This is a genomic window from Acinetobacter sp. 1294243 (assembly GCF_000588015.1).
Taxonomy (GTDB): domain Bacteria; phylum Pseudomonadota; class Gammaproteobacteria; order Pseudomonadales; family Moraxellaceae; genus Acinetobacter; species Acinetobacter pittii.
Map to the genome: position 1 here is coordinate 56611 of NZ_JFXG01000008.1, position 57671 is coordinate 114281.

The window sequence follows — 57671 nt, forward strand, 5'->3', positions numbered from 1 at the left end:
TGCTGCTGGTCCATTATAAGCATAGGCTGTATGTAGCATTTGACGGCATTCATTTTCATCTTTTGGCGCCATGATGACTATGTTTGGTACTGTACGCATATATGCATAGTCATATGCACCTGCGTGAGTTGGTCCATCTTCACCCACCAAACCAGCACGATCAATCCCGAAAGTTACATCAAGATTTTGTAATGCAACATCATGAATAAGCTGGTCGTAACCACGCTGTAAGAATGTTGAATAGATCGCAACAACAGGTTTTACCCCTTCACAAGCCATGCCTGCTGCAAGTGTTACTGCATGCTGTTCGGCAATTGCAACATCGAAGAAACGTTTTGGAAATTCTTTAGCAAACTTAACCATGCCCGAGCCTTCACACATGGCTGGAGTAATCGCTAATAAACGTTCATCTTGTGCAGCTTCGTCACACAACCATTGACCAAATACATCAGAATATTTTGGTGGTGTTTTACCTGCTGAAGTCGCATTAATTTTGCCAATTGCATGATAGGTAATTGGGTCAGCTTCTGCCGGAGTAAAACCTTTACCTTTTTTAGTATAGACGTGGACTAAGCGTGGACCTTTACGTTTTTTTAATGCGTTAAATACTTGAACGAGTTGATTTACATCATGTCCATCGAAAGGACCGAAGTAGTCAAAACCAATCGCTTTAAATAAATTATCGGCCGCATCTGTTGCCGATTGATGTAAACGAGAGTTGTACGTCCATTTCGGATGTGGCTGTACATAAGCCTCGCCATGTTCATCGACGTTAACTAAATGGCCTTTTTCCCAAATTGCAGCTAAATGCTTAGCAAAACCACCTGTACTGCAAGAAATCGACATATCATTGTCATTAAGTACAACAATTAAATCGGCATCGTGTGCCACAGCATCGTTCATGGCTTCAAATGCCATACCTGCTGTCATTGCGCCATCACCCACAATACAAACGACTTCACATGGGTCATTTTGATAGCGACGTGCTAAAGACATTCCTAAACCTGCTGAAATTGCAGTTGATGAATGCCCTACGCCAAAAGTATCAAAAACTGATTCTTCTCTAGCTGGAAATGCTGCTAAACCGTTCTTAGCACGGATTGTTGTCATTTGCTCACGGCGACCAGTCAAGACTTTGTGTGGATACGCCTGATGTCCTACATCCCAAACTAATCGGTCATTTGGAGTATTAAAGCAATAATGCAGCGCAACCGTCAGCTCAACCACGCCGAGGTTAGCACCGAAATGGCCACCACTCTGGCCTGCTGCATATAAAATATATTGACGCAACTCATCAGCCACTTGAACCAATTGGCTATGCTCGAGCTGACGTAATTGTTGAGGATGATCAATTGCATCTAACAATGGCGTAACAGGGCGTTGAGTTGGAATTTCGGTATACAACATATGTGGCAAAGCCTTTATAAGCCTGGCAAATCCTAAGCTGGGTCAAAATGGGTCGATCATACAATCGAATGAAGTCACCTTCAATCAGCCACATTTGCGAACGAGGTCATGCAAAGCAGTCTCTCATACAGTATGGGTATGGTTGGCAGATTATCCTGAATAATCTGACTATTTATCAACTATTATCGTCTTCTTTATACAAAAAAGAAAACCTTAGTGCTCAAAATGATTATGACAATTCGACCAATCTCCCAGCATTACGCTATACTTTAAACCGTTTTCGGTTAAAAGATGAGTTAATCTGTGCCTATAGAGTTCATTGCAACATCAAAACTCCCGACCGCTTTTGGTGAATTCAATATTTCTGTGTTTCAAGATCCAGTATCAGGTGAAGAACATGTGGCACTTTCTAAAGGGTTAGAAAATCCACCCACAGGCCCTGTTTTAGTACGTGTTCATTCAGAATGCTTAACAGGTGATGCTTTTGCGTCATTAAAATGTGACTGCGGCCCTCAATTACAGGCAACTCAAAAGCTCATTAACGAAGCAGGTCAAGGCGTTATTTTATATTTACGCCAAGAAGGCCGTGGTATTGGGCTTACAAATAAAATTCGTGCGTATGCCTTACAAGATCAAGGTCATGACACGGTAGATGCAAATTTACTTTTAAATTTGCCAGCTGATGCACGCCGTTATGACATGTGTAGCATTATGCTTGACCGTTTAAAAGTAAAAGAAGTTAAGTTAATTACTAACAATCCTTTGAAAATTCAGGCACTCAAGGATCAAGGTATAAATGTGGTTGGTCGTGTTCCGTTAACGGTTGGACGTAATCCTTTTAATGAACAATATTTAAAAACTAAACGTGAACGCATGGATCACCTTTATCAAAAAGATGACTTCTAAAATAAAATTATAAATTTAAAAATAATTGGAAGGGATTTTTAAGACATTTCTTAAAAATCCCTTACTTTTTTTATGGTTTTGTGTTTTGATGTATCTATCTCCTATCTCAATCATCTTTGAGGGTCACTATGCAGCATCCGACTTCAACAGATATTCAACGTGTCCGCGAATTTCTCCTCGATTTACAAGCCCGTATTTGTGCTGGTTTAGAACAACAAGAAAAAGCTGGCGGTGGTACGAGTGAATTTATTATTGATGATTGGGAACGTCCAGAAGGTGGTGGCGGTCGTTCACGAGTTTTACAAAATGGCACCGTGATTGAAAAAGGTGGTGTGATGTTTTCTCACATCAACATTAGTAAACTGCCCGCTTCTGCTACAGAAAGACATCCTCAAATTGCTGGTGCTAAAGCACAAGCGCTTGGTGTGTCATTAGTGATTCACCCTAAAAACCCAAATATTCCAACTTCTCATGCCAATGTACGTTTATTCGTTGCAGAACGTGAAGGACAAGACCCAATTTGGTGGTTTGGTGGTGGTTTTGACTTAACACCGTTCTATCCAGATGAACAAGATGTTATCGATTGGCATCAAGCCGCACATGACCTATGCCAGCCTTTTGGTGACAATGTCTATGCTGAACATAAAAAATGGTGTGATGACTATTTCTATCTAAAGCATCGAGATGAACAGCGTGGTGTCGGTGGTTTATTCTTTGATGATTTAAATTGCTGGGATTTCGAAACCTGCTTTAAATATATTCAAGCTGTAGGTAATGGTTATTTAAATGCCATTCTCCCAATTTTTGAAAAACATCGTGAACAGCCTTATACCGAAGCTCAACGAGAGTTCCAGCTTTACCGTCGTGGTCGCTATGTCGAATATAATTTAGTCTATGACCGCGGAACATTGTTTGGCTTACAAACAGGTGGACGTATTGAGTCGATTTTAGTTAGCTTACCTAATCTAGCTGCATGGTCATATCGTCCAGAATGGGATGAAGACTCACCAGAGAAACGTTTAACCGACTATTACTTAAAACCACGTGATTGGTTAAACCTAAAAGAAAAAGTTGCTTAATTTTTTGCTTTTTGGAGATTCTTTGGCTTCCACCCTAAAGAATCTCCTTTTTTATTTTCACATTTCTGAATCTCATTCAAATATTTTTTCTTATTAAAATTTGGCTTATAGTGAGGCCTGCTGAAAATTCAGTACAGACTTTATCTGCCTCATGCCATTTTAAAATTTTGGATATAAGAATGACCAAACAGTTTGCAGTAATTGGCAACCCCATCGAACAATCACGCTCTCCTGAATTGCATCATGCTTTCGCTCAAAAAACAGGTGTTGACCTAGACTACCAAAAACGTCTTGCCCCTCTTGATGGTTTTGAGCCAAGTATGCGTAGTTTCTTTGAAAATGGCGGGAGTGGCATGAACGTTACCGTGCCGTTTAAAGAACAGGCATTTGCTTTGTGTGATGTGCTGACTGAACGCGCTCAAATTGCTAAAGCTGTAAATACACTTTGGATGGAAGATGGTAAATTGTATGGTGACAATACAGATGGCCAAGGCTTAGTTGCCGCAATTCAAGCTTTAGATTGGAACTTAGAAAATACAACTGTTTTAATTTTAGGCGCTGGTGGTGCAACTCGTGGTGTTATTTACCCGCTTGTGCAGGCTGGCGCTAAAAAGATTGTGATTGCAAACCGGACTCTTGCTCGTGCTGAACAACTTGTAAATGACCTAAAAGCAGCAGTTCCGCAAGCTCAATTGCAAGCAGTTTCTCTAAATGAGCTAGAAGGGAAATTTGATATTGTAATTAATGCAACTTCTGCAAGCCTGTCTGGTGATGCATTACAACTACCAGAAAGTCTAGAGTTCAAATATGCCTATGAGATGGCCTATGGCAAGCCATCTAGCTTTCTTGATCAAGCTAAACAACGCAATGTGCCTTATGCAGAAGGTTTTGGCATGCTAGTTGGCCAAGCCATTGAAGCCTTCTATATCTGGAATGGCGTAAAGCCAGAATTAAAAGATTTTCTATAAGTCAAAAAAAGAACCTACACGAAGTAGGTTCTTTTTTATTTCATCTATTATTTTTTAGCTGTAACCATCTGCTTATAAACATCTCGGAAAATCTCATAATCAATAAATTCATTATGTTCAGGTTTTAACTTCTGAATTGTTTTTTCCGTAAGTTGCTGTTTGCGAGCAGCGACATAAACCTTACCTAAAATATCAGCTGTTTCTGACAACAAGTGTTTTTCTTCATCAGAACTACCATTTTGTTTTTCAAACTCTAATTGATACTGTTTTGAGAAAAGCTGTTCAGGTTGCTTATATTGTTTCTGTAGTTTTTGCCATGCTTCACGCCCAGCTTCACCTTGTATTGTTGTGATCACAATATGGTCCACAGCTCGACCCAAGTCATTATCAAACTGATCTTCTTGTTCAAGATGATGCTTTTTCTGCAATGCCTCAATACGTTCTAAAGCTTTGTCTTGAGGGTTATAAGTTTCCTCTTCAGAGAACCAATAAGCATAGACCTCGGCAATTTCTTGCAACTGTTGAACTGAATAATAATTAATATATGACGGTTTTTCGGCAGTCAATTTTGCAATAAACACAGCCTTATATGTTTTGTCATAAGCATGTGTTGCATCATAAGTTTGGTTAGCCAACAGCGCCAGACTCGAATCTAAATCTTGTACATCGCTATGTGCACCAACTGGATGCTCAGAAACATCACTCTGCCCAAGTTTTTCACTAAATCCTTTTACGAAGTTTTCAAATAACGAACCCTTACTTGCCTCTGCAACTGATTTAGCTTGTTTAAGCTGCTGCTGATTAATTGGGGTCGCTTTACCATAATTGAGAATTTGCATGTCTGCTTTAATATTAAAGCGATGGTTAAATTCAGCTGGTGTATACGCAATATCATAATCCGCGTTGACTAAACGGCCCTTTTCATCCAGTCCGACATCAATCGCAACCGGATTTCTTTGTTTTGGTAAAGCTTGTTCAATTTCTGCTTTATGCTTGATCCATAGAGCTTTGAATGCCTCATCATCAACAAACTGGTTTTGATCATAAGCAGCAAAAGTTTGTTTCAATGCAGCTTGACGAGCTTTAATCTGAGTTTTTTCGGTATTTACAGCACTCCGATCAAGCACATCAATACCGTAAATTTGACAGTAATTAATATCACCTAAGGCAACGGAACTTTTTTGAGACTGTAATTCAACACACTGATCTTCTGTAAGTGAAGCTACTTCTTCATCTTGTGTGACTTCTTCAGCATCTGCTACAGCAACATCTTCGGCTTGAGCCGTATCAGAAGCTTCCTCTTCGGCTGCCCCATCTTGAGCTGCACTTGATTGGTCTTCATCACCATATTCAGAATCTAAAGCATTACCGAAATGAGCATTAATAAGTGAATAAAGTTGCTGGCTAACTGCTGCTGCATCTTCTGAAGAAACTTTTTGCCCATCAGTATTACCTTCTTTACTCTTCGCTTCTGAAGCAGCTAATTCAGTTGCTATAGATTCGGCAATCTTTTCTTCATCAAAACCGAAAACATTTTTTTGCAAATATTTTGCATTGACCTGGCTATAGAGCTCCGATTGTAGTAATAACGCTTCAACCGTATCTTTTAAACGAATTTTCTCTACAATCCCAGCTTTACGCTCAGCATCACTAACTGATAAACGCTGTAAATTTTGCGGTTCAGCCAAACGATAAGATACAGCGCCAGAAGCTTTCGCATATTCAACGAATTTCTTCATATCGACATTCGTAAATAGATTTTTATACTTTGAAAAATCGACATACGCTAAATTATTTTGATTATCTTTATTGACCAGATAAGGCATTAATCCAAAATAATTAACGTAAAATTTATAATCTTTCAGATCAAGTACCATTGGCAATTTTGCCTGTACCAAAAGTGTCGGTTTTTCATACCTTGCTGTAAGGTTTAAAGACCCCATTTTTTGACGATAATGAACCGAACCATCGTAACTAAATTGAAGATCATTTAATAAATTAATTAATACGGCGTTTACTTTTTCTGAGCGTGATTCACCAGAAATGCCTGAATCCGCTTGCTCATTTGCAATTGCGGCATACAGCGCCTGCTTCTGTTTTTTATTCAAATTAATTTTTTGTTCACGTAAATATTGATCTACTTTTTTTTGCACTGCAGCATCTAGCTGCACTGTTTTTTCTACATTATTTATTTTTTTTGACTGATTTGGATCAACACTAACTTTAAAATGCCCACGATAGTCATAGCTTGGGTATTCATAGATTGCATTCATACCCTGAATGACTTTTTGATCTAACTGAGTAGATGCTACCGATGGACGTAGGTTATGCTGCGCACAAGCGGTCAAACCCAAACTAAATAAACATAAACTGAGATATTTTAGATGCATAACCTTTTTTAAAACCTTATCGCTTTATCTTTTTAACAAAACTTGCTAAAAATAAGAAAATTAGTTGTTTTTTCACATAAAAGTATAAGTCCTGAATGTAGCAGAAATTATAATTTCAGGTGTATTTATTTTCGACAAAATTCGCTTTTCTGACATTTCTTTCGGGTGCGATTAACATTGTATTTTTATCATGCGAGTGAATAATCAAATCATCGATACAGATAATCCCACAATGATTCAAAATTAGGATTAAAGCCATGCCAGCATATAAAGCTCCGCTACACGATATCCGCTTCTTAATGAATGAAGTATTAGATTACCCTGCTCACTATAAAACTTTATCAAATGGTGAAAATGCTGATCCAGATACTGTTGATATGATTCTTGAAGGTGCGGCAGATTATTGTGAAAACGTATTATCGCCACTTAACCAATCTGGTGATGAAGAAGGTTGCCATTTTGACAACGGCGAAGTAACTACTCCTAAAGGCTTTAAAGAAGCTTATGACCAATTCGTAATGGGCGGTTGGCAAGGTCTTTCTTACCCAGAAGAATTTGGTGGTCAAGGCCTTCCAATGTCTTTAAACCTGATTAAATCAGAGATGATGGGTACTGCAAACTGGTCATTTACCATGTACCCAGGTTTAAGTTCTGGTTGTATGAACACTATTTTGCAATTCGGTACTGATGAGCAAAAACAAACATACATGCCTAAGCTTGTTGAAGGCACTTGGAGCGGCACAATGTGCTTAACCGAACCTCAATGTGGTACAGACTTAGGGCAGGTAAAAACTAAAGCTGAACCTCAAGCAGACGGTAGTTACAAAATCACCGGTACAAAAATCTTCATTTCTGCTGGTGAACATGATTTAACTGAAAACATCATTCACATCGTACTTGCACGCCTTCCGGATGCACCTGCTGGTACGCGCGGTATCTCATTATTCATCGTACCAAAATTCATGCCTACAGCTGATGGCGGTGTTGGTGAGCGTAATACAGTCGCTTGTGGTTCAATCGAACACAAAATGGGGATCCGCGCATCTGCAACTGCGGTACTCAACTTTGATAATGCAACTGGTTATTTAATCGGTGAAGTGAACAAAGGCCTACATGCAATGTTTACCTTCATGAATACAGCACGTATTGGTACTGCTGTTCAAGGTATTGCACACGCTGAGTTATCTTTCCAAGGTGCATTACCATATGCCAAAGATCGTATGTCAATGCGTGCGCTTTCTGGTAAAAAAGATCCGGATAAAGTTGCTGATGCAATCATTCACCATGCAGACGTACGCCGTATGTTGTTAACTCAAAAAGCAATCGCTGAAGGCGGTCGTTCTATGATTTACTACGCTGCTCAAATCGCTGACAAAATGACAGATGCTTTAGCACGTGGTGATCAAGCTGCTTTTGAAGACTACGATGATAAACTTGGTTTCTATACACCAATTTTAAAAGGTTTCTTAACTGAACTTGGTTTAGAAGCTGCTAACCACGGTATGCAAGTTTACGGTGGCCATGGCTACATTAAAGAATGGGGTATGGAGCAAATTGCACGTGATGCACGTATTGCGACTTTGTATGAAGGAACAACTGGTGTTCAAGCACTCGACTTAATTGGTCGTAAAGTGTTGTTAAGTTCAAAAGGTAAAGTAGTTCGTGAATACACTGCTGAAATCTTAAAATTCTGTGCTGCACATGCACGTAATAAATATTTACGTCGTTTTGCTTGGGACTTAACTAAGCTTTGTGCTCAGTGGAACACTTTAACAGTTCGTATCATGCTTGCTGCACGTAAAGACCGCGACATCGTATCTTCTGCTTCTGTAGATTTCTTGATGTTCTCAGGCTACGTGATGATGGCTTATTTCTGGGCTCAACAAGCTGTGGTTGCTTCTGAAAAATTAGAAGCAGGTAACGGCCAAGAAACTGCTGAATTCTATAAAGCAAAAATCAAAGTTGCTGATTTCTACTTTGATCGTTTATTGCCACGCGCTCAAGGTCATGCAGAATCAATGGTGACCACATCTCGCACACTAACATCATTACCAGTTGAACACTTTAGCTTCGACTACTAATGATTTTTAAATCATAAAATAAAAAGAGCGCAATTTAATATTGCGCTCTTTTTTATATTTATCGGATATCTATTCTTTAGTTAAAACATAAGCCCGATTTGGAACAAAATAATTTTGCTCTAAAAATTCACGATTTTTTCCATAGTCGCTATAAAGTAATTTTTCTAAATTTGTGACCAATCTTTTATTTGAATCAATATTAAAATAAAAATTAACTTTAGATAACGGACATTGAATCGTTAACTCACGCTCTTTTTCATCTACTTTCCAATTTAGAGTAGGACATAATTGATTTACAGCGGCACTTTTAGCACCGTCCTTACTTCCCACACGACCAAAATGGACAACATTCCAATAAGCCGACCCATTTGGTAATAAATTTAAAATGTACTCTGCTTCGCCTGATTCACAATCAGCAAAAGCATCTTCACATGAAATACGAGTGTGATATCGCCCTACATATTGCAATGAGGCTGCGTTTAATTTTTGGGTTTGATCTGAGGTATCTTCAGGTAAGAAAGTTCGTCCAGCGACATAATCCAATGTTTTTATAGATGTACTACTTTTTATTAAGTTTTCTTCATGATTAGAACTAGAACTTGTAGTCGAGTGATCTTTTGAATTGGTATGGTTTATATCGCAAGCACTCAGTGTCATGCACAGTGCAGCCACTACAACCACATGCTTAACTGAAAAACGAGACCACTTCAAAGACATATACATTATTCACAGATAACAGCAACAGCTATATTTACACTTCAAATCAAGTATTAGCTGATTGCCGCTTAAACTCTTAAGCCCTGAAAGGGTGCATTTTAGTAGATGTTGGTTTCTTTCCTTTCAATCCTTTACATATTTTAACTATTTTACTTTTTAAAAGACTTTAAACCCGTTATTTCGTCTCCATATTTTTATTAAGCAAGAGCAATAGCTTCTTGTAACTTTTATCTTTAAGGAGAATTAGATGGCCAGTTCTGGTTTATATCGCTCGAACCGACACAGCATGATCGCCGGTGTAATGGGTGGTATTGCTGAACGTTTTGGTTGGAACGTAACTTTACTACGTGTCATTTTTGTTTTGATCTCAATTATGAGTGCTGCCTTTCCAGGAATTTTAGTTTATCTGGTTTTATGGTTAGTGATTCCGAAAAAACAGCCAGAACATATTGAAGGCTATCGACAATCCGTCCGAACAGTAAATGAAGAACAAGTACGTTAATTCATAACTTTGGTCGCTACGGTTGCATCCCCTAATCAACCGTAGCTTTTTTTTATTCTAAAAATTATAGCTTTCGATTTAACTGTTGCTGTAATGCAGCAATCATATCTGCACGGCTGATCATTCCTACGAGCTTACGCTCTTCAACCACAGGAATGTAGTTAAACGACTTTTCAACAAAGTATGGCACCAAATCTTGAATAGGTTGAGTTGGCAGTACGGTAACCACTCGACGGCTCATAATTTGTTTTACGTAATGCTGCCAAGAATTCCTTGGGTCGGCTGCACCTTTAAACCACTCTACGACTTCATATAACGCTAAAGTTCCGACCAAATGGTTTTCTGCATTTACTACAGGTAGGCTCATTAAGTTCACTTGTTTAAACTTATCGAGTGCCTGATGAATATCATCATCTTCATGTAGTTTAATCACATCACGGCTCATAATATCCTGACAGATATATTGATTTACCATACGCTCATTGGCATGTTCCTGAGCTTCTAAAATGATTTTTTCTAAGTCGTATTGGCTAATATCTAAAAGTTCAGTGTGATGGCCTAATGCATACTCAATATCTTTCGGCTGAATTGATACTTTTTGAGTTGGCGTTGGGTCTTTACTACGTTCATTTACATGCGCGGTAACCGGATAATGTCGCCCAATCAATCGATTGAAGAAAACAGCAAACCCAAGTAGAAGTAACGAATTGAGTAAAACTGGATAAAAAATAAAGTAAAAGCCCAACTTATGAATTGCTGACCCACCCAGCACGGCTGTAATCGCAACCGCTCCACTCGGCGGGTGCAAAGAGTCGGTGGGCATCATTAAAAATATAGCAAAACCCACAGCCACACTAAAAGCCGTGGTTAAATCCGGAATCCACTGTGCACAGGCAACGCCAATTATGCCGGCTAAGGTATTACCAACAATTACATTCCATGGTTGAGCTAAGGGACTAGTCGGCACAGCAAAAAGAAGAACAGATGAGGCACCCATTGGGGCGATATACCATGCATTAATTCCACCGAGAACATACCAGCTAATTAAGGAGGAAATTGCTAAACCACACAACGCTCCAATACCGCAAAGTAACCGTTCTTTTAAGGGTAAAACTTTAAAATTTGGCTTTAAAATCTGTAACCATTCTCGCTGTATAACACTCACAGTACACCTTTGGGGATATGCCGTTATTTATAACGGGCAAAAGTATACGCCCAAAGCCACTTAAAGTGCATTTAAATTATACCTTTTAACTATCAGAAAACTTATTAAACCTATTCTTACTATTCTAATACTTTAATATTCCATCAATTTTTCATTTAAATAACGCCAATAACGCTTCGGCAAATATTGCACATGAAGTTTTATATTTTGCCGTTCAGTAATATTTACGCTCTTAAAATAATCCTTCCAAAGCTGATCATATAAAACTTCCTGCTCATCAAGCTCAAGCTGAAAGCTTTGGCTCATTCCATTTTTTAAATTACGATCAACATCCGAGGCTTCTAATGAAACTTCATGTATTTCACGTAAATCATAATAGATTCCAAACTTGCGTTGTTCGTCATAAATAAGCCAACGTTGATCTTGATAACGCCGTTTAAAATGAGGCTGAATAAGCGGTAAAACATTAAAATCGGGACGTACTAAACTTAAAAAAAGCTCATCTTTAGTTTTCTTAAACCGAATAAAAGCTTCCATCCGATGTTTCTCTCGCCCGACTTTTTTCGTCCACTGCGCAATCGCTAAAACACTAGGATTTGAATAATCTTTTTCAATGGAAACATGGCTAGTAAACACATAGATACAATAATCAAATAAGTGCTGATAGGCGTCTAAAGATTCAGATAAAGAGGCAAAATAAAATTGTTTTAACGAAGAAGATGAAAGCTTTTTTTGTAGCGCTGACCAAACACGTTCAGCATGCCATTCGTTATTTTCAACCTCAATTTTATCGGCAAATAAGCCATGTTGAGCTACATTATTCAAACAGAGCCTGACCTGTAATTCTTTAAATTGAAATGCACGAAAAACACAGCTCAGCAGCCCAACCATCGAACCATCAAAATAGTAAGCCACTTCATCATTAAACATTGCTAAAACCCAAGGCTTAATTGTGGCGAGAGTTGCTGCACATATTTCGAAGATCCCTGCGTTAAAATCTGCTGCCGAATAAAACTTGATGATAGTTCTTTTTGGAATTTTGGACTGTCTTCGCAGCGAATAAAGAATTTTGCACGCTGATAGGCTACGCCGAGTTTTTTTAATAAATCGATATGGATTTTTCCAAAACGACGAGCCTGTACAATTTTCTTGGCCGATTTCACCCCAATGCCCGGCACACGCAAAATCATTTGATAATCGGCACGATTTAAATCTACTGGAAACTTTTCAGGATGCCTTAAAGCCCAGCTTAATTTCGGGTCTACATCAAGGTCTAAGTTTGGGTGTTTTTCATTGACAATTTCATTAACTTCAAAACCGTAAAAACGCATTAGCCAATCGCTTTGATAGAGTCGGTTTTCCCGTAGTAATGGCGGTGCAGAACCCACTGCTGGCAAGTAATTATTTTCGGTATTAATTGGGATATAACCAGAAAAATAGACGCGTTTGAGTTTAAATTCTTTGTAATGCTTGTCTGCCATAAACAAGACATCTTGGTCTGACTCTTGATGGGCCCCCACTACCATTTGTGTGGTCTGCCCTGCTGGTACATATTTCGGCACATGCTTAATGATTTGTCGCTCATCTTTAAGCTGAATGAGCCTGTCACGGACCAAACCTAAATCTTTTTGCACTTCCTGATGTGATTTTTCGGGTGCAAAAGTTTTTAGCCCAACCTCGGTCGGCATCTCTAAATTAATACTCATCCGGTCAGCATATAAACCTGCTTCATGAATCAGTTCAGGCGATGCTCCCGGAATCGTTTTTAGATGAATATAACCATTAAAGTTTTCTTCAAGGCGCAACTTCTTTACGACTTGAAGCATACGCTCCATCGTATGATCTGCCGATTTAAAAATGCCAGAGCTTAAAAATAAGCCTTCGATATAATTACGACGGTAAAAATTAATGGTTAAGTCTACAACCTCTTGCACCGTAAATGCTGCACGCTGGACATCATTAGAACGGCGTGAAACACAGTAGGCGCAGTCAAAAATACATACATTACTAAATAGAATTTTTAAGAGAGATACACAGCGGCCATCTTCGGTATAGCTATGGCAAATTCCTGAATGGCTGGCATCTCCTAAACCTTTATCTTTATTTTTACGGTCACTGCCACTTGATGAACAAGACACATCATATTTAGCAGCATCAGCAAGAATCTGTAGTTTTTCCCGAATGCGATCAGACATATCAAACGACTCATTTATGGCATCGTTTAAAAAATATCATTTTGCATTCTTAAATTTAATCCAGTGAAGTATGCTAAGCGTCATGAGGTGACGTTTAAAATAATTCGTCTTAATTAATGTATTCTTCAAGCTGTTTTACACGCGCTGCATACTCTTGCATTGGGCAATACGAATACATCGGTGAGCCAATGTATGAGCCTGCATTACTACATTCCTGATCTACATAAGCTTTCCAAAGTCGCTGAGATTTTAAAATATCTTGATAACGCTCTGGCTGTTTATATTCTTCGCTTTGTGTGCGAATTTGATCAATGAGAGCAACAATTTTTTCTTCATAAGTCTTTTTAGCTTGTTCAGAACAGCTATGCACGACCATGTTGTTAATACTCTCAAGCTGTATTTCTTTAATGGTCTGTTCTACACATTGGTTGTATTCATCTTGCTCATCAGTTTCCGTCTGCGCGTAAAGCCATGGACTACAAAAAAGGCTGGATAAAACAATGAGTTTTCAGCATAATTTATTCTCGATTCTATAATTTTTAATATGCATCAATATAACAAAAAAATGATTATTCGCGCACTTGCGCTAGCTCCCATACCTTTGTTGAGTATATCTGCCTTAGGAATAATCATCTTCAATGCGGAATTTAATCTTTATTCGGTTGCAGTTATTTTTCTAGCCCATTTCTTATTTTATTTACTTTTTTATGGCCTTCTAGTTATTCCTTTCGCATATATCACTTCATATTTTCTCGTGCGTAAAAATCGTTTAAATCTGATGAGTATTTTTATCTGCGCAACTGTCATCTGGATTTTGATTAGCCCTATTACACGCTTAATTTTTGTCGGTTCATTCCCTTCTCCTTGGTGGCATATTTATAAGATCTATAGTTTTTATCTTATGATTTTATTTACTAGCTTTTGCTACTGGCTAGGCTTGGAATGGCTGAGGCGAAAACAAATAGGCTAAACACATATTCCTGTGATTAAGCCTTTGCCACTCCCCCACAAAATCCTTATACTTAGGGGCAATTTTTCTCATAAATTCGTGGATGCTACATGAGTCGCGCCATCTCGCACATTGATACATTTCAGGGCTTAATTCTTGCCCTACAAAACTATTGGGCCGAACAAGGCTGCGTCGTATTACAACCTTACGACATGGAAATGGGCGCTGGAACATTCCACACCGCAACATTCTTACGTGCTTTAGGGCCTGAAACTTGGAATGCTGCATATGTTCAACCTTCACGTCGTCCAAAAGATGGCCGCTATGGTGAAAACCCGAACCGTTTGCAACACTACTACCAGTTCCAAGTGGTACTTAAGCCAAACCCAGACAACATTCAACAGCTTTATCTTGATTCTTTAAAAGCAATCGGGATTGATACGCTTACTCACGACATCCGTTTCGTAGAAGACAACTGGGAATCTCCAACGCTAGGTGCTTGGGGCTTAGGCTGGGAAGTTTGGCTTAACGGTATGGAAGTAACTCAGTTCACTTACTTCCAACAAGTTGGTGGTGTTGAATGTTACCCAGTAACAGGCGAAATCACTTACGGTTTAGAACGTCTTGCAATGTACCTTCAAGGTGTTGACTCGGTTTATGACCTTGTTTGGACCAAAGGCCAATTTGGTACTGTGACTTACGGCGACGTATTCCATCAAAATGAAGTTGAGCAATCGACTTATAACTTTGAATACGCTCCAGTTGAGAAACTATTTGAACTGTTTGATTTTTACGAATCAGAAGCAAACCGTTTAATTGAAGCAAAACTTTCTCTTCCTGCTTATGAGCAAGTTGTTAAAGCATCTCATACCTTTAACTTGCTAGATGCACGTGGCGCAATTTCTGTGACTGAGCGTCAACGTTACATTTTACGTGTACGTACTTTAGCGCGTGCTATTGCACAAAGTTATGTACAAGCACGTGCAGAGCTTGGCTTCCCAATGGCAGAACCACACTTGCGTGATGAAGTATTGGCACAGCTAAAAGCACAAGCTGAAAGTGAAGCAGCAAAGGCGGAGAAAAACTAATGAGCAAACATACTGTTTTATTCGAACTTGGCTGTGAAGAACTTCCACCAAAAAGCTTAAAAACTTTACGTGATGCATTACAGGCAGAAACGGTAAAAGGCTTAAAAGATGCGGGCTTAAACTTCGCCTCAATCGAAGCTTATGCAGCTCCACGTCGTTTAGCGCTTAAAATTGTTGATATCGATGCTGCTCAAGCGGACACTCAAAAACGTTTTGACGGCCCTGCTGTTCAAGCGGCTTACGATGCAGAAGGTAAACCGACTAAAGCACTTGAAGGCTTTATGCGTGGTCAAGGCATTACAGTTGATCAGCTTTCTACTTTCCAAGCAGGTAAAGTTGAAAAAGTTTGCTATTTAAAAGATGTGAAAGGTCAAAGCCTTGATGCTTTACTTCCACAGATTTTACAAACTGCATTAGACAATTTACCAATTGCTAAGCGTATGCGTTCTGCTGCAAGCCGTACCGAATTTGTACGTCCAGTGAAATGGGTTCTCTTACTTAAAGATGACCAAATTGTTGACGCCACTATTCAAGATCACAAAGCTGGCAATGTGACTTATGGTCACCGTTTCCATGCACCTGAAGCTGTGACTTTAGCGCATGCAAATGACTATTTAGCTGCTTTAGAGAAAGCTTACGTTGTTGCGAACTTTGAAAAACGTCAAGCAACCATTCAAGAACAAGTTAAAAAGTTAGCTGATGAAGTTAACGCAACCGCTATTGTTCCAAGTGACTTACTTGATGAAGTCACAAGTTTGGTTGAATGGCCTGTGGCTTTACGTGCAACTTTTGAAGAACGCTACTTAGCTGTTCCTCAAGAAGCTCTTATTACGACAATGCAAGACAACCAGAAGTATTTCTGTTTGATCAATAGCGAAGGTAAATTACAGCCTTACTTCATTACTGTTTCAAATATTGAGTCTAAAGATCCGACTCAAATTATTGAAGGTAACGAAAAAGTTGTTCGTCCTCGTTTGTCTGATGCTGAATTCTTCTTCTTACAAGATCAAAAGCAACCGCTTGCATCTCGTAAAGAAAAATTAGCAAACATGGTATTCCAAGCACAGCTTGGTACGCTTTGGGACAAATCAACACGTATTGCAAAACTTGCAGTTGCATTATCTTCAATCACTGGTGCAAACCCAGCAGATGCTGAAAAAGCTGCATTACTTGCTAAATGCGACTTAACCTCCGAGCTTGTTGGTGAATTCCCAGAACTTCAAGGTATTGCGGGTACTTACTACGCACGTATTGAAGGTGAAAACACTGAAGTTTCAGAAGCTTTAGGTGAGCAATATTTACCAAAATTTGCGGGTGATGTTTTACCTAAAACTAAAACAGGTACAACGATTGCTCTTGCTGACCGTTTAGATACACTTGTTGGTATTTTTGGTATTGGACAAGCACCTACAGGTTCTAAAGACCCGTTTGCTCTTCGCCGTTCAGCAATTGGTATCTTACGTTTAATCATTGAAAATGAATTAGATGTAACGATTGAAGAATTAGTTAATCTTGCCCTGCAAGGTTATGGCGATATCGTTAAAGACCACGACAAAACCCGTGCTGATGCTGTTACGTTCTTGGAAGGTCGTTACCGTGCTAAGTACGAAGACCAAGGCGTTGCTGTTGACGTACTTCAAGCCGTTCAAGCACTCGCACCGAAATCTCCACTTGATTTTGATAAGCGTGTAAATGCTGTTAACCACTTCCGCACATTACCTGAAGCTGCTGCGCTTGCTGCTGCAAACAAACGTGTTGCGAACATTCTTGCCAAAGAAGCAACACCTGAAGGTTCTGTAGTTGAAGCAAACTTGGTTGAAGCTGCTGAAAAAGCATTATTTGCTGAGCTTCAAGCAGTGACACCTGTGGTTGAGCCATTACTTGCAGCAAAAGATTACACTGCTGCCCTTTCTAAGCTTGCAGCACTTCGCGCGCCAATTGATGCATTCTTTGATGGCGTAATGGTAATGGCAGATGATGCTGACCTAAAAGCAAACCGTTTACGTTTATTAGCTCAGTTGCGTAACTTGTTTACTGCTGTAGCTGATGTGAGTGTCTTGCAGGGTTAAAATTATATAAAAATTAATTTTTGTATAATTAGACTTTAATAAAAACCATGTTTTCACTCTAGTTGGAAACATGGTTTTTTATTGAAGAATTTCATTCAATATAATTATAAATGATTATTTTACATTCAATTAATAAATAAGAATTATTTACTTCCTTCACTTTTTATCCACAATTCAATAAACTAAAACAAATAATTACCAAACTTAACAAAGTATCATTGCAATGAAAAACTTAAATTTATTACTCATATCAACATTACTATTTACTGGATGTGCAACGACCAAATCGATTCAATATCCAGCAGCGGGAAAACAAACCTCTCTTTCTGTTTCTTCAGAACAACTTTCTTCAATGACTGAATCAGGTGCAGGTGATTACTTTGTAAAGGAAAGCCAAATATTAGTTGGTGATGCAAGTAGTGCTTCAGCCAGTCCAGTTTCTGGAATGTTTGGCCTTATCGGAGTAGGTGTTGCAATGGCAATTGATAAAAATGCAAATAGTTCAGCCATTGAAAAAAGCTCTCTCAATCAACCTATTAAATTTGACCAGTTAATACATCAAAAAATTACTGACTCTCTCACCCAAAATAAAACAGATCCTACTCTCAAACTTCTAAGTTTAAATCAGGCATCTGAAATTAAAATTGTGCCTTATTCACGTCTCTCTTTCCGTGAAAAACCAATTGTAAAAGTAAATTTTGGATTAAAAACACAATTTAAAAATGCAGCGGACAATAATGCAGATACAAAACGCTTATATCACTATGTAAGTAAGGATCGTATTTCTTTATCTGAATGGGAAGCTCAAAATAATTTATTATTTATGAAAAAAGCAGATCAAGCATTTAGCGCTCTTAGCCAAGTATTCACTTTAGATTTACAACATCAATTAAATTTAAAAGCATTTGATGAGAATAAGCAAAAAAACTGTAAAACTAATGCAGATACATCCTTAGTTTCTTTTATCCAAACTTCTGACAATTTATGTGTTGGTGTAGTTAAAACAAGTAAAGGAGATGTATTCGAAAATAGTATTTATATTGTTGAGCAATAATAAATATTAACCAAAAAGATTAGAGAACTACTTAAATTTAAGTAGTTCTCTAATGTAATCAAACAAAATCTTTAATTTCTTCTAAACTTTTCGATGGCTCAAACCACATAAAGTCATAATCAGCCACATCATGAATATAAAATGGATCATTTTTCATGATTTCTTCAGCTTCTTGAATCGAAGAGCTTAGAACTAAAATTACCCCACCTACTCTATTTTCTCGGCGCCCCGATGCCAGAAATTTCTTTTGCTCATAGTAATGATCTAAAAATGCAATATGTTCTTTCAATACAGCATCAACTTCGGCTAACGGTTTTTTATAGGTCAAGGTAACAACAATCATTTCATTCTCTTAAAGCAAGTAGCGCATGACATAGCTTATTCGATAGTACGCCTATTCCCCCAATTCATCCATACCAAACTCCCCACAATAATCACCCCACCTAACAGCACCATTATTGACGGTTTTTCATTTAAGAAAAGCACAGCCAAACTCATTGCGACAATAGGCGAGCAATACAAAAAATTCGATGCAATCGTTAACGGCATATTTTTAAGTACATATCCCCAAAGTACATAAGCCATCGCACTTGGGAAAATACCCAATAAGATAACCGACATATTGGCTTGCCAAGTGGCATGTAAAATTTCACTAGGCAAATGAGCACTATAAAAAAGTAAAGGAAGGGGTCCGAACCAAATGATGTAGCACATCATGCTCAAGGCATCATAATTTAAAGCAAATTTCTTATATAAATTAAAGTAGAGACCCCATGCAATTGCAGCTAAAACAATCAATAAACTATAAGGACTAGGTACACCAAAACCATGATCTCCACTGACCACCAACACGGCGCCGCAAAGTCCCAATAAAATACATAACCATTGTTTGAAACTGATTTGTTCCTTAAAAAGCAAAGCTGAAATAATAAAGGTAAATAACGGAATAGATTGGCTTAAAATACTAGAGGCAACCGCAGTCACATATTGCTGCCCTGTATTGATAAGCAGATGATGCAGCGTCACAGAGAAAAATCCTAATACAGCAAGCGCAGGAATATCTTTCCACTTTAAAGGTTGAATGCCTTTTTTCATGACCAAAAGCAGTAAAAAAAATGATGCGATCAAAAAGCGGAGCAAGGCAATGTGCTGCGGTGTATATGAATGCAAGGCACTATGTACGCCAATAGGTGAATAGCCCCAACAAAAGACAGTCACAGCAATACATAAATAGAGCTTAAATGCGGGAGGCTGGGTTTCGGCAGCAAGAGAAATTGCCATGTTAAATCTGCACTAATGAAATGGAACTCTTTCATCATATACGCATGGATAGTTGAATAAAATTAACTTATATTGAGTTAACTATTCATTAAAAGTGAATGATAAAACATGGATATCGCTCAGTTAAAAATGTTCCAAACCGTGGTTGAGTGCGGAACAATGGCTAAGGCATCAATGCAACTGCATTGTGTACCATCTAACATTACGACACGGATTAAACAACTCGAAGAAGAGCTTGGAGCACCTTTGTTTTATCGTGAAGCTAAAGCTTTAAAACTCACTCCATCTGGTGAGATCTTTCTTAATTATTGCCATAAAATTTTAGCGCTATGCGATGAAGCGAAACGAGGTATTCATCCTGATGCACCGCCCTCTGGCCCACTCAGAATTGGAGCGATTGAATCTTCTGCCACAACTCGCCTCCCCAATTTACTTGCAAAATATCATCAACGTTTTCCAGAGGTTTCCATTCAAATTATTACAGGCACATGGAAACAGTTATTAGTCGATATTTCTCAGCACAAACTTGATGGTGCAATTGTCGCGGGTAATATTGATTTTCCGATGCTCAATAAACTCAGTATTTACCAAGAAGATATGGTCTTAATTGCATCTCACTCTTTGGGAGAGATTCATTGCCAAGAAGACCTGATTGGTAAAGAAATTTTTATGTGGACTGAAGGCTGTCCTTACCGTGCAGCCCTTGAAGAATGGCTTAAACTGAAGAATATCTCTCTTCCTATTACCAGCATTACTAGCTATGCCACAATTATTGGTTGTGTCAGTGCAGGCTCAGGGGTGGCTCTGGTGCCTAAAAGTATTTATGAGCAATATAAGAATTTGGCCCATATCCAAAGTTATAAATTTGAATATCTTGCTTTTATGCAAAATCACTTTTTCTGGCACAAAAATGTGAGCAACCATAAAGCCAGAGACATGTTTATAGAATTGATTAAGACTGAATTTAGTTTATGAATCATTGCAATGATTGGTTTAGCGCCATTAAATGATGATTTATCGTAATCAAATCGTATGGGTTTTATCTCATTGCAGTACAAGCTTTATTTTTAACAGTAAGATCACCACTTCATCTTTTGATTCTGGTTGGGGAGATTGATCCATATGAAAACCTTACAAGTGTTATGCGTTGCAAGTTCTATATTGGCTTCATCAACCTTATTTGCAGAAACAACACAGCCACAACAAGTTGTTGAAACGACACCTAAAACACAACCTTATGGTGACAATCCTAGCTTAGGGCGCGTACTGTTGTATAAAACAGGCAAAGGCATACAAAATTTAGGAAACTCTATTCAAGGTGCTTCTGAAAAGACATCGAATAAAATTAGTGAGAAATGGCAAAACACCAAAGAATTTACTGCTGAAAAAGCAGAAGTCGTTCAACAAAAAGCAGATACAGCCAAAGTATTTACTGAACAGAAAATAGAGCAAGCCAAACAAAATATTACCAGTAGCCGAAATGGTGAAAATATTCCAATTGAGCAAGGTGAATTAAGTAAATCGAGCACAACAGCTAACTAATTTTTTGGATAGCGCGATAACTTCGCGCGCTTATAAACACAGATATTCATCTAGAAATAATGTCATTAAGTATAAGAAAGCTAGGAATCTGCCTTATGAATAGTCAAAAACTCCTCTTTTCAACACTATGCTGCTTAGCATTAACTGCATGTGCGACCTCTACACCTCCTTCATCTTATTCTCAAGCACAAGTTTTAGAACAAGATACGAATATCGAGGCTTATCCCTCTACCACAGGTAATGTAGCCAAACTCATTAAACAAGATAAACAGGCTTGTATGATTGAATTTACTGGCTATTTAGGGGGGGGACATGTAACTGAGCACTGGACTTTTAATAATAATGGTCTGATTTCAGCGACCTCATCGACTATGCAGTATCCTGATGAATCAGGCATATTAAATCAGGCAACCAACTCCACAACCAAAAGCTCAACGACATTTAATATTCAAGATCCAGAAATTCAGAATAATTTCAAGAAACTCCAAAACAACTTTAATCCAGCGAATCTAGCAAAGTGTAATTAATACTTTTTACATAAAAAGCCCGTTGCAGAAGTTACCCTTTGCAACGGGTTATAGCTATTTAAAAATTTCTTGGACCTAATTTAAAAAATTATAAATAAGCTATTAATTAATGGTTAAACCATTTGTTGCTGCCAGTAAATCAATACGTGGGAAAACCAAGCCCGTTCTTGAATCAGTAATTGGTTTACCTGTCGTTTTTAAACGGCTGATGGTTTGATCAATACTTTCTGTTGGACTCACGCTATTCGCTCGTAACAAAGCAATTGCACCTGCCACATGTGGTGTCGCTTGAGATGTCCCGCCCATGGTATAACCCCCCGCCGTGATCATTGCTCCTGGTGCTAATAAGGTCACAAGACTACCACCATTACTAAAGCACGCTACCTTATCTGCCGCTGTGGTTGGGTCCGAACATTTCACTGGGTTCCCCCATGACACACCACCAATATTACTATCATAAACAGCCCCTACTCTTACTGCACCAGCAACACAGGCAGGAGATGAAATTCCATCTGAAAATGCATCATTGCCTGAAGCGACTACAGGCACCACACCAGCAGCTCGTGCATTAGCAAATGCAGTTCCATAACTGCTATCACTACACTCCGAGGTATATTTAACACCTGGTACGCCAAGGCTCAAATTCACCGCTTTAATATTATAGGTTTGTGCATTATTTACAGCCCAATTAATCCCTGCGAGGATATCACTATCATAAGCTGTGCTTACCCACTTACCTTGGGATCTCACTTTTCTAAAGACATCAATACCTATAATTTTGGTTTTGGTAGCAACCTTAGATACGATGCCTGAAACATTACTCCCATGCCCATCATCATCTAAAGCGCCATCATCTGGTGCACTATCAAATGAATAAATCACTCGACATGTGCTTGATGGTGTATTTACTGCCGTACAGCCAAAATCAGAATGAAGATAATTCACACCTGTATCAATTACTGCCACACTAGAGCCTTCACCCGTAAAACCATTGGTATTCGCTTGTGGTTGATTAATTAAAGGTAAACTTTCATTGGTCGTAGTCTGGTTAATACGGTTCGGATAAACCGCTTTAACATTTGGATCATTTAATAAAGTCACCAAAGCTTCGCGATTACTAATTCGATAGAAAGCTAAAGGCAAATTATTGTAGTCCCGAAGTACTTGGACACCACCAGCACGGTTAAACCTTGCCTGTATATTCTTTTTATTTGTTGCAATATAACTCCGCCGCTCTAAACCGGAAGGCACACTCACCGAAGGAATATTGTATTCGACGATTAAATCATTCGAATCATTATTGACCAAGGCATCCAAATCGATTTTGCCCTGAAATACTTTTTGTTTTGCTGCTTGATTTAACCGCTGTTTAGCACCTTGAGAATCTAAAGGAAGAGCGGATGCAGTTGTACTTAATATCGTACATAGACCTAATAGAAATAACGTTTTACTTTGCATTATTTTTCTCCGTAGTTTTTCAACTAACAATTTGCTTATTTCGCTTTTATTTCATTTGCTGGATCTTTTTCTGGATCAATCGGTTGAATAGAAAGATCACTTTTTGTGTCATAAAAAGGAACAGTATCAGCTGATACCGATTGAGGATAAGTTGAATGTTGAGATAGATTTTTAGGTTGAGTAGGCTCCTTAAGTTTAGAAAGAAAGGACGATGTGTCTGGTTGTGGCGAATTCGACTCATGTAAAGCAGAATTGAACACATCAGATGCACCACTTGTTGGCTTAAGATAGAGAACAACGGCGACCAAGCCGACCAATACAAGAAGGGAAGCAATAATTTTCATCTGTCATATCTCTGTTTTTTTGTTTATAGATATCTATTTTTATTTTTGATTATTCGAAATAAAGTGCTATTTCTTTAAATATATTTCATGTGAAATTTCTATTTCATGAAATATACCAACCTGAGAAAAGCTAAAGTACTTTTTCCCGAATAAGCAAAAATACAGTTCTGCCCTATACATTTATATTTCTGGCAGAATATGGTTCAAAAAAGTGCTAAAAAAACACTCTATTCTCATAATAAGCAATAATTATGCCGTTTCCTCTAATAAATAATTAGATTCACATCACATTTAAAGATATAAAGGACAAGTCGAGAAAAACCGAAAGAGAAAAAATTAAAGGATATTTTTTAAAAAAGGAAAGATAAGCGAGCTTAATTAGAATATCTAACAAATAAATGTTCTTTTTCACTTTATTATTAATTTTTATTAATCTTCACAATTTATCCCTAGTCTGTTTACTCAACGTAACACTGTTGTAACATTTTGATGAAGACAGTTCACAAGACTATATTCCCTTGGCTATGATTCGTTTGCGTTTATGAAATACCTCACTAAAAGGGTATATTCTTTGAAGGATATCGCAATGAAAATGATGAAAACAGCTATCGTTACTGCAAGTGTTCTTGCTTCTGCCTCTATTTTTGCACAAAGTGCGGGTGTTAATGCAGGTGCTTCTGCTCAAGTAAATGTACAACCGGGTGGTCTTGTTAGTGGCGTAGCCAACACAGTCAAAAATACTGCTCATAATGTAGGTAGCTCAGCGAAGCATGCTGGTCATGTAGCGGCTGACACTACAGTTAAAGCAACAAAAAAAACAACAGGAAAAGTGACTGAACTTTCTTCTAAAGCTGCAAATGGTACAAAACATTTTGCTGCCGAAGCTGCGACAGGTACTAAAAATGTAGCAACTAAAGCCGCAACTGGTACAAAACATTTTGCTACCGAAGCAGTAACAGGAACTAAAAATGTAGCGACTAAAGCTGCAAACGGCACTAAAAACCTAGCAGTTGAAGCGAAAGCTGATACAAAAGCAGGTGTTGATGCTGTAAAAGGTAAAGTTGCAGAAAAACAAGCAGATCAAAAAGAATTTACTGCTGAAAAACAAGCTAATGCTCAAGCGCATGTAGATGCTGTAAAAACTCGTGTAGCTCAAAACCAAGCTGAGCAAAAAGAGTTTGTAGCTGACACAAAAGCAGATGCTCAAGCAAAGTTAAATGCAGCTCAACCAGTACATGCAATTAATGCTCAAACTGGTGTAAATGTTGGTGTTAATGTTGGTCCTGTTGGAGTTAACACAAACGCAAATGTAAATGCTGGCGCTCAAGCGTCTACACAAAAAGCTGAAAAGAAATCTTTTATTAAAGGTCTTTTCGGTAATAACTAATCCGTTATAAATAAAAAAGGGCAATTAATTGCCCTTTTTTATTTCTCAAAATCAAGTATTCAACTCGTTTCAGTTAAAACTAAGCCTGCACGCAAACCAAGCTTCACATTTGGGTTTGGAAATAAAATCCAGACCTGATCTTGCTCAACCACATAATTACCAGAAGGTTGAGTTGCAATGATTTCACCTTTGGTAAAAGTCGAAAAATTCGGAGCTTCAGCAGATAAATTCATCTGGAAGTCTTCATCTTTTTTAATTAAAGAATCAGACACTTTAAAGACTCGAATTTTTGTTTTATTGCGTAGCGGTAAGGCTTGCTCAGAAACTACATTACGAATAACTTCATCAATTGCAGCAAATTGGCTCAAGTCATTTTGTCCAAATGGCAAGGCTTTGCCTAACTCTAAAGTTGCGCTCGCCGCTTTAAAATTCTCACTCGTAAAATGTGTAAACGTTTTACCTACCGCATTGTGATAAACCAAAGCATCTAAATCGGCTGCTTCAAGACTTGCTGTTAAATCAGCATCATAGCCATGCTTTTGATATGGAAATAAAGCAAACGTTGGTAACAATGAAGCACGAATTGCTGTGTGTAAATCATAGTGATAGCGTTTAGCATCACTTGCACTTTCTTGAAAGAAATTTGTGACAACTTGCTCTAAAACTTCAGCACGCTTTGATTCTTCAGACACGCCTAGAGTTTTATATCCACCACAAAACATTCGATTTACATCGTCATGCACATAGCGTTTGCCTTGACGCATTGCATAAGGGTTACCCAATACAAGCAGCAACCTCACAGCAAGGTTTAAACGCCCTGCAAATAAATCCGTGCAAAGATGAGATAATAATTCAATTGGTGCTGTTTCATTACCATGCACTCCAGCTGACAGTACGACAGCTTTGTCGTACTGTGCGTTTGGCGTACATTCAAGAAGTCCTTCACCCAACCAGCGCCAAGAAAAATTATTTTGTTTTCCTTCGCGAGTTGTAGGCTGCTCACCTTGTAAGGTTAGTGCTAGAAAATCTTGCATGTCACCTCCTCATTATTTTTGGAAAGGATAAACTGAACCTAAACCTAAAATTTTGGTCAGTTCGTCAAGTGCCATACGGCTTTCCATTAACAAATGCGGATCAGCCAAATCTTCTTGTGCTAAACGATCACGATAATGTTTATCAACCCATTGATTGAGTGTGCCAAACAACTGATCATTCATCAGAACTTTTGGATTTACGGCATTTAACTCAGTTTCGTTTAAAGCTACACGTAAACGTAGACAAGCTGGACCACCACCGTTACGCATACTTTCACGTAAGTCATATACCTGAATAGCATCAATTGGTGTGCCCATTTGAATCATGTCATTTAAATAGCCCCACACTGCTGTATTTTGACGAGACTCTTCTGGTACAACAATAGTCATTCCACCATCTGGACGAGTCAAAATTTGGCTATTAAATAAATAGGTTGCTACGGCATCGTCAACGGTAACACGGTTTTCAGGGACTTCAATTGAAATAAAGTCTTCACCGATGCTTGCCATTTTTTGACGAATTTCAGCAAAAGCCTGATCCTGATTTAAAAAGGCATGTTGATGATGGAATAAAACCTGTTGGTTACTTACCGCGATCACATCATTATGGAAAACGCCCTGATCAATTACATCCGGATTTTGCTGAACAAAAACGGTATGTGCATCATCTAAACGGTGCAAACGTGCAATTGCTTCACTTGCCTCACGCGTTTGACGAGCTGGATAGCGTTTTGGTCCCGGTAAGCCATTATTTAAATGTTGTTGACCATAAACAAAAACCTGAATACCGCGCTTAGCATAATCACCACCTAAACGATTGTGATTGGCTGCACCTTCGTCACCAAACAACGCCACTTGTGGTAAAGCTTCGTGGTGTACAAAGTGGCGTTCATTTTTAAAGATTGCTTGTAAAACTTGGCTTGTAGTTTCAGCTTCAATTGAACGGTGAAACTTATTGTTCAAGTTCGCTGCTGTGAAATGCACACGCTCACCTTGACTATCTGCCGAAGGTGAAACGGTAGCCGCATTGGCAGTCCACATTGGAGAAGCTGAACTTAAAGATGATAATAGTTCAGGTGAATGACGCATTGCTTGAGCAACAACGCTAATGTCATCACCTGTAAAACCTAAACGGCGTAACATTGGAACATGTGGACGCTCATGCGGAGCAAGTACACCTTGTTTCATTCCCATGTCAGCCAAAGCTTTCATCTTTAGCAAACCTTGTTTAGCTGCTAATTTTGGATTCGAGGTATTATTACGGTTTTTTGTCGATGCTTCATTACCAAACGACAAACCCGCGTAGTGATGTGTTGGTCCCACTAAACCATCGAAATTTACTTCATATCCTTTCATTTTTTTCTTTCCCTAGTGTTTAAGGCAACACAATCCCTGGAGATAATTTTTCTGGTAAGGTTAAGCTGCCACTTTCAAGTGATGCCATTGGCCAAGCACAATAGTCGGCAGCGTAAAAAGCACTCGCGCGGTGATTACCTGATGCCCCTACACCACCAAACGGTGCGGCACTTGAAGCACCAGTTAATGGCTTATTCCAATTCACAATACCTGCACGTGCTTCAATGAGTAAGTCATCAAACAGTTCACGTTTTGGTGAAACCAAACCAACTGACAAGCCAAAACGAGTTGCGTTAGCAATTTTTAATGCTTCATCAAAACTGTCATAACGTTGAATGGTGGTAAGCGGGCCAAAATATTCTTCATCCGGAATATCTTTCACGCCTGTGACATCAACAATACCCGGAGTAAGTAGAGAGCTGTCTTCTTGAGGACGTGTCATGGCTAATAAACTTTTTGCACCCAGCTCAAGTAATTTTTGCTGAGCATTCATCATGTTTGTTGCAGCAACTGACGAGATTACCCCACCCATAAATGGTTGTTGTTCGTCATTCCAACGGCCAACTTTTAGGTTTTTAGCAACCTCAACAAAACGTTGAATAAATGCATCCCCTTCAGCACCATTTTTTACCAAGATGCGGCGCGCACATGTACAACGCTGACCTGCCGAAACAAAAGCAGATTGAATAGCAAGATTAACTACTGCATCGACATCAACAATTTCATCAATAATCAATGCATTATTGCCGCCCATTTCAAGCGCAAGAATTTTTTCAGGTGCACCTGCCATTTGCTTATGCAAGTGATAACCCGTGTTTGCACTTCCGGTAAACAATAAACCATCAATTTCATGTGAAGCAGCTAATGCTTCACCCGTGGTGCGTCCACCTTGAACCAAATTCATCACACCATTTGGCAGACCAGCTTGTTGCCAAAGTTTTACAGTTTCTTCAGCAGTCCAAGGCGTTAATTCGCTTGGTTTAAATACAACTGTGTTGCCAGCAAGCAATGCAGGAACAATATGCCCATTTGGTAGATGGCCCGGGAAGTTATATGGACCGAAAACTGCAAGCACACCATGTGGACGGTGACGTAAAGATGCTACGCCATCGGCCATTTCAGTTGAGCTTTCACCTGTACGCTGATGATAAGCACGGATTGAAATCGCAACTTTGCCAATCATTGATTGAACTTCAGTTAACGTTTCCCAAAATGGCTTACTGGTTTCTTGGCTAATCACTTCTGCTAAATGCTTTTTATTTTCTTCAAGCAAAGCCGCAAATTTTTCAACAATCGCTACACGCTCTGCAAGTGGTAAACGCGCCCAAGCTGGAAAAGCAGTACGCGCTGCCTGACAAGCTTGCTCTACATCAGCAGCAGTTGCTTCAGCACCTGACCATATATTTTGGTTATCAACAGGATTTGTTTTTTCAAATGTTGAGCCGCTGCCTTGTAACCAGACACCGTTTATAAATAAAGATTTTGACATCAGGATACTTCCATTGGATTTAGTGATAACACACGAACAACGTGACCTTCTTGTACACCGAGTTTTTCAGCTTGTTCATGTGTTAAATTTATTGTGTTATCAACAAGATCGAGCTTTAACAACATTGCCTTATAGTCATGATAATTATCATTGGCAATGAGATATTGGGTCTTACCGACCACAGCTTCACTTGTAATTTTGACGTTTAGTAACTGACTTTCTTTTACTGCTCGCAATTCATCAATATTGGCTTCAATGGTTGGACCAGCATCAAAAATATCGACATATCCTTGATAGCGTAAGCCTTCCGACTCAAGCACATGATAAGCAGGCAAAGTTTGTGGATGCATTTTTCCAATCACCTCTTGCGCATCTTTTGGCAAGAGATCTACATAGACTGGGAAACGTGGCATAAGCTCTGCAATAAACACTTTTTGCCCAATTCCACTTAAATAATCTGCTGTTGAAAAATCCATATTAAAGAAATGGTGACCAATCGCATCCCAAAATGGAGAACATCCATTTTCGTCTGAGAAACCACGCATTTCAGCAATTAACTTTTTCTCGAAATATTGCTTAAAGGCAGCGATAAACATAAAACGGATTTTCGATAAGAATTTACCGTTTTGGTTTTCACGACGCTCTGGATCTAAAAATAGTGTACAGAGTTCGCTACTACCTGTTCTGTCATTACTTAAAAATAAAGTAGGTAATGACTTATAGACATTTAATGCTTTTGAAGCGTGTACTTGAGTACCAACATGAAAGTTGTACCAAGGTTCAATGAGCCCTACAGCAACTTCGATTGCACTTAACCCAATAACACGTTGAGCTTCTGTATCTTCAAGAACAAACAAATAACCTTGTTCACTTTTATGGACATTGCCATTTAAAGTATTGCGAGTACGTGAAATTCGAGCCGAAAGTGTATCCATATTTTGTGGCAAGGAAGTCAGGCCTACACCCGACTTACCTGCTAATTTATAAATATCTTCAAGGTCTCGAAACTCGGCATGACGGACGATCATCATGGCTAGCTTTCCTTTTTTTTATTTAGCCAACTTTGCCAATGCGCGTTTTAAACGAGCAATTCCTTCATCAATATCTTGTTCAGGAATAATCAGAGACGGTGTAAAACGAACCACGTTTGGTCCCGCGATTAAAGCAAGCAAACCTTCTTCGCCCGCCCAAGTCGTAATGTCTTTCGCTTTCCCTGCATACTCAGCTTTTAATACGCAACCAATGAGTAAGCCTTGACCACGAATTTCTTCAAAAATCGGGTATTCAGTATTTAATTTATTTAATGCGTCTAGGAAATATTGATGACGATGTTTTACACCTTCAAGTACTTCAGGTGTATTAATAAACTCAAATACTGCACCAGCAACCGCACTCGCTAACGGGTTACCACCATAAGTCGTACCATGTGTACCGACAGAAAAATGCGGTGCAAATTTATCAGTTGTTAGCATTGCACCGACTGGAAAACCACCACCTAGTGCTTTTGCAGTGGTTAACACATCTGGAATAACACCAGAGTTCATGTAGGCATAAAGTGCACCTGTACGGCCAACACCAGTTTGCACTTCATCAAAAATAAGTAAGGCACCGAACTCATCACACAGTGCTCTTAAGCCTTTTAAAAATTCGATGTCAGCAGGAATAACACCGCCTTCACCTTGGATTGGCTCAACAATCACGGCACAAGTTTGTTCATTAATGACCGCTTTTGCAGCTTCTAAATCATTAAAGGCAACATGGTTGATACCATTTGGAAGAGGTGCAAAGTCTTGTGAATATTTAGGTTGACCCCCCGCCGAAACGGTAAATAAGGTACGGCCGTGGAAAGCATTGTTAAATGCCACAATGCCACTTTTACCTGCAACACCGCTGTCGAGTCCAACTTTACGCGCAAGTTTTAATGCTGCTTCATTTGCTTCTGCACCTGAGTTACAGAAGAATACCTTATCTGCAAATGTATTTTCGGTGAGTTGTTTAGCAAGGCGTAGAACGGGTTCATTTGTATAACCGTTACCGACGTGCCAAAGTTTTGTTGCTTGTTCTGTTAAAGCATTTACTGCCACTGGATGCGCATGACCTAATGCGTTTACTGCAATCCCGCCTGCAAAATCGATATATTCTTTATTTTCTTGATCCCAAATACGTGAACCTTCGCCACGTACCGGAATGAAATTTGCCGGTGCAAAAACTGGAACCATCCAGTCGTTAAAGTTGCTTCGAGTTACAGAAATTGGCTGTTCCATGCTTACCTCAGTATTTATTTAATATATTCGATAACACTTAAATTTGAATAATTCAGAAAAAGGGACTGAACAAATAAACCCTATAACATCCTTTATATTTGTTCAGACCACTTTTTCTAAAAGTAATTTCCGCAGATTAGCCTGGGAAAATACCGCGTTCTTTACGAGCTTTTAAAATACGCTCACATGCCAAGATGTAAGCCGCTGTACGTAAAGTACAAGCGTTGCTGTTTGCTGTATTCCAAACATCTTCCATAGCTTGAACCATCAATTTGTCTAAACGCTCGTTGATTTCTTCTTCGCTCCAGAAGTAGCTCGCCATGTCTTGAACCCATTCGAAGTAACTTACAGTTACACCGCCGGCGTTACATACCACGTCAGGAACTACAACAATGCCACGCTCAACTAATACGTCTTCAGCTTTAGGATATGTCGGGCCGTTTGCGCCTTCTAAAATCAACTTAGCTTTAAGTTTTTGAGCACGTTCAACAGTGATTTGGCCTTCTAGTGCAGCTGGAACAATAATGTCAACTTCAGCTGTCCAGAAATCTTCGTCAGCAATTGATTGCGCACCAGCAAAACCACCAACACCTTGATTTGCATTTACGTGATCACGTAATGCTTCAAGATCAATACCATCAGCATTGAAAATTGTGCCAGTGTGGTCTTGAACGTGTGTAACTTTCGCTTTTGATTCAACAAATAAGAAAGCTGCTTCACTACCTACGTTACCAAAACCTTGAATAGCAACTTTCGCGCCTTCAATTGGTAAATTAATTTTTGCTGCTACTTCACGACCTGTAACGAATACGCCACGACCAGTTGCTTTTACACGACCTAAAGAACCGCCTAAGTGAACTGGTTTACCAGTTACAACACCAGTTACCGTGTGACCTTGGCTAGTAGAATAAGTATCCATCATCCAACCCATGATATTGGCATTCGTACCAACGTCTGGAGCAGGAATATCTTTTTGAGGCCCAATAATATGACCAATTTCAGTCGTATAACGACGAGTCAAACGCTCTAATTCACGAGTTGATAATTTACGTGGATCAACACGGATACCACCTTTTGCACCACCAAATGGCAAGTTCAAAACAGCAGTTTTAATTGTCATCCATGCAGACAACGCCATCACTTCATTCAAATCAACATTTGGATGGTAACGAACACCGCCTTTACCTGGACCACGAGACAAGTTGTGTTGTACACGGTAACCTTCAAAGTGCTGGATCGAACCGTCATCCATCACGATTGGCACGTCAACAATAAGCGCACGCTTAGGACGTTTTAAAGTATCGATATAATCAGCTAAGTGTTCTAAATATGGCGCTACACGGTCAATTTGTGCCAAGTAAGTTTGCCATGCATCGCTATGTTCGTTTACGTATGAAAGATCTGACATCTTTTTTCCTATATACCTTCATAGACTCAGATTTGATAAATCCGTAGTCTTTATTATTCAGCAACCAAAACCTTGCAATAACAAAGTCTTAGTTTATTTACTAAACCTTCTGCTCTTCTAAAGCATTAGATTTTTTAAATTCCATTTGTTGATACTAAAAGTATGATCTACTTTTATATATCGATATCTTTTACAAGCCTTCTTTCATGTAACTTACTGTTTATAAAGCTATCTTTATAAAAGCAAAGTTTAACCACAACCCACTTAATCCAGTCGGCTGAAATATAAATACAAAAGAAATGGCATAACCGTTTGGGAGTTAAAAAGAACGATGATTTATAAAAAAATCATATGTCCATAAAAATTATTTTGACTAATCGATAGATCCCTCCATTAGTCTTTTTAGAAATAAACATTGTTCAATAATGCTACAGATTAATTATCTCTACACACACCGCTTAAAATTAAGCCGGAACATAGCTATAAAATCTTCCAATAAATATAGCATAGAGCACACTCATTTAGAACATTTTAAAATAAATAAGCAGAGAAAAAATAATCAAATCGCACTAATCTTTATAATAAAAAAACAACAAATATTAAAAAAAGCTTAACTTTAATAAAAAAAATTTATAGAAAACATAAAATCATAATTTAAAAAAATACACCAAATTAAAATCATAAATAACAATAACTTAAAAATTAATCACCTTTATGAATTTGTCAAAAAATTATACCCTCTCTACATTAAATCTATAATAAGTCCATTTCTAATTCATATTTTATAAAAACCCAAAAACCTCTTTATCAAATAACCAAGCTAAACATAGACTTAATCAACTATTAATAATAAATAAATATTAATAAGAATCCGATAAATGGTAATTTTATAAAACAATATTTGTTTTCATGATCAAAAATAAAACTTCATTTTTAAAAAAAATACAGAAATTCTTTCTTTTGTAGTTCCTCTAAGGCACAAAAAAAGGCCCCTTTCGGGACCTTTAAAAACACATTTTTCGACTAAAAAGCTTAGCTTTGCACTAGATCTTTCTTTCGATAAAAAATGAAGTAGCTTGCATAACATAAAATGATAAAAATAATGCAGCAGATAAAACCAACTTGCATAGATGGGTCAAACACCATACTGATACAGGTAACGATACAGAACAGCCCACCTACAATTGGAGTAAGAGGGAAAAGAGGTGCCGCGAAGCGTAAATCTTTTGCTGTTTTACCTGACTTATACCACTGTCTACGGAAGTTAAATTGTGAAACGCAAATCGCAATCCAAACCACAACCATCGTAAAAGCAGCTACTCCCAACAAATTCTTAAAAATTGTTTCTGGCGCGAATTGTTCTGAAAGCAACCCAGGAATTGCACCAAACATAGTTACGGTAATGGCAACAATCGGTGTTCCAGAAGGAGTTAATTTAGAAAATATTTTTGGTAACTGATTTTTCGCCGAAAGCGACCACATCATACGCGAAGCAGCAAACAACCCAGAATTTGCAGCAGAAAGTAAAGCCGTAATAATTACAAAGCGGATAATATCTTCTGCGTATGGAATACCAATATAGTTAAATACCGTCACAAAAGGACTATTACTTACTTCATTTGCACTAAGGCCTGCAAGCTGGAACGGCAGTAATGAACTAATCACCACAATTGTACCAACAAAGAAAATCAGTAAACGCCAAATAGCCGCATTGATTGCTTTAGGAACTGTCTGTGCTGGATTCTCAGCTTCCCCCGCCGCTACTCCAATTAATTCTGTGCCCGAAAAAGCAAAGTTAACAATCAGCATAGTAGCAAAAATTGGGAAGAGACCGTTTGGGAACCAACCGTGAGCAGTCAGGTTACTAAATAATGGTGCTGTTTCATGTCCGTGGTAAGGAATAAAACCAAAAATTGCCAGTAAACCTAAGCCAATAAAACAAATAATAGTGACAACTTTGACGAGTGCCAACCAGAATTCAGATTCGGCAAATAATCGAGTTGAACTGATATTAAGGAAAAAAACTAAGGCGCCAAAAAAAAGAGTCCAAGCCCATACCGAGGTAGATGGAAACCACTCCTGCACCAATAAAGCGGCCGCAGTAAACTCAGTCCCCAAAGTTGCAGTCCAAGTTAACCAATAGAGCCAAGTAATCATATAGCCCGTACCCGGACCAATATAACGACGCGCATATTCCCCAAAAGAACCTGATTCCGGCACATGAACCGCAAGCTCACCAAGGCATAACATCACGGTATAGGCAATTAAACCGCCCAAAAAATAAGAAATAATTGCGCCAATTGGGCCTGCTTGGGAAATTACATCACCAGACCCTAAAAAAAGACCTGTACCTATGGCACCGCCAAGGGAGATCATCACCAAATGTCGAGTACTCATTGCTCGTTTCAAAGGTGCAGAACTTCCATGTTGCGATGCATCATTATTCCGATAATTTAATGATTGCATATAAAAAACTGTAACGACAATTTAGTAAAAAATCATTTTAGGAGAAAAAAATAAATATGCAATTATCTTTGAATAGTGAACTTATTTTAACCAAGCCCTTCAGGTAAAAATAAAATATATAGTAAAAACATTTAGTTATATTTTTTTATAGCTATAACTGTATTTTAATTAATCTTATATTATTTCTACAATTTATGTATTATTAAAACCCATTTATTTTTAAATATAATATTTATATACATTACTGGTTATGCCTACTTTAAATACAGCAGATCACCATATAATAAACCTACTATTTATTTAAATAATGAATTTTAAAATAATATACAAATAAGTTTATAAAAAAATATTTTTTCAGCAAAAAATAAAGCCCAAACCTAAAGGTCTGAGCTTTATTTAAACACTATAAAGTTTTAATAGCTGATGGTAGTCAACTGTTCTGTAGGTTGAATTGAACCTTCCGTAAATTCACACAGCCCTTGTTCATCACAAGATAAATTTAGTTGCTTATAGCTAATCGCAAAGCAGTCGGAATATTTTTTGATTAGAAAAGGACTCATATCCGATGTTAAAGGCTCTTCACTCTTGAACAATTTAATGACTTTGCGATCATTCATCGCTAACAAATAAATTTCATTATTTAATTCAATATTCACTACACCAGTTTGCTCTGCCACAATTGGAACCAAATAAGATTTATTCGCCAGTAGAGTGTCTACCGTGTAACTTTCAAATTTTGAGTTGATAAGGTTAAATACCAAAATTAAACCAAAGCTAGTCTGCAAGCCTTCTGTGTAATTTGCATCTTCTTGAATTCGCAGCACTTTAATACCAAGCTTTTGAAAGTCTAACTCAGTTGCTTGATTTGTTTTTATCAGACTACGTGTAATAGCCTGTTTAAGTGGGTTATCAAAATAACGTTCATCTAACTGAAAATCATTTTGACGCAATATTTTTAACAACATTTCATCATGTTGGGTAAGAACATGCGCAAGTACATTACGGAAGTAAAACTTACTTTGTTTTTTGACCTTACGAACTTGCTGATAAAAATAGATTTCATCGAAATCATGTTCAATAAAATCATGTAATAAACTTGAACTAGCCAATACAGACAATGCTTCATGACCTGTAAATGGCAAATGAATCGTATGTAAGCTAGGTAACAGCTCTTTTATTTTTAAGTAATGTTCACGGTCAATCGAGAAATATGGGTCATAAACAATAACGTATTCACGCGCTGAATCGACATCTTGCGGCTGAATCTGCATGTCCTTGTTTGCTACCGAATCAAAAAACTCAGCGTAGCGTCGGTCTTCAACATGCTCTGGGTCAATTGAATATTGAGGCACAAATGCAATCACACGGTTCATATTCAATAAATTAGAATATTTGATTGCCGCATAGCCGCCCATTGAACCGCCATAACCCACAATATTTTTAAAGCCTTCTAGAATAGGCGAAATTGCTTTTGCCAGCTCAATCATGCTTGCTTGAGGAAACCATGATTTTTGTTTTGGCATTACCCCAATAACATTATATTGGTATTTAATTAGAGACTTTTCAGCATTGATAGATAAGCCACTCGCTCGGGTAATCAAATCGCCAAAAGAGAGAACTAATGTATTAGAATCGCCTGGTAAAAAAATGGCTCTAATGTGTTCGTCTTCAAAAATAATTTGCTTATCCATGCTCACACCGAAAGAAAATTTACTCCCACATACAACGTCAAAAATGAAACAAAATAGGTGTTTTGCCAATTTATGATTGCGGAGTATCTTATTTTATAGATGCCAGTCAGATTAAAAAGCGCAAAATATGACACAATCCTTACATCCTGCCGCTCAAAAAGGCTTCAGCTCAGCTGCTGAACTATATCAGCAAGTTAGACCCAATTATCCCGCAGAAATAGTAAGTTGGCTGCAAAATTGCCTACAAATACAGGAAAACTCTACTGTTATTGATCTTGGATCGGGTACTGGCAAATTCTTACCCTACTTAAAACAAACACATGCTGATGTTATTGCAGTTGAGCCAATTGGCGAGATGTTACAGCAGCTTCAACAAGTTTATCCTGATATTCAAACATTACAGGCTTTTAGCCATTCAATTCCTGTAGCAAATCATAAAATTGATACCATTATTTGTGCGCAATCTTTTCACTGGTTTGACAACCTCGACACCCTAACAGAAATGCATAGAATATTAAAACCACAAGGACATTTAGGGCTCGTTTGGAATCAACGCGACGAACGTACAGATTGGGTCAAGGCTTTAGCTGATTTCCTACTTCCACTTGAAGGCGATACACCTCGTTATCATAGTGGAAAGTGGAAACGCGTATTTGAACAACAAGATTTATTTATATTTGATAGCCTGCAAACATTCACACAGTCACAACATGGTTCTGTCGAACAAGTCGTGAGTAAACGTTTACTCTCTACGAGTTTTATTGCTGCAATGACTGAAAAAGATCAATTACAACTCAAAGCACAGTTTGAAAAAATTGTTTATGATTTTACTGGATTAGGTCCTCAAGATCAGATTGATTTTCCATATGTTACGTATGCATATCACTTTCAAAAAAGTACGTTACCCGTTAAATAATTAGTGAATAGGTTTGGTTGAAAGTTATGAAGAAAACACCTCAAATCATATTAATGTCTTTGCTTTGCTCTAGCCTATTTCTGACTGCTTGTAAAAAAGCGGATGAGCCTGCTAAGACGGAGCAACCTTCTGCCACCTCATCTACCGATCAGGTTTTAGAAAAACTAAATGAAAGACCTGTTAAGACCTTCCCTGCCACTGCTAATGATGCACACGATATTGCGCTCTTAGAGGATTATGACCGCCGCTTTACAGAAATGAGTGACGAGATGGAAAGTGAATTAGCAAAAATGCATGAAGCTGGAACCCTCACTACAGAGTTTGAGCAACAGCGTACTCTCGATAATGTGCGCTCTTCTCTGACCATGTTAAAAGATTTAGATTTAAAAACTGAGCAAGGTCGTTACATTCAGGGTCTACTTTATCAATATTGGGAAAACCAAGAAAAACACTTGAGTGAAAAGAAAGCCACTAAAGATGAACAGATCAATGATCTTGCCGACTATTTACAAGCGCAAAATCAATTAAAATATTGGAAAGCATCGCAACAGAAATAAGCAATGTCTTGGTTATAAAAAAGCCTTCAAACTTATGAAGGCTTTTTTTCAAATTATATATTTTGCTTTTCAACCCAATGAATTGCCTGAACGCGGAATAACTCACATGCACCATCACCCGTATCAGTCGGCGTAAGTGAGGATTTCCAAACTAAGTTTTTGTCCTTAATCTCGACAAGATCACCTTTTAGATAAACTAAATCACCACGTTTAACCTGTTTAATCTGCTGAGCAATTTCAGGATTTGCAGGAATGATATGCATGTTAGATACCATTTGCATCGCTTGCTCTGCTGGAACAGGTAATTTAGGAATTTTCCAGTTTAAATAACGGTCATATTGTTTCACTGAAATATGACGTGCGATTTCAGGCTTTGCAAACAATCCCCAACTTACTGCATAGTCGATAGGAGAAAACTTAGCTTGTTCATCATTTTGATAAACTTTTGAACCCAAGATTCTGAAATTTCCTTGAAAAGGTTGTAATACAGAAATAGATTGATCTTTTTCTATCGGGCTCAAACCATTGGCAATATTATATTCACCTGAGGTCGATGCAAATGTTGAACTCATGCCAATCACGGCGAGTAAGCCCATCATCAAACTTTGTTTTTTCATCGTGTTACACCTCAAATATTGCTAGATCAAAGTGAATAGATCTTCAATTTATAATAGCTTTAAGCGATGAAAAAAATATCGAAATTTAGTAACAATACAGATCAATTTCGTCTATTTTTGTGCTGAATTAAACAGCTTGTTAATCTTCGAAATCTATTCTCAACGTTTCGAAACGAACCTTACCTTGTTGAACAGCTTGGGCAATTGCTTGTTGACCTTTCGTAAGTCTAGCTCCACCACTTTTTACATCAAGCAAAATAATATTGATGTCTTCTGCCGTACCATCGCCATCGCGAAAATCGGTATATCCATCAAAAATAATATAGTCCACCGGATCGCCCATGAATTTTGCATCACTTGGTAAATACTGAAATTCAGGTAAAACCGGAGCAAATTGTTCTGCCATTTTTCCTTTCAACACCGCACGACTTGTATTTACACTTCTCTTTTGTGCTTGAGTAAGCGCCTGTTGATGCTCTAGTTCAAGTTCAGCAATATATTGCTCATATTCAGCCTTAATTCGTCCATTACGTGTATTTGATAAAATAATAGTAGTGATGATAATACCAATGCCAACACCAATAAGCATGGCAAGCCATACAGACATAAATTTTCCTTAAAAAGCGCGAATTAAGATTACAGCTCTAATCATATCTAAAATAACGAAACAGCTTAAACTTTTGTCAAATGCAGTCATCTACTTCTCACAAAAAGATGCTAAGGTATAAAACATAAACAAATGTGCTGCTGAAAATAATTGGATTTATGAAAACGATACTTATTGCAAATCAAAAGGGCGGATGCGGAAAAACCATGACAGCCATTACGTTAGCAACGGCATTGGCACAAAAGGGATATAAAGTAGCATTAGCAGATTCGGACAATCAAAAATCGGCTTTACAATGGTTAAAACAGCGCCCTGATACTGTTGCAACTATTCAAAGCCTAGACTGGCGTCATGAAAAATCAATTGGTGATGCACCCAAAAATCTGGACTATTTAATTATTGATGCGCCTGGTGCTCTGTCAGGTGAGCATGCTGAACAGCTTATTAGTGAAGCGCATGCCATTATTACTCCACTTCAACCTTCATTTTTTGATATAGACAGTACTCGTCGTTTTTTAAAGCATTTACAAGACATTAAACGTATTCGTAAAGGTAAAGTTCAGATTTTACTTCTTGCAAATCGTGTAAAACCAAACAGTGCAAGTTCAAAAGATATCCAACAGTTCTTTGAAAAAATTGAACAGGAACCTGTTGCATGGATTGCTGAACGCACTGCGTATGGCAGCTTAGCAATGCAGGGTTTAAGCATTTTTGATAAACCGCAAAAGAACTTTATTAGTATCCAAAATCAATGGCAACCCGTTCTAAACAAGTTAATTGAAGATAAAGCTGAGTGGTTTTAATTAACTTTTAGCCTCTAAAAAGAGTTGTATAAGGTTTTTTACATTGTGACCTTAAAATTTGCCTCAGGTTATTTTTCAGTTAATATGACTTTATTCTACGTAGAAAATTAGAGAAATATTGTTCGTGCATCCATACGCTCCTAATTTACAGCGCGTTTTATTGTTTGGGCTGTTTTTTATTTTGATTTTTTTAGGATTTAATATCCTGAAATATTTTATTGTTCCTGTACTTTGGGCTGCCATCATTGCATATATGACTTGGCCTATTTATTTAAGAATTCAGCGTTTTTTTGGAGAAACCCGCAATACTTTAAATGCAACTCTAATGATTAGTCTGGTCATTTTAGTCGTTGGTGTACCCTTTACATGCGCTATTTTCATTTTGCAGCATGAAGGACGCAACTTATATTTTGACTTACAACGTCAGGTTTTTTCGGGCCATTTAAGCGTTCCAGATTTTATACGCGAGCTTCCTTTTGTAGGAAAAGAAATTTCTCGTACACTTAATGAATTAAACAACGATCCTAATAGCACCATTCAAAATATCGCAGCTTGGGTACAAAGTCATTTAAGTTATGGCCGTGTACTGCTCGGTGAGATTAGCAAAAATATTGTCAAACTTGGCTTTGCCGTATTTAGCCTATTTTTCTTCTACCGTGATGGTCAAATGATTTTGTCTCAAGTGAGTAAAGCTTTAGAAATGGTCATTGGCCCTCGTATTCATCACTATCTTGATACGATTTCCGAGACAACTCGTGCAGTAGTCTATGGCGTAGGTTTAACTGCAATTGCTCAAGCCGTTTTAGCTGGATTAAGTTACTTCGTAGCAGGTGTACCAAACCCTATGGTACTCACTATTGCTACGTTCTTATTGGCTTTAATTCCATTTGGTACCCCAATTTCCTATTTAGGCGTTGGTTTATGGTTGTTCTCGCAAGGACAAACCATGGAAGCTATTGGCGTTGTCGTTTGGGGCGTGGTGATTGTCAGTAGCTCAGATAATGTGATTAGACCACTCGTCATTTCTGGCGCCACCAAAATTCCGTTCTTATTAATTATGTTTGGTGTATTAGGTGGTATTGCGAGTTTCGGCTTGGTCGGGTTATTTATTGGCCCTGTAATTTTGGCTATTTTACTGGCAATTTGGCGTGAGTGGTTACATGAAACGATTGAACCTGAACCTATGCCAAAAACGACTATGATTTATGACTCTGAAAGTGAATCGTCCAATGACAAAGAGTGACATAGTTATTTAATTTAAAAATGTTTCTAGATACAAATTAACTATTTAAATTAACTTGTAGGTCAGACCTCTGTTTGTTTGAATCAAACGATCATATATATTTATAAGGACATCCAATCATGCAGATGTTTAATAAAATTAGCGCAGTTTGTGCGCTTACAGCCCTTTTTACGGTTGGCTGTAGTTCGGTAACTAAAACTGTATCTGACACAACTCAAGCCTTAACCTCAATGCATACAAAAAAAGTAGTTGATGTAAATGAAGTGACAGCTAACGGTATTGGCAAAAAAATAGGTACGATTAGCTTTCAAGATAGCGACAAAGGCTTAATTATTACCCCTGCTCTTGCTGATTTACCAAGTGGTACTCGTGGTTTCCATATTCATGAAAACGCTTCTTGTGCCCCAGCCGTAAAAGATGGAAAACCTGGCGCTGCTTTAGCTGCGGGTAGCCACTATAACCCGAACCAAGCTCCTCATCATGGTACTCCAACCACTGGCCATTTAGGTGATCTACCTGTTTTAGTTGTCGATAATACAGGTGTTGCCACAACTGCCGTAATCGCCCCTCGATTGAAACTTGCCGATATTCAAGGTCGAGCGATTATGATCCACGCTGGTGGTGACAATTATTCAGACTCACCTCAACCTCTGGGCGGTGGCGGAGCACGAATTGCATGTGGTGTGATTAAATAATTTATATATTTTTCAAATTGTGGGTATCTAAAAAGATATCCACAATTTTGTTAATTTATTGATCATTACAACTTGGTTTAAGTCTAATAAAATCTTAAAAAATGACTGACTTTTGTAGATAAAAAGAATAATATTTTTGAAGTAATAAAAATTTAAAGTTACATACTGCTTTCTCACGTATTCTCTAATTTAGAACAAAAGCCGTGAATTATCTGACCCAAATATTTAATAGCTTTAAGACAAACTCTATTTTAATTTATTGCCTGCAAATTCTGATTGTACTGACTGGCACAACTTTAGGTTTGCTGTGGCTGGGCTATAATCAACTTATTGTTCCCGTAACCTTAGGCGCAATTGCAGCAGCATTAACAGACTTTGATGATCGCTTAAGTATTCGATTACGCAATTTGGTCTATGTCTGCCTGCTCTTTTTTACAGTCAGTAGTATTCTTGGCTTTTTAGCTCCTTACAAAATTTTCTTTATTTTATATCTCTCTATCTCAAGCGCTTTTTTCATATTACTAGGCGCCTTAGGGCAACGTTATGCCACGATTTCTTTTGGTACTATTTTGCTCTCTATTTATAGTATGTTCGGTTTAGGCGAATATGCACATTGGTATCAACAACCTACTTATTTTGTTTATGGCGCTCTCTGGTACGGTTTAACTTCTATTTTATTTTTTATTATTAAACCGACACTTCCCTTACAAGATAAGCTCTCGCAAATTTTTAAAGAAATTTCTGTTCTACTACAAGCAAAAGCTCGTTTGTTTGATCCGGACAATAAAGAGAATGTTGAGCAGCTTTTATATGAATTATCTCTACAAAATACGCAAGTTGCTCAAAGCCTCAATCAAATACGCAGTTCTCTACTTACTCGGCTCAAAGCTTCCAGAGTCAGTAATAAAAGTATCTATTGGTTAAATCTATACTTTTTCGCACGGGACATTCATGAGCAAGCAACTTCAAATTACTTACATTACGAACATATTCAACAGAATTTTAGCCGTAGTGATCTTATTTTCCGTTTCCAAAAAAACCTGCGTCTACAAGCACAAGCATGCCAAGATTTAGCTCAATGTATTTTATATACCCAGCCATATCAGCCTTCGCAAGAAAGTCAGAAAGTATTAGGACATTTGGAAAGTTCTTTAAAAGATTGGATACAACAACATCCACAAAATTTTGAAGTTAAAAATTTAAAACTTATTTTTGATAATTTAAAAGGAATGCATGAACAGTTTGAACAACTGCAATATGCCCAACCTGTTCCTGAAAATAACACTCAAACAAGACAAGAACACTTAAATTTACTTGATGATGATATTCAAGGATTTTCAGATCTTATCTTAAAACTTCGGCAACAACTTACGCCACAGTCAGCGCTGTTTAGGCATGCCATACGAATTGCTGTGGTTTTCGCCGCAGGTTATGCCATTTCATTATTACCGTTTGCACAGCATGGCTACTGGATTTTACTGACCAGTTTGTTTGTCTGTCAGATTACTTATTTTGCGACTAAAAGCCGTCTTAAATTAAGAACGATTGGTACCCTACTCGGTGTTTTATTAGGAATACCAATTTTATATTTTGTACCGAGTATTGAAGGCCAGCTCATCATTACAATTATTTGTGGAGTTTGCTTTTTTTACTTACGTCAAAAGAAATATGCTTTGGCTACGCTCATGGCTACCCTTATGGTGCTATTAATTTTCAACTTAAAAGGCGCTGGCTACAGTATTATTTTGCCTCGACTGATAGATACCTTATTAGGCTGCTTTATTGCATGGCTTGCCGTAAACTTTATTTGGCCCGACTGGAACTTTCGAAACATCCCCAATAATATTAATAAAAGCAGCAAAGCGACCTTAGATTATTTCAATGTGATTGTTGAGCAATATCAATATGGCAAAAATCAGGATATAGAGTACCGTCGAATTCGTCGTGCTGCGCATAACGCTCAGATTGAGCTATCCAACATGATTTCAAGCCTAAGTGCTGAACCCAACCCGAACCCTCAACTCATCCATTATGCTTTTCGTTATTTGGTTTATAGCCACAGCCAACTGAGTTACGTAGCAGCGTTAGGAAGCCAACGACAAAAAATTGATGATCAACAGGTATTACAACTCTTACTGGATTGTCAGCAAATTCTTAAACAGAGCTTATTTGATCCGGCTTATATTGATTTCAATTTCCTTGAGCAGACTTTAGCGCAAATTCAAAGCCTAACTACTTATGAGCACTTTTCAGAAAATTACACACTCGTGTTAAAACAAATCAGTTTATTGCTAGAAACTTTGCCAGAACTATTAACACTTAAAGACAAACTTTTAGAACAAGAGATTAAGTAGAATAAAAAAATACCGGAATATCAATTCCGGTATTTTTTATTTAATTGTTGCCTTGTTGCAGTCTTTCTTGCATTTCCTGCTTCAAAGCACTTCGCGGTTGGCTAAACCAAAGAGCAATAAAGGTAAAGGCAGACAATGCAAAAGCCCATAAATGAAATTGTGTATAGAGATAACGTACAAGCTCAATCATTGCAAAGAAGCTCATCATCAGTAACATTGAAACTGCTGCTGCAACTGTTCCTTTTGATACCTCAGATGACATGAGTGCAAAGCGATATAAGACTGAAAAGCTAATTCCCTCACCAAAACAGATGAGCGTCATGCCTGTAAGCAAACATGGTATGAGATAGGTTTGCCACACTACACCTAATATTAAAATGAGTGTACCAGTGAGCATAATCGGCAAACCCATCATGACGGTTTTACCCAAAGGCAAACGGTCAATAATTTTGATTAAGACAATGTTGCCTACAATCAAACCCAAAAATACGGGAAATTGAGCTAAGCCATATTGCACACTAGTGAGCTTTAACTCATCTACTAAAATGATTGGAGACAAAGCAATCCATAGCATTAAAGGCATACCCACTAAAGGTAACGCAAGGCTTAAACCTAAAAACCGGCGGTTGGTAAACACCTTTTTAAAATCATCAAAAAGATAACTAAAAGGTTGCTTGGTTACACTGACTTGCTGGCTCGGCATCTGTTTTTTCAACCCGATCCAACTGAGTAATGCCAATACAGCGATGGCGACAAAGCCCCAGTGCCAAGACACATAATCAATTAAGAAAGCGCCAAGTACAGGTCCTAGCAAGGGTGCAAGTAATGAGATATTTGCCATGAGTGCCATGACTTTAATCGCATCACGTTCAGCAAAACTTTCTTGAATAGCCGCATATCCAACTGCTGAAATTACGGTTAAGCCAATTCCCTGCAAAAATCTTAAAGCTAGAAATTGCTCGATTTGCGTCGTCAGTAAAATTAAAAAACAGCATAGAGCAAAGAATAAAACTCCTGCTAATAGTACTTTTTTACGTCCGAGACGGTCCGACAAAGGACCAAGTAACCATGCAACAGATGCGCCACCTAATAAATAAAATGACATCGAAGATGGTGCCCAAGTTGCACTTACACCAAAATCTTCAGTAATTGCCAACATGGCTGGCTGAATCAGGTCATTACCAATATAAACCGCAAATTCAAATAGCACTAAGGCCAAAGGAAACATCAACGTTGTACGGTTCAACGTTGTCGTTTGAATATTTTTCATGAGTTGTACACTTCAAAATAGCGGCCATATGTCTGTAGGACTACCTATAAAAATAAGATGTAGTCATGACGATGACATGTATGGTCAATCAATCTTTAGTTAAGTTGTTATATGCCGTGAGAGTGCATGTTTAGAGTGTGAAACACCGTATTCACAAGGTGTCTAAAACGAGAAAAAATATATGACGTGAGATTCGGTAATTTTTACCAATTGGCACAATTGCCGAGCGCAACAATAGCACTTTTTAAATTGATCAGCAATCATGCAATTTCAAGAAGCTTAAATTTCAGATTTTTACACAAAAAGGCATGCAAATTATGGTTGTGTACAAACTCAAAGTTATCCACATATTCAATAAAAAATTAAGCATCATGGGCAAGGATTAACTTGAAAATCTGTAGTTTCCTCTCCTTTTGTAGATTGATAGCTTTGCTTTTTATTCACAATTTTCCAGATTTGCTGATCCCGTTTTAATAAATATTCAGTACGTGTTTTCGATACCGCATCTGGACTAGGTTCTGTTTGCAAAATAGTAACTTGAGCATTGGAAGGATCATCCGAAGCATTCATTTGCTGTGAAATATCTAAGTTACTTGCATCATTTAAAAGATCTGGTTGATCGAGTAATACAGCCTGTATAGGACTATCGGCGAGTTGAACAGAAGAATTTTGAGGTGGAGCACAAGCAGTTAATATACTTAGGCTGAAAATAATCAACAAACCATTCTTTTTCATCACTCTTCCCCTCTATTTACTCAAAATTAATGCTAAAGATAATAGGCCACTTTTTCCTTTTGAGCTTTGTAAAGAGCTATAAATTTATTGATATTAATGAGATAGATTAATTTTAAATAGAAATCCAATAATAATTATTGATTTTTTATCAACAATATTTTTCCTATTCATGCATTTTTCTACAACAGTAAATCTCATAGAGTATGCGTCAAATACAGGAATTTAATGAGAGCAACCTCCATGAGTAAGATTTTAGTGATTAATGGTGCTAAACAATTTGCCCACTCAAACGGTGAATTAAATGACACATTAACCACCCTAGCAACCACACACCTCACGGAACTCGGCCATGAAGTCCAAGTCACCCGTGCAGACAGCAATTATGACGCTGAAAGTGAAGTTGAAAAATACTTATGGGCAGATGTTGTTATTTATCAAATGCCAGGCTGGTGGATGGGCGCACCTTGGACAGTCAAAAAGTATATTGATGATGTCTTTAACACTGGTCATGGTTCACTTTATGCAAGTGATGGGCGTAGCCGTTCTGATGCCTCAAAAAAATATGGTTCAGGTGGTCTAATTCATGACAAAAAATATATGCTGTCATTGACTTGGAATGCTCCAATGGAAGCATTTGAAGATGCAGATCAATTCTTCCACGGTGTAGGTGTAGATGGTGTTTATTTACCATTTCATAAAGCCAATCAGTTCTTAGGCATGAGCACCCTTCCGACATTTATCGTAAATGACGTAATTAAAATGCCTAACGTTGATAGTTATGTTGAAGAATATAAAGCACACTTAAATACTGTATTTGCAGCAGCCTAATAAGGAGAAATCCATGCTAACCATTATTGCGGAAATTCGTACTAAATCGGGTGGACAGCATCGCCAGAACGTATTGGATGCCTTTCAAAAAATCATTCCAACTGTTTTAGCAGAAGATGGTTGTCATGGTTATGAACCTTTAGTTGATCATAAATCAAATGCTAACTTCCAAACCCAAGAGCCTGACATGATTGTCATGCTAGAAAAATGGGAAAGTGTTGCTCATCTTGAAGCGCATTTAGCGACGCCTCATATGCAAGCGCATCATACAGCCGTTAAAGATGATGTAGTTGACGTCAAAATTAAAATTTTAGAAAGCGGCGTATAATTTAGGTCATTAAAAAAGACGATATATTTATCGTCTTTTTTGTTTTTAAGAGCAAAGCTGGGTTTGGAAACCTTTGGAACCCTTTCCTCGCGCACATTGGTAGCTCTTTTGCTTATTTTGCAATTGCCACTTTTCATCAACCAATTTGAATGAATATTCTGTTCGGATTGCGGAAACAGAATCATCCATTAAACCAGTTTGAATCACGGTAATACGGGAAACTGTTGGAGATTCTACTCGGTTAAATACTTGCTGAACTGAGGTATTATTGTGCTCTTTTACGATCTCAGGTTGAGCTTTAAGTACTTGTTGCATCGGGGTTTCAGAACCCACTAAAGGGATTAATTTACTGGTCGTCGCACACCCAGTGAAAAGCCCAGCACAGAGCGCTGAAATTAAAAATAAACGTTGCATTTTTATCACCAAAAACAAAAACCATAGCTTTATGATGCTATGGCTTTGTCGGTTACTCTGTAGAAACTATGTAGTCCTACAAAATAGATCTAAATTAAAGATCGAATAATTTACCTGGGTTCATCAAACCATTCGGGTCAAATACTTTTTTCAAAGCTTTCATATATTCAATTTCTTCAGGCGAACGTGAATATTCCAAATATGGCTTTTTCGTCATACCGACACCATGCTCAGCAGAGATTGAACCGTCGTATTTTTTAACGGTATCAAACACATATTTATTTACCACCTGACACTTCGCAAAGAACTCATCTTTGGTTAAGTTTTCAGGTTTCAAAATATTTAAGTGTAAGTTACCGTCACCGATATGTCCGAACCAGCAAATTTCAAAGTCTGGGTAGTTTTCTTGAACAATTGCATCAATTTCACGAATAAATGCAGGTACGTGAGTAATTAATACTGAAATATCGTTTTTGTATGGAATAAATGGCGCGATTGATTCAGAGATATCTTCGCGTAAGCGCCATAAGCTTTCTACTTGGTCAAGGCTCTGGCTCATTACGCCATCAAGTACCCAACCCTGCTCCATACAATGCTCGAAAATTTCCATTGCTTTATCGAGAATCGGCTCATATGGAGCTTCAAACTCAAGTAATACATAGAACGGGCATTCAGTTTCGAATGGGCGTTGTACATGGCCATGATCTAAAACTTTTTGCATTGCAAGTTCACCAAAGAACTCAAATGCAGTTAAGTCGATGTCTTTTTGGAACGCATGTAATACAGGCATCACTGCATCAAAATCAGGGACACCTAAAACTAAAACTTGTAAGTTTTGTGGTTGACGCTCAAGTTTAATTTCTGCTTCAGTCACTAAACCTAATGTGCCTTCACCGCCAATAAACAAATGCTGTAATGCATAACCAGTTGCATTTTTAACCATGCCTTTGTTTAAACGTAGAATATCGCCTTTACCAGTCACTACGGTTAAGCCAAGCACCCAGTTACGTGTCATGCCATATTTAATAACTTTAATACCACCAGCATTGGTACCGATATTACCGCCAATCTGGCTAGAACCCGCTGAAGCAAAGTCCACTGGGTAATACATGCCTTGTTCTTCTGCATAATTCTGCAATTGCTCAGTCACAACACCAGCTTGAACACGCACCATACGGTCTGCCGGGAAGAACTCAAGAATTTGGTTCATTTTGTCCATGCTAATGACAATTTCACCATTGGTTGCTACTGCACCGGCAGAGAGACCAGTACGACCACCTGACGGTGTAATCGCAACATTAAACTGGTTCGCAAGCTTTACAACTGCCTGAACTTGTTCAGTCGTTGACGGAAAAACGATGACCGATGGGTTCGGATTAAAATGCTTGGTATGATCTTTACCCCAGTTTTCGAGACTATCAGCATCAGTTTTAATACGGTTTTCACCGACGATTGCTGTTAATTGGGTGAGTAACTCAGGTGTTAAAGCGACTGGAGCATTCATCGTTTGCAGACCTAGCAAGAAGTAAACTGTGGTGGGACTATGACCTCATAATTCTCAAGGTTCTCACCTGAGCAAAGCCATAATGTTCAAGGAACTCCTATATTCTACATGTATCCGCGCAAGCGATAAAGTTCAGAATAGAGATACTGTCACTACAAAACATGTTTAACGTAAATAAATGCTTTCTATGGGGCTTTCAGAGAAAAATCACATTTACCCCCCTACCAAGCATATTTAAAAATGCTCGAAAAGCCATAAACAGAAGTGATTAGACATAGATAAAATTGCCATAAGGCGATGGTATAAACGAAATATCTATAGCACCGCCCAGTATGTTATTATACCGCCACCAAATTTGGCCTTTGTAGCGGAGCCGTAATGAGCCAACATCTTTCACTACCTAAAGATAAAATCCGTTTCCTTTTGTTAGAAGGCGTTCACCAAAACGCAGTCGATACTTTAAACGCTGCGGGTTACACCAATATTGACTATCGTAAAACTGCTCTTGAAGGCGAAGCGCTTAAAGAAGCAATTAAAGATGCTCACTTTATTGGTATTCGTTCGCGTACCCAATTGACTGAAGAAGTTTTCGAAGCTGCAAATAAATTGATCGCAGTAGGTTGTTTCTGTATCGGAACAAACCAAGTTGATCTTAAAGCAGCAATGGCACGTGGTATTCCTGTATTCAACGCACCGTATTCAAATACGCGTTCGGTTGCAGAGCTTGTACTTGCTGAAACGATTCTTCTTCTTCGCCGTGTTCCTGAAAAATCGGCGGCTTGTCATCGTGGTGGTTGGGACAAGTCTGCTGTCGGTTCTTTTGAAACTCGTGGCAAAACTTTAGGTATTGTGGGTTACGGTTCCATCGGTTCTCAACTTTCAGTTCTTGCTGAAAGCATGGGTATGCATGTTATTTATTATGATGCAGTAACCAAATTACCAATGGGTAATGCTCGCCAAGTTGGTTCTTTAGATGAACTTTTAGCAACTGCAGATGTTGTAACGTTACATGTGCCAGATGTTCCGTCTACACGTAACTTCTTCACTAAAGAACAATTTGCGAAAATGAAAGAAGGCGCGATCTTCTTAAATGCTGCACGTGGTACATGTGTAGTGATTGAAGATTTAGCTGATGCAATCAAGTCTGGTCATATTGCTGGTGCAGCGGTTGACGTGTTCCCGAAAGAACCTAAAGCAAATGGTGAAGAATTCCAATCTCCACTTCGCGGCCTAGACAACGTGATTTTAACTCCTCACGTTGGTGGTTCAACCATGGAAGCGCAAGCAAACATCGGTTTAGAAGTTGCAGAGAAATTTGTTGCTTACTCTGACAAAGGTATGACACTTTCTGCGGTGAACTTCCCGGAAATCGCGTTACCATTGACAGCTGGCCAACACCGTTTATTGCACATCCACAAAAACGTGCCAGGTGTATTGTCTAAAATCAACAACTTGTTTGCTGAACAAGGCATCAACATTTCTGGTCAGTCACTTATGACTAAAGGTGACATCGGTTACCTCGTAATGGATGTTGACGCTTCTGCTTCTCAAGAAGCTTTAGATATGTTACATGAAGTTGAAGGTACAATTCGCGTGCGCGTATTGTTCTAATACGGACTGTAAATTCAAAAGCCACAGCATTGTCTGTGGCTTTTTTATGGGTATTTACATTATCATGTGAAAAGTATACCAATTGATCAAATAATAAAATGTCCACTTTAAACCAGAAATCTCAGCTACATGCTTTGGGTTTTCTTATTCTTGCCATGTTAAGCGTTCAAAGTAGCGCATCTTTAGCTAAAATTTTGTTTCAGAACTTCCCTGTACTGACTGTTTCTGCAATGCGCCTATGTTTAGGTGCAATTATTCTTGCGATTATTTTTCAAATTTGGCGAATTAATTTTAATCAGGTCCGCTGGAAAGCAATCTTAGCTTATGGATTTGCGCTTGCAGGCATGAACGCCTTATTTTATCTGTCGATCGAACGCTTACCCATTGGAATTGCGGTTGCTTTTGAATTTATTGGCCCTTTAAGTGTGGCGTTATATCACGCACGGCAAAAATATGATTTTGTTTGGGTCAGCTTTGCAATTATTGGGCTGATTTTACTTTTCCCTTTCAATCAGGCTCATAGCTTAGATTGGATCGGCGTTTTATTTGCAATTAGTGCAGGGTCTTGTTGGGCGCTTTATATTATTGCCGGCCAGAAACCTTCTGGTATTTCAGGTAATCATACGGTGTGTTTAGGAATGAGTGTAGGTGCATGCATCTTATTACCCATTACCTTTTTTTCAGGCTCAATTGCACAAGTTATAGAACTTCCCTATCTTTTTTATTTTATTGGTTTGGCTATTTTAGCCAGTGCTCTCCCATTCTCTTTAGAAATGTTAGCACTGCGCAATTTGACACCTTTAAGCTTTGGAACATTGATGAGCCTAGAGCCCGCAGTTGCAGCACTTTCCGGATTTATCTTCTTGGGTGAATATCTTTTATGGAATCAATGGCTAGCACTTGCAACTATTATCACTGCTTCCGTTGGTTGTACCGTAACCACCCAAAAAGCTCGTCAAGAACGTGAAAAAGCAGCAAGTTAATTTAATGAAATCTGCCAGCTAAAACATAGTATTCGTTATAATTGTCCACCATTATTTTTAGACATCAGATGAAGCGCTAGAGTATTTTCCATGCAAAATCTTCCAATTATTGCTGTGCTGTATATGATTTTGTCGATGGTTTCGTATCAAATCAGCGCTTCATTTGCCAAACAGCTCATTGCAACATTAGACCCTCTCACCGTTACAATTTTAAGGCTGAGCTTTGCAACGGTTATTGTCGCAATTATGTTCCGATCTTGGAAAATCTGGTCACGCTTACCCTATTTAAAATGGCGTGATTTATTGATGTACTGCGCATCTTTAGGCTTAATGAATATCCTATTTTATACCTCACTTGGAAAATTACCCCAAGGTATTGCTGTTGGATTAGAGTTTATTGGTCCATTAGGCCTTGCGCTTCTTTCTATTAAACAAAAGAGTGACTACATTTGGGTAGCACTAGCCATGTTAGGCATTGCACTCATGGTACCTTGGCAAAACCCTATTCAACACCATTTCTCGTATGTAGGTGCAGCATGTGCGCTAGGTGCCGGTCTTTGCTGGGCCTTCTATATCTATTTCGGTCATAAAGTTGTGACCCAAAATATCGGGATGCACGCCTTAACGATTGGGATCGGTGTATCTGCACTTGCCTTATTGCCAATTGGAGTCTGGCACAATGCTCCTGCATTACTTGAAACACAGTACTGGGGTAAAGCCTTACTTATTGCGGTGTTAGCGACTGCAATTCCATATGCACTCGATTTAATGGCTCTCAAACAACTCAATAAATTAACTTACGGGACTCTAACGAGTTTAGCACCAGCATTGGCAGCATTAACGGGTTTCTTATTGCTTCACGAAGAAATCAGCATGCTGCAATGGGTGGCTTTGGCTTGCGTAATGCTGGCCTCTATTGGTGTTACTTTAAGAAGTACTAAAAAAGCTGTATAGGTTTACTCTACTGCTGCTTTTTATACTTTTTATATTCCTTTAAATATTTATTGCCGAGTGTCTCTTTTTCGCTGTCTTTAAGAATTTTTCCAGCTTGCTGAAAAAACTTATGCTCTTCTTCATTTAAATGATGATGGACTTTTTCACTCAACTGTTTGGCGGTTGCTAACCAGCTTGGGCTACTCATATCGGTTTTTTCGAGCTGCTCAACCAACTCATCCATTTCGTGATGCTCAGATAAAGCATGTCTCGTAATATCTAAACCGACATCGTCAAACATTAAAGGAATATAGAGGTAACGGTCTTCGGCAACTGAATGGGCATAAAGTTCATTTTTTAATGCATCAAATAATTCTTTTCTTTCTTCAGTTAAACCATGTGTCTGAATAAGTTGTTCAGAAAGGTTACGTTGATTTTCATGGCTTTCTCTTAATGCTTCGAAAATATTCATTCTCTTCCTCATTTTTTAGCTAAAAAATCTTTTTTATTTCAAGGTTTATCATACGTTGAAATTTATAATGTTTAAGTAGCTTAAAATGAGACTATTTTTTACACAGTTTTCTTTCTAGTAAACTTCTGTAATGATTTTTATATTTCTAATTTCAAATGATACAAAAAAGTATGAACTGCATTTTAGGGACAGCTCATACTTGCAATCTTATTTAACCCGTAACAAACATTTGATAGCCCAAACGGCAAATCAGAATACTCACCAAGATTAAAAAGATAATTCGTACAAAACCACTACCGTATTTAAGTGCAGTACGTACCCCAACAATAGAACCTAGCACGTTAGCCGCTGCCATCATTAAACCAATATGTAAAATAGCGTGACCAGTCGGGATGAGAAAACTCAGCGCAGCTAAGTTAGTCATAAAATTACCAATTTTTGACAAAGCTGAAGCATGCAAGAAATCAACTTGTAAAAAACGGATAAAGAAGAAAATAAAGAAACTACCAGTACCCGGCCCAAAAATACCGTCGTAGAAACCAATGGCCAAACTACCAATACCAGCTAAAATTAACATTTTCGTGGTAATTTTTTGCTCGGTATGAACTTGACCGAAGTTCTTTTTAACTAGGGTATAAATCGCAATCACAATCAACATCACGAAAACGAAAGGACGCAATACCGATTGAGGAATAAGTGACAAACATGCCGCGCCGGCAAAAGAACTAATCAAGGCACAAATGGCAATAACGGCTAAAAGCTTCCATTGCAATTTTACTTTTTTAGCAAATGTATAAGCCGCCGATGCCGTACCAAAAATGGATGAGACTTTATTGGTACCAATCACCGTAGCAGTCGACATGTTAGGAAAAGTACTCATGATCCCCGGAATCTGGATAAGTCCACCGCCGCCTACAGCAGCATCAATTGCTCCTGCAGTAAACGCAAAAAAGATCAAACTAAGGATAACGTCCCATTCCATGCCCATGCTCTATACTCTACATCTACTACAAATTTAAGATACGCTTAGGTACCAACCGTTTTTTATCGGTAATCTCGGCTAAGCCTAAACAGCGCTCACCCGAAAACACCAAAACTTCTGCTTCTGCAGAATGTTCAATATTGCTTTCTAAACCGTTGCAAAAATATTTTTCACGCCCTTCTGGAACCTGAATTTTTAAGAAATGGTCAACTGGTGCATAAACTGGAAGTAGCAAAGCTTCTCTTTGCTCTTCTGTTAAACTTTCCAGATATTCAATGGTATAGCTCGGTATAAGCTCAAAATGTCCTGTTTGAGTCCGGTTCAGCATCGTTAAATGCCCACCACAACCGAGTGCTTCACCAATATCTTCACCTAATACACGGATGTATGTACCTTTAGAACAGGTTACATCCAGAGTGATACTATTTTCGGTAAATTCAATAAGCTCTAAAGCATAAATCGTGACTGGACGCGCTTCTCGCTCAATCTCAATACCTTTTCGGGCAAGCTCATATAAGGGTCTGCCTTCTTTTTTTAATGCCGAGTACATGGGTGGAACTTGTTGAATATCGCCCCTAAACTTTTCTAAAGTTTGCTCAATAAGCTCTTCGCTAAGAACCGGGATAGGACGTTCTTGTAAAATATCGCCTTCAACATCACCTGTTGTTGTAGTTTGACCTAATCGAACAGTAGTTTGATAACGCTTTGTTGAGTCCAGCAAGTAATGTGAGAATTTAGTGGCCTCTCCCAAACAAATCGGGAGCAAACCTGTCGCCAAGGGGTCTAACGCTCCAGTATGGCCTGCTTTTTGAGCGCGATATAACCAACGCACTTTTTGCAAAGCCGCATTTGAACTTAAGCCTAATGGTTTATTTAATAGAAATACACCACTGATATGGCGACGAGAAATTTTTTGATTTTTTGTCGTCATTTTTACTGGAACACAAAGCTAGAAAAAAGTGCCGACATGTTAGCAAATTCGGCAAGATATTTTCACAATATTTAGGTGCCTTTTCACTTATTTTATGGCACATTAATGATCGAGTAAAAAAACAACAAATTAAAACTTAAGGAAGATATCTTTATGCAAGGGATGCAGAAGAAGGTATTGTGGTGCGTGCTCGGATTTTTTATTTTGAGCCTCATTGCATGTGTATATTGGTTAAGTCCTGATTCAAAAAACACATCACCCCAAGTCAGTGAAAAGACAGCTCAAAATTTAGCATCAGCTCCACCCACAAATAACTCAAAGCTAAATGCAGATGCTTACCATAGTAAAAGTCAGCAAGATACTGAAGTTAACTGTCAGTTAAAAATTGATAGTTCTCAACATTTGGTCATTAACAGTCAAACACGTGACTGCTTTGAATATTTTATTACCCAATATGGAGAAAATGATTTAGAGCAAATTAAAAATCACTTTGGACAATTTATTCAGGGAAAATATTTAGAGCCAGCTCGCTCACAGATTCTGGATTTATGGGGTCGCTACTTAAAATATCGTGAACAGCTTGCTCAAATCCAAACGCCCTCGTCAAAACAACAAGATAAAAATTACTTTCAAAAAATCTTTAATTCAATTCAAGATCTAAGAAAACGTTTCTTTTCGGCCGCTGAAATTGATGGGCTCTTCTCAACTGAAGATATCTATCAGAACTACACGCTAGATCGCATGCAAATACTTGAGGACTCATCTTTAAGCGAAATTGAAAAAGCACAAAAACTTAAAGAACGCTTTGAACAACTACCAGAAGACTGGCAACAAAACCTACAAGAGCTCTCTAAACTTGATGATTTACATACGCTGACTAAACAAATTAAAGCTCGTCATGGTTCTGCAGAAGAACTTAGACAAATGCGTACAGCACTTGTTGGAGCCGAGGCGACTCAACGATTAGAAACTTTAGATACACAGCGTAGTGCTTGGCAGCAAAGGGTCACAAGTTACTTGAGTGGACGAGATGAAATTATTAAAAGCAATATGAGCGATAGTGCTAAAAACCAAGCCATACAACAATTACGCCAACAACAATTTAACTCATCACAAGAACAATTAAGACTTCGAACTTTTGAAACGGTCCATGATCAGGGAGGTGAACTGCCATTTAATTATTAAGCCTTTTCTTTTAGGAACTGGCTAAACAAGCAATAGCAGTAAGAAGCTGCTTTTCATACAAAATAAAAATAGTGAGTAAAAAATGAAAAGGAAGTTAACGTTTTTTTGCGCTGCAATGCTCTCAGGACTGAGTATTTCGGCGGCCCATGCCACAAATGCTGAACAAGTTAAAAGCTCGTTCGTCTATTCATCTTATGCACAAACCAAATATCCACTGGTTTTTAACCACGGTATGGCGGGTTTTAACCGAGTTGGGACAGATACACTTGGTCTCGATTACTGGTACCAAATCCTTCCGGATCTTGCTCGTAATGGAGGAAATGTCTGGGCAACCAGAGTGTCACCTTTTAACTCAACAGAAGTGCGTGGTGAACAACTTGCCCAGCAAGTAGAAGAGATTATTGCCATTACTGGTAAGCCTAAAGTCAACTTGATCGGTCATAGCCATGGGGGCCCAACAATTCGCTATGTGGCCGGTATCATGCCAGAGAAAGTTGCCTCACTCACCACGATAGGTGCACCTCATAAAGGATCACCAATGGCAGATCTGATCCTGAACGTTGAGGGTACTCCTCTGTCTGGACTGGCAACGTTAGTAAACTGGTTTTCAGCAGCCATTACTTGGGCAGGAGGCCTAGACCCAACAAGCTATCCGCACGACTCTTTAGCAGGTGCTCATAGCTTATCAACTCAAGGTTCAGCTCAATTTAATGCTCAATTCCCTATGGGTGTACCAACTACTTCTTGTGGTGAAGGGACATACCAAGAGAAAGGTATTTATATGTATTCTTTCTCGGGGAATAAAGCGCTGACCAACCCATTAGATCCATTTGATATTGCGCTTACAGGCAGTAGTTTAGTAGTCGATCCATTTGGTGATAATGAT

The 57671-nt window shown here is 38.2% G+C and carries 54 protein-coding genes (2 of these 54 only partly in view); 26 read left to right on the forward strand and 28 right to left on the reverse strand.

The features are described from left to right. Positions 1 to 1407 carry the 5' portion of a 1-deoxy-D-xylulose-5-phosphate synthase gene (dxs, locus tag J655_RS15350; protein ID WP_032006476.1) on the reverse strand. Its footprint begins 498 nt before the window's first position, so 1407 of the gene's 1905 nt are visible here — the first part of the coding sequence; the start codon lies at positions 1405 to 1407; the stop codon falls past the left edge of the window. Between the two features lie 303 nt (positions 1408 to 1710). Between dxs and ribA the strand changes: the two genes are divergently transcribed. The 3 genes from ribA to aroE all read left to right on the forward strand — a co-directional run bounded on the left by ribA (position 1711) and on the right by aroE (position 4360). Further along, positions 1711 to 2313, forward strand: a complete 603-nt coding sequence (ribA, locus tag J655_RS15355; RefSeq protein ID WP_032006475.1) for a GTP cyclohydrolase II — start codon at positions 1711 to 1713, stop codon at positions 2311 to 2313. A gap of 128 nt (positions 2314 to 2441) precedes the next feature. Further along, positions 2442 to 3392, forward strand: a complete 951-nt coding sequence (hemF, locus tag J655_RS15360; protein ID WP_017481679.1) for an oxygen-dependent coproporphyrinogen oxidase — start codon at positions 2442 to 2444, stop codon at positions 3390 to 3392. A gap of 179 nt (positions 3393 to 3571) precedes the next feature. Next, entirely contained in the window at positions 3572 to 4360 is a 789-nt protein-coding gene (gene aroE, locus J655_RS15365; RefSeq protein WP_017481680.1) for a shikimate dehydrogenase, read from the forward strand. Positions 4361 to 4407: 47 nt separating this feature from the next. On the opposite strand, the gene J655_RS15370 is transcribed toward aroE, so the two are convergent. After that, the gene (locus J655_RS15370; RefSeq protein ID WP_032006474.1) at positions 4408 to 6750 is read right to left on the reverse strand and encodes a hypothetical protein; all 2343 of its coding nucleotides are present in this window, start codon (positions 6748 to 6750) and stop codon (positions 4408 to 4410) included. A gap of 257 nt (positions 6751 to 7007) precedes the next feature. Here J655_RS15370 and J655_RS15375 point away from each other — a divergent pair, with 257 nt between their 5' ends. Continuing rightward, complete coding sequence (locus tag J655_RS15375) at positions 7008 to 8831, forward strand: acyl-CoA dehydrogenase C-terminal domain-containing protein (protein ID WP_002116803.1); 1824 nt, start codon at positions 7008 to 7010, stop codon at positions 8829 to 8831. A 69-nt stretch (positions 8832 to 8900) separates the two neighbouring features. Here the strand turns inward: J655_RS15375 and J655_RS15380 are convergent, their stop codons facing one another. After that, positions 8901 to 9548: a hypothetical protein gene (locus J655_RS15380; RefSeq protein WP_032006473.1), complete on the reverse strand. Its 648-nt coding sequence runs from the start codon at positions 9546 to 9548 to the stop codon at positions 8901 to 8903. A 247-nt stretch (positions 9549 to 9795) separates the two neighbouring features. On the opposite strand from J655_RS15380, the gene J655_RS15385 reads away from it, so the two are divergent. Beyond that, entirely contained in the window at positions 9796 to 10050 is a 255-nt protein-coding gene (locus tag J655_RS15385; RefSeq protein ID WP_002116779.1) for a PspC domain-containing protein, read from the forward strand. A 64-nt stretch (positions 10051 to 10114) separates the two neighbouring features. Here J655_RS15385 and J655_RS15390 read toward each other — a convergent pair whose 3' ends face one another. The 4 genes from J655_RS15390 to J655_RS0104570 all read right to left on the reverse strand — a co-directional run bounded on the left by J655_RS15390 (position 10115) and on the right by J655_RS0104570 (position 13912). Beyond that, complete coding sequence (locus J655_RS15390; RefSeq protein WP_032052628.1) at positions 10115 to 11215, reverse strand: HPP family protein; 1101 nt, start codon at positions 11213 to 11215, stop codon at positions 10115 to 10117. A 132-nt stretch (positions 11216 to 11347) separates the two neighbouring features. After that, positions 11348 to 12145 carry a TIGR03915 family putative DNA repair protein gene (locus J655_RS15395; protein ID WP_032006471.1) on the reverse strand — a complete coding sequence of 266 codons (798 nt, stop codon included), beginning with the start codon at positions 12143 to 12145 and terminating at the stop codon, positions 11348 to 11350. Between the two features lie 2 nt (positions 12146 to 12147). Continuing rightward, positions 12148 to 13410, reverse strand: coding sequence for a putative DNA modification/repair radical SAM protein (locus J655_RS15400; protein ID WP_032006470.1), 1263 nt, complete (start codon positions 13408 to 13410; stop codon positions 12148 to 12150). A 109-nt stretch (positions 13411 to 13519) separates the two neighbouring features. After that, positions 13520 to 13912 carry a lysozyme inhibitor LprI family protein gene (locus J655_RS0104570; RefSeq protein WP_049069374.1) on the reverse strand — a complete coding sequence of 131 codons (393 nt, stop codon included), beginning with the start codon at positions 13910 to 13912 and terminating at the stop codon, positions 13520 to 13522. Between the two features lie 42 nt (positions 13913 to 13954). Between J655_RS0104570 and J655_RS24625 the strand changes: the two genes are divergently transcribed. From J655_RS24625 to J655_RS15415, 4 genes are all read left to right on the forward strand, one after another. After that, positions 13955 to 14380: a hypothetical protein gene (locus J655_RS24625; protein WP_019767443.1), complete on the forward strand. Its 426-nt coding sequence runs from the start codon at positions 13955 to 13957 to the stop codon at positions 14378 to 14380. Between the two features lie 89 nt (positions 14381 to 14469). After that, positions 14470 to 15447, forward strand: a complete 978-nt coding sequence (gene glyQ / locus J655_RS15405) for a glycine--tRNA ligase subunit alpha (RefSeq protein WP_002044989.1) — start codon at positions 14470 to 14472, stop codon at positions 15445 to 15447. Further along, positions 15447 to 17516 carry a glycine--tRNA ligase subunit beta gene (gene glyS, locus J655_RS15410; protein WP_017481687.1) on the forward strand — a complete coding sequence of 690 codons (2070 nt, stop codon included), beginning with the start codon at positions 15447 to 15449 and terminating at the stop codon, positions 17514 to 17516. Before glyQ ends, glyS begins: the two co-directional genes overlap by 1 nt. 223 nt (positions 17517 to 17739) lie before the next feature. After that, positions 17740 to 18570, forward strand: a complete 831-nt coding sequence (locus tag J655_RS15415; protein WP_032006469.1) for a hypothetical protein — start codon at positions 17740 to 17742, stop codon at positions 18568 to 18570. A gap of 58 nt (positions 18571 to 18628) precedes the next feature. Here the strand turns inward: J655_RS15415 and J655_RS15420 are convergent, their stop codons facing one another. Both J655_RS15420 and J655_RS15425 read right to left on the reverse strand, forming a co-directional pair. After that, positions 18629 to 18913, reverse strand: a complete 285-nt coding sequence (locus tag J655_RS15420; RefSeq protein ID WP_002116836.1) for a YciI family protein — start codon at positions 18911 to 18913, stop codon at positions 18629 to 18631. 35 nt (positions 18914 to 18948) lie between these two features. Beyond that, on the reverse strand, positions 18949 to 19851 hold the full coding sequence (locus J655_RS15425; RefSeq protein WP_032052629.1) for a DMT family transporter: 903 nt from the start codon (positions 19849 to 19851) through the stop codon (positions 18949 to 18951). A gap of 108 nt (positions 19852 to 19959) precedes the next feature. Here J655_RS15425 and J655_RS15430 point away from each other — a divergent pair, with 108 nt between their 5' ends. The 3 genes from J655_RS15430 to J655_RS15440 all read left to right on the forward strand — a co-directional run bounded on the left by J655_RS15430 (position 19960) and on the right by J655_RS15440 (position 21920). Then, the gene (locus J655_RS15430; protein WP_032006468.1) at positions 19960 to 20826 is read left to right on the forward strand and encodes a LysR family transcriptional regulator; all 867 of its coding nucleotides are present in this window, start codon (positions 19960 to 19962) and stop codon (positions 20824 to 20826) included. Between the two features lie 147 nt (positions 20827 to 20973). Beyond that, a complete protein-coding gene (locus tag J655_RS15435; protein WP_017481690.1) occupies positions 20974 to 21393 on the forward strand; it encodes a hypothetical protein in 420 nt (139 codons plus the stop codon). Between the two features lie 95 nt (positions 21394 to 21488). Beyond that, on the forward strand, positions 21489 to 21920 hold the full coding sequence (locus J655_RS15440; protein ID WP_032006466.1) for a hypothetical protein: 432 nt from the start codon (positions 21489 to 21491) through the stop codon (positions 21918 to 21920). A gap of 102 nt (positions 21921 to 22022) precedes the next feature. Here J655_RS15440 and J655_RS15445 read toward each other — a convergent pair whose 3' ends face one another. Together J655_RS15445 and J655_RS15450 are read right to left on the reverse strand one after the other, a co-directional pair. Then, positions 22023 to 23378 (reverse strand): S8 family peptidase, encoded by a 1356-nt coding sequence (locus J655_RS15445; RefSeq protein ID WP_017481692.1) that lies wholly within the window; start codon positions 23376 to 23378, stop codon positions 22023 to 22025. A 35-nt stretch (positions 23379 to 23413) separates the two neighbouring features. Further along, positions 23414 to 23722, reverse strand: coding sequence for a hypothetical protein (locus J655_RS15450; RefSeq protein ID WP_017481693.1), 309 nt, complete (start codon positions 23720 to 23722; stop codon positions 23414 to 23416). A gap of 586 nt (positions 23723 to 24308) precedes the next feature. Between J655_RS15450 and J655_RS15455 the strand changes: the two genes are divergently transcribed. Then, positions 24309 to 25109 carry a hypothetical protein gene (locus J655_RS15455; RefSeq protein ID WP_032052630.1) on the forward strand — a complete coding sequence of 267 codons (801 nt, stop codon included), beginning with the start codon at positions 24309 to 24311 and terminating at the stop codon, positions 25107 to 25109. A 59-nt stretch (positions 25110 to 25168) separates the two neighbouring features. On the opposite strand, the gene astE is transcribed toward J655_RS15455, so the two are convergent. The 8 genes from astE to J655_RS15495 all read right to left on the reverse strand — a co-directional run bounded on the left by astE (position 25169) and on the right by J655_RS15495 (position 36817). Next, positions 25169 to 26143: a succinylglutamate desuccinylase gene (gene astE / locus J655_RS15460; RefSeq protein WP_032052631.1), complete on the reverse strand. Its 975-nt coding sequence runs from the start codon at positions 26141 to 26143 to the stop codon at positions 25169 to 25171. 12 nt (positions 26144 to 26155) lie between these two features. After that, entirely contained in the window at positions 26156 to 27499 is a 1344-nt protein-coding gene (astB, locus tag J655_RS15465; RefSeq protein ID WP_032052632.1) for an N-succinylarginine dihydrolase, read from the reverse strand. Positions 27500 to 27518: 19 nt separating this feature from the next. Next, a complete protein-coding gene (gene astD / locus J655_RS15470; protein ID WP_032052633.1) occupies positions 27519 to 28988 on the reverse strand; it encodes a succinylglutamate-semialdehyde dehydrogenase in 1470 nt (489 codons plus the stop codon). Continuing rightward, positions 28988 to 30019 (reverse strand): arginine N-succinyltransferase, encoded by a 1032-nt coding sequence (gene astA, locus J655_RS15475; protein ID WP_032052634.1) that lies wholly within the window; start codon positions 30017 to 30019, stop codon positions 28988 to 28990. Before astA ends, astD begins: the two co-directional genes overlap by 1 nt. Before the next feature lie 18 nt (positions 30020 to 30037). Further along, a complete protein-coding gene (locus J655_RS15480) occupies positions 30038 to 31252 on the reverse strand; it encodes an aspartate aminotransferase family protein (protein ID WP_005078409.1) in 1215 nt (404 codons plus the stop codon). A gap of 136 nt (positions 31253 to 31388) precedes the next feature. After that, entirely contained in the window at positions 31389 to 32660 is a 1272-nt protein-coding gene (locus J655_RS15485) for a Glu/Leu/Phe/Val family dehydrogenase (RefSeq protein WP_005078412.1), read from the reverse strand. Positions 32661 to 33692: 1032 nt separating this feature from the next. Then, the gene (locus J655_RS15490; RefSeq protein ID WP_032052635.1) at positions 33693 to 35126 is read right to left on the reverse strand and encodes an amino acid permease; all 1434 of its coding nucleotides are present in this window, start codon (positions 35124 to 35126) and stop codon (positions 33693 to 33695) included. A gap of 413 nt (positions 35127 to 35539) precedes the next feature. Further along, a complete protein-coding gene (locus J655_RS15495) occupies positions 35540 to 36817 on the reverse strand; it encodes a hypothetical protein (protein ID WP_032052636.1) in 1278 nt (425 codons plus the stop codon). A gap of 127 nt (positions 36818 to 36944) precedes the next feature. Here J655_RS15495 and J655_RS15500 point away from each other — a divergent pair, with 127 nt between their 5' ends. After that, the gene (locus J655_RS15500; RefSeq protein WP_032052637.1) at positions 36945 to 37733 is read left to right on the forward strand and encodes a class I SAM-dependent methyltransferase; all 789 of its coding nucleotides are present in this window, start codon (positions 36945 to 36947) and stop codon (positions 37731 to 37733) included. 26 nt (positions 37734 to 37759) lie between these two features. Next, complete coding sequence (locus J655_RS15505; RefSeq protein WP_081403799.1) at positions 37760 to 38290, forward strand: hypothetical protein; 531 nt, start codon at positions 37760 to 37762, stop codon at positions 38288 to 38290. A gap of 53 nt (positions 38291 to 38343) precedes the next feature. Here J655_RS15505 and J655_RS15510 read toward each other — a convergent pair whose 3' ends face one another. Further along, complete coding sequence (locus J655_RS15510; RefSeq protein WP_032006330.1) at positions 38344 to 38907, reverse strand: hypothetical protein; 564 nt, start codon at positions 38905 to 38907, stop codon at positions 38344 to 38346. 139 nt (positions 38908 to 39046) lie between these two features. Continuing rightward, positions 39047 to 39514, reverse strand: a complete 468-nt coding sequence (locus J655_RS15515; RefSeq protein WP_032006331.1) for a Holliday junction resolvase-like protein — start codon at positions 39512 to 39514, stop codon at positions 39047 to 39049. A gap of 158 nt (positions 39515 to 39672) precedes the next feature. Here J655_RS15515 and J655_RS15520 point away from each other — a divergent pair, with 158 nt between their 5' ends. The 4 genes from J655_RS15520 (at position 39673) to yccS (ending at position 44609) form a co-directional block, all read left to right on the forward strand. Beyond that, on the forward strand, positions 39673 to 40317 hold the full coding sequence (locus tag J655_RS15520; RefSeq protein WP_005804567.1) for a ParA family protein: 645 nt from the start codon (positions 39673 to 39675) through the stop codon (positions 40315 to 40317). Between the two features lie 124 nt (positions 40318 to 40441). Continuing rightward, a complete protein-coding gene (locus tag J655_RS15525; protein WP_032006332.1) occupies positions 40442 to 41560 on the forward strand; it encodes an AI-2E family transporter in 1119 nt (372 codons plus the stop codon). A gap of 125 nt (positions 41561 to 41685) precedes the next feature. Then, complete coding sequence (sodC, locus tag J655_RS15530) at positions 41686 to 42255, forward strand: superoxide dismutase family protein (RefSeq protein WP_080947642.1); 570 nt, start codon at positions 41686 to 41688, stop codon at positions 42253 to 42255. Between the two features lie 203 nt (positions 42256 to 42458). After that, positions 42459 to 44609 carry a YccS family putative transporter gene (yccS, locus tag J655_RS15535; protein WP_032052639.1) on the forward strand — a complete coding sequence of 717 codons (2151 nt, stop codon included), beginning with the start codon at positions 42459 to 42461 and terminating at the stop codon, positions 44607 to 44609. Between the two features lie 40 nt (positions 44610 to 44649). Here the strand turns inward: yccS and J655_RS15540 are convergent, their stop codons facing one another. After that, the gene (locus J655_RS15540) at positions 44650 to 45879 is read right to left on the reverse strand and encodes an MFS transporter (protein WP_032006337.1); all 1230 of its coding nucleotides are present in this window, start codon (positions 45877 to 45879) and stop codon (positions 44650 to 44652) included. Positions 45880 to 46248: 369 nt separating this feature from the next. Beyond that, positions 46249 to 46617 carry a hypothetical protein gene (locus J655_RS15545; RefSeq protein ID WP_081310898.1) on the reverse strand — a complete coding sequence of 123 codons (369 nt, stop codon included), beginning with the start codon at positions 46615 to 46617 and terminating at the stop codon, positions 46249 to 46251. Between the two features lie 237 nt (positions 46618 to 46854). On the opposite strand from J655_RS15545, the gene J655_RS15550 reads away from it, so the two are divergent. Then, on the forward strand, positions 46855 to 47442 hold the full coding sequence (locus J655_RS15550) for an NAD(P)H-dependent oxidoreductase (protein WP_032052642.1): 588 nt from the start codon (positions 46855 to 46857) through the stop codon (positions 47440 to 47442). A gap of 13 nt (positions 47443 to 47455) precedes the next feature. Then, on the forward strand, positions 47456 to 47770 hold the full coding sequence (locus J655_RS15555) for a putative quinol monooxygenase (RefSeq protein ID WP_032006339.1): 315 nt from the start codon (positions 47456 to 47458) through the stop codon (positions 47768 to 47770). 45 nt (positions 47771 to 47815) lie between these two features. Here the strand turns inward: J655_RS15555 and J655_RS15560 are convergent, their stop codons facing one another. Beyond that, positions 47816 to 48184, reverse strand: coding sequence for a hypothetical protein (locus J655_RS15560; RefSeq protein WP_032006341.1), 369 nt, complete (start codon positions 48182 to 48184; stop codon positions 47816 to 47818). A 94-nt stretch (positions 48185 to 48278) separates the two neighbouring features. Further along, positions 48279 to 49688 carry an FAD-binding oxidoreductase gene (locus J655_RS15565; RefSeq protein WP_017403264.1) on the reverse strand — a complete coding sequence of 470 codons (1410 nt, stop codon included), beginning with the start codon at positions 49686 to 49688 and terminating at the stop codon, positions 48279 to 48281. Positions 49689 to 50066: 378 nt separating this feature from the next. Here J655_RS15565 and serA point away from each other — a divergent pair, with 378 nt between their 5' ends. The 3 genes from serA to J655_RS15580 all read left to right on the forward strand — a co-directional run bounded on the left by serA (position 50067) and on the right by J655_RS15580 (position 53236). Continuing rightward, positions 50067 to 51299, forward strand: coding sequence for a phosphoglycerate dehydrogenase (gene serA, locus J655_RS15570; protein ID WP_002116919.1), 1233 nt, complete (start codon positions 50067 to 50069; stop codon positions 51297 to 51299). Positions 51300 to 51397: 98 nt separating this feature from the next. After that, entirely contained in the window at positions 51398 to 52282 is an 885-nt protein-coding gene (locus J655_RS15575; protein WP_017481710.1) for an EamA family transporter, read from the forward strand. Positions 52283 to 52372: 90 nt separating this feature from the next. Further along, a complete protein-coding gene (locus tag J655_RS15580; protein WP_017481711.1) occupies positions 52373 to 53236 on the forward strand; it encodes an EamA family transporter in 864 nt (287 codons plus the stop codon). 7 nt (positions 53237 to 53243) lie between these two features. On the opposite strand, the gene J655_RS15585 is transcribed toward J655_RS15580, so the two are convergent. The 3 genes from J655_RS15585 to truB form a co-directional block, all read right to left on the reverse strand. Beyond that, entirely contained in the window at positions 53244 to 53687 is a 444-nt protein-coding gene (locus J655_RS15585) for a hemerythrin domain-containing protein (protein WP_032052643.1), read from the reverse strand. A 211-nt stretch (positions 53688 to 53898) separates the two neighbouring features. Beyond that, positions 53899 to 54675 carry a sulfite exporter TauE/SafE family protein gene (locus J655_RS15590; RefSeq protein WP_000525218.1) on the reverse strand — a complete coding sequence of 259 codons (777 nt, stop codon included), beginning with the start codon at positions 54673 to 54675 and terminating at the stop codon, positions 53899 to 53901. Positions 54676 to 54694: 19 nt separating this feature from the next. Continuing rightward, positions 54695 to 55600, reverse strand: a complete 906-nt coding sequence (gene truB, locus J655_RS15595; RefSeq protein WP_017481712.1) for a tRNA pseudouridine(55) synthase TruB — start codon at positions 55598 to 55600, stop codon at positions 54695 to 54697. A gap of 153 nt (positions 55601 to 55753) precedes the next feature. On the opposite strand from truB, the gene J655_RS15600 reads away from it, so the two are divergent. Then, positions 55754 to 56785, forward strand: coding sequence for a lipase secretion chaperone (locus J655_RS15600; protein WP_017481713.1), 1032 nt, complete (start codon positions 55754 to 55756; stop codon positions 56783 to 56785). Between the two features lie 115 nt (positions 56786 to 56900). Further along, on the forward strand, positions 56901 to 57671 hold the 5' portion of the coding sequence (locus J655_RS15605; protein ID WP_080612940.1) for a lipase family alpha/beta hydrolase. Its footprint extends 171 nt past the window's final position; only the first 771 of its 942 coding nucleotides appear in the window; the start codon lies at positions 56901 to 56903; the stop codon falls past the right edge of the window.

Excerpts from the sequence above, each read along its gene's own strand:
- hemF (WP_017481679.1), top strand. The coding sequence starts at position 2,442 with ATGCAGCATCCGACTTCAACAGATATTCAACGTGTCCGCGAATTTCTC.
- aroE (WP_017481680.1), top strand. The coding sequence starts at position 3,572 with ATGACCAAACAGTTTGCAGTAATTGGCAACCCCATCGAACAATCACGC.
- J655_RS15370 (WP_032006474.1), bottom strand. The coding sequence starts at position 6,750 with ATGCATCTAAAATATCTCAGTTTATGTTTATTTAGTTTGGGTTTGACC.
- J655_RS15375 (WP_002116803.1), top strand. The coding sequence starts at position 7,008 with ATGCCAGCATATAAAGCTCCGCTACACGATATCCGCTTCTTAATGAAT.
- J655_RS15380 (WP_032006473.1), bottom strand. The coding sequence starts at position 9,548 with ATGTCTTTGAAGTGGTCTCGTTTTTCAGTTAAGCATGTGGTTGTAGTG.
- J655_RS15385 (WP_002116779.1), top strand. The coding sequence starts at position 9,796 with ATGGCCAGTTCTGGTTTATATCGCTCGAACCGACACAGCATGATCGCC.
- J655_RS15395 (WP_032006471.1), bottom strand. The coding sequence starts at position 12,145 with ATGTTTAATGATGAAGTGGCTTACTATTTTGATGGTTCGATGGTTGGG.
- J655_RS15400 (WP_032006470.1), bottom strand. The coding sequence starts at position 13,410 with ATGTCTGATCGCATTCGGGAAAAACTACAGATTCTTGCTGATGCTGCT.
- J655_RS24625 (WP_019767443.1), top strand. The coding sequence starts at position 13,955 with ATGCATCAATATAACAAAAAAATGATTATTCGCGCACTTGCGCTAGCT.
- glyQ (WP_002044989.1), top strand. The coding sequence starts at position 14,470 with ATGAGTCGCGCCATCTCGCACATTGATACATTTCAGGGCTTAATTCTT.
- glyS (WP_017481687.1), top strand. The coding sequence starts at position 15,447 with ATGAGCAAACATACTGTTTTATTCGAACTTGGCTGTGAAGAACTTCCA.
- J655_RS15415 (WP_032006469.1), top strand. The coding sequence starts at position 17,740 with ATGAAAAACTTAAATTTATTACTCATATCAACATTACTATTTACTGGA.
- J655_RS15420 (WP_002116836.1), bottom strand. The coding sequence starts at position 18,913 with ATGATTGTTGTTACCTTGACCTATAAAAAACCGTTAGCCGAAGTTGAT.
- J655_RS15425 (WP_032052629.1), bottom strand. The coding sequence starts at position 19,851 with ATGGCAATTTCTCTTGCTGCCGAAACCCAGCCTCCCGCATTTAAGCTC.
- J655_RS15430 (WP_032006468.1), top strand. The coding sequence starts at position 19,960 with ATGGATATCGCTCAGTTAAAAATGTTCCAAACCGTGGTTGAGTGCGGA.
- J655_RS15435 (WP_017481690.1), top strand. The coding sequence starts at position 20,974 with ATGAAAACCTTACAAGTGTTATGCGTTGCAAGTTCTATATTGGCTTCA.
- J655_RS15440 (WP_032006466.1), top strand. The coding sequence starts at position 21,489 with ATGAATAGTCAAAAACTCCTCTTTTCAACACTATGCTGCTTAGCATTA.
- J655_RS15445 (WP_017481692.1), bottom strand. The coding sequence starts at position 23,378 with ATGCAAAGTAAAACGTTATTTCTATTAGGTCTATGTACGATATTAAGT.
- J655_RS15450 (WP_017481693.1), bottom strand. The coding sequence starts at position 23,722 with ATGAAAATTATTGCTTCCCTTCTTGTATTGGTCGGCTTGGTCGCCGTT.
- J655_RS15455 (WP_032052630.1), top strand. The coding sequence starts at position 24,309 with ATGAAAATGATGAAAACAGCTATCGTTACTGCAAGTGTTCTTGCTTCT.
- astE (WP_032052631.1), bottom strand. The coding sequence starts at position 26,143 with ATGCAAGATTTTCTAGCACTAACCTTACAAGGTGAGCAGCCTACAACT.
- astB (WP_032052632.1), bottom strand. The coding sequence starts at position 27,499 with ATGAAAGGATATGAAGTAAATTTCGATGGTTTAGTGGGACCAACACAT.
- astD (WP_032052633.1), bottom strand. The coding sequence starts at position 28,988 with ATGTCAAAATCTTTATTTATAAACGGTGTCTGGTTACAAGGCAGCGGC.
- astA (WP_032052634.1), bottom strand. The coding sequence starts at position 30,019 with ATGATGATCGTCCGTCATGCCGAGTTTCGAGACCTTGAAGATATTTAT.
- J655_RS15480 (WP_005078409.1), bottom strand. The coding sequence starts at position 31,252 with ATGGAACAGCCAATTTCTGTAACTCGAAGCAACTTTAACGACTGGATG.
- J655_RS15485 (WP_005078412.1), bottom strand. The coding sequence starts at position 32,660 with ATGTCAGATCTTTCATACGTAAACGAACATAGCGATGCATGGCAAACT.
- J655_RS15490 (WP_032052635.1), bottom strand. The coding sequence starts at position 35,126 with ATGCAATCATTAAATTATCGGAATAATGATGCATCGCAACATGGAAGT.
- J655_RS15495 (WP_032052636.1), bottom strand. The coding sequence starts at position 36,817 with ATGGATAAGCAAATTATTTTTGAAGACGAACACATTAGAGCCATTTTT.
- J655_RS15500 (WP_032052637.1), top strand. The coding sequence starts at position 36,945 with ATGACACAATCCTTACATCCTGCCGCTCAAAAAGGCTTCAGCTCAGCT.
- J655_RS15505 (WP_081403799.1), top strand. The coding sequence starts at position 37,760 with ATGAAGAAAACACCTCAAATCATATTAATGTCTTTGCTTTGCTCTAGC.
- J655_RS15510 (WP_032006330.1), bottom strand. The coding sequence starts at position 38,907 with ATGAAAAAACAAAGTTTGATGATGGGCTTACTCGCCGTGATTGGCATG.
- J655_RS15515 (WP_032006331.1), bottom strand. The coding sequence starts at position 39,514 with ATGTCTGTATGGCTTGCCATGCTTATTGGTGTTGGCATTGGTATTATC.
- J655_RS15520 (WP_005804567.1), top strand. The coding sequence starts at position 39,673 with ATGAAAACGATACTTATTGCAAATCAAAAGGGCGGATGCGGAAAAACC.
- sodC (WP_080947642.1), top strand. The coding sequence starts at position 41,686 with ATGTTTAATAAAATTAGCGCAGTTTGTGCGCTTACAGCCCTTTTTACG.
- J655_RS15540 (WP_032006337.1), bottom strand. The coding sequence starts at position 45,879 with ATGAAAAATATTCAAACGACAACGTTGAACCGTACAACGTTGATGTTT.
- J655_RS15550 (WP_032052642.1), top strand. The coding sequence starts at position 46,855 with ATGAGTAAGATTTTAGTGATTAATGGTGCTAAACAATTTGCCCACTCA.
- J655_RS15555 (WP_032006339.1), top strand. The coding sequence starts at position 47,456 with ATGCTAACCATTATTGCGGAAATTCGTACTAAATCGGGTGGACAGCAT.
- J655_RS15560 (WP_032006341.1), bottom strand. The coding sequence starts at position 48,184 with ATGCAACGTTTATTTTTAATTTCAGCGCTCTGTGCTGGGCTTTTCACT.
- J655_RS15565 (WP_017403264.1), bottom strand. The coding sequence starts at position 49,688 with ATGAATGCTCCAGTCGCTTTAACACCTGAGTTACTCACCCAATTAACA.
- serA (WP_002116919.1), top strand. The coding sequence starts at position 50,067 with ATGAGCCAACATCTTTCACTACCTAAAGATAAAATCCGTTTCCTTTTG.
- J655_RS15575 (WP_017481710.1), top strand. The coding sequence starts at position 51,398 with ATGTCCACTTTAAACCAGAAATCTCAGCTACATGCTTTGGGTTTTCTT.
- J655_RS15580 (WP_017481711.1), top strand. The coding sequence starts at position 52,373 with ATGCAAAATCTTCCAATTATTGCTGTGCTGTATATGATTTTGTCGATG.
- J655_RS15585 (WP_032052643.1), bottom strand. The coding sequence starts at position 53,687 with ATGAATATTTTCGAAGCATTAAGAGAAAGCCATGAAAATCAACGTAAC.
- J655_RS15590 (WP_000525218.1), bottom strand. The coding sequence starts at position 54,675 with ATGGGCATGGAATGGGACGTTATCCTTAGTTTGATCTTTTTTGCGTTT.
- truB (WP_017481712.1), bottom strand. The coding sequence starts at position 55,600 with ATGACGACAAAAAATCAAAAAATTTCTCGTCGCCATATCAGTGGTGTA.
- J655_RS15600 (WP_017481713.1), top strand. The coding sequence starts at position 55,754 with ATGCAAGGGATGCAGAAGAAGGTATTGTGGTGCGTGCTCGGATTTTTT.